The organism is Nonomuraea sp. B12E4 (genome assembly GCF_039871825.1).
Classification (GTDB): Bacteria; Actinomycetota; Actinomycetes; order Streptosporangiales; family Streptosporangiaceae; genus Nonomuraea.
The window spans coordinates 57,672-106,100 of record NZ_JBDPME010000029.1 but is presented as its reverse complement, the minus strand read 5'-3'; the positions used below and the strand labels follow the sequence as shown (position 1 = coordinate 106,100).

General features: G+C 68.8%; 46 protein-coding genes (1 of these 46 cut by a window edge). 29 read left to right on the top strand and 17 right to left on the bottom strand.

The features are described from left to right. Nucleotides 1–199: 199 nt before the first annotated feature. Nucleotides 200–1,006 carry a methyltransferase domain-containing protein gene (locus tag ABGB18_RS40670; protein ID WP_347701015.1) on the top strand — a complete coding sequence of 269 codons (807 nt, stop codon included), beginning with the start codon at nt 200–202 and terminating at the stop codon, nt 1,004–1,006. Nucleotides 1,007–1,022: 16 nt separating this feature from the next. Here the strand turns inward: ABGB18_RS40670 and ABGB18_RS40665 are convergent, their stop codons facing one another. From ABGB18_RS40665 to ABGB18_RS40635, 7 genes are all read right to left on the bottom strand, one after another. Then, entirely contained in the window at nt 1,023–2,456 is a 1,434-nt protein-coding gene (locus ABGB18_RS40665; RefSeq protein ID WP_347701014.1) for an MmgE/PrpD family protein, read from the bottom strand. Further along, nucleotides 2,449–3,336: a cyclase family protein gene (locus ABGB18_RS40660; protein WP_347701013.1), complete on the bottom strand. Its 888-nt coding sequence runs from the start codon at nt 3,334–3,336 to the stop codon at nt 2,449–2,451. The genes ABGB18_RS40665 and ABGB18_RS40660 overlap by 8 nt, the downstream gene beginning before the upstream one ends. Before the next feature lie 64 nt (nt 3,337–3,400). Further along, nucleotides 3,401–3,586, bottom strand: coding sequence for a hypothetical protein (locus tag ABGB18_RS40655; RefSeq protein WP_347701012.1), 186 nt, complete (start codon nt 3,584–3,586; stop codon nt 3,401–3,403). Between the two features lie 326 nt (nt 3,587–3,912). Continuing rightward, nucleotides 3,913–5,361 (bottom strand): dihydroorotase family protein, encoded by a 1,449-nt coding sequence (locus ABGB18_RS40650; protein ID WP_347701011.1) that lies wholly within the window; start codon nt 5,359–5,361, stop codon nt 3,913–3,915. A 14-nt stretch (nt 5,362–5,375) separates the two neighbouring features. Beyond that, the gene (locus tag ABGB18_RS40645) at nt 5,376–6,152 is read right to left on the bottom strand and encodes an ABC transporter permease subunit (RefSeq protein ID WP_347701010.1); all 777 of its coding nucleotides are present in this window, start codon (nt 6,150–6,152) and stop codon (nt 5,376–5,378) included. Beyond that, a complete protein-coding gene (locus ABGB18_RS40640) occupies nt 6,149–6,958 on the bottom strand; it encodes an ABC transporter permease subunit (RefSeq protein WP_347701009.1) in 810 nt (269 codons plus the stop codon). Before ABGB18_RS40640 ends, ABGB18_RS40645 begins: the two co-directional genes overlap by 4 nt. Further along, entirely contained in the window at nt 6,955–7,836 is an 882-nt protein-coding gene (locus ABGB18_RS40635; RefSeq protein ID WP_347701008.1) for an ABC transporter substrate-binding protein, read from the bottom strand. The genes ABGB18_RS40640 and ABGB18_RS40635 overlap by 4 nt, the downstream gene beginning before the upstream one ends. A gap of 644 nt (nt 7,837–8,480) precedes the next feature. Between ABGB18_RS40635 and ABGB18_RS40630 the strand changes: the two genes are divergently transcribed. The 19 genes from ABGB18_RS40630 (at nt 8,481) to ABGB18_RS40540 (ending at nt 27,405) form a co-directional block, all read left to right on the top strand. Further along, entirely contained in the window at nt 8,481–11,219 is a 2,739-nt protein-coding gene (locus ABGB18_RS40630) for a nitrate- and nitrite sensing domain-containing protein (protein WP_347701007.1), read from the top strand. Next, nucleotides 11,216–11,638, top strand: a complete 423-nt coding sequence (locus tag ABGB18_RS40625) for a roadblock/LC7 domain-containing protein (protein WP_347701006.1) — start codon at nt 11,216–11,218, stop codon at nt 11,636–11,638. Before ABGB18_RS40630 ends, ABGB18_RS40625 begins: the two co-directional genes overlap by 4 nt. A 122-nt stretch (nt 11,639–11,760) precedes the next feature. Beyond that, nucleotides 11,761–12,069, top strand: a complete 309-nt coding sequence (locus tag ABGB18_RS40620; RefSeq protein WP_090935922.1) for a DUF742 domain-containing protein — start codon at nt 11,761–11,763, stop codon at nt 12,067–12,069. A 7-nt stretch (nt 12,070–12,076) separates the two neighbouring features. Next, entirely contained in the window at nt 12,077–12,637 is a 561-nt protein-coding gene (locus tag ABGB18_RS40615) for an ATP/GTP-binding protein (RefSeq protein ID WP_347701005.1), read from the top strand. A gap of 57 nt (nt 12,638–12,694) precedes the next feature. Continuing rightward, entirely contained in the window at nt 12,695–14,251 is a 1,557-nt protein-coding gene (ffh, locus tag ABGB18_RS40610; RefSeq protein ID WP_347701004.1) for a signal recognition particle protein, read from the top strand. 497 nt (nt 14,252–14,748) lie between these two features. Next, complete coding sequence (rpsP, locus tag ABGB18_RS40605) at nt 14,749–15,189, top strand: 30S ribosomal protein S16 (RefSeq protein WP_347701003.1); 441 nt, start codon at nt 14,749–14,751, stop codon at nt 15,187–15,189. 1 nt (nt 15,190) lies between these two features. Further along, complete coding sequence (locus ABGB18_RS40600; RefSeq protein ID WP_043634919.1) at nt 15,191–15,436, top strand: RNA-binding protein; 246 nt, start codon at nt 15,191–15,193, stop codon at nt 15,434–15,436. Nucleotides 15,437–15,508: 72 nt separating this feature from the next. Beyond that, on the top strand, nt 15,509–16,009 hold the full coding sequence (rimM, locus tag ABGB18_RS40595; RefSeq protein WP_347701002.1) for a ribosome maturation factor RimM: 501 nt from the start codon (nt 15,509–15,511) through the stop codon (nt 16,007–16,009). Further along, on the top strand, nt 16,009–16,788 hold the full coding sequence (trmD, locus tag ABGB18_RS40590) for a tRNA (guanosine(37)-N1)-methyltransferase TrmD (protein WP_347701001.1): 780 nt from the start codon (nt 16,009–16,011) through the stop codon (nt 16,786–16,788). Before rimM ends, trmD begins: the two co-directional genes overlap by 1 nt. Nucleotides 16,789–16,924: 136 nt before the next feature. Next, nucleotides 16,925–17,287: a 50S ribosomal protein L19 gene (gene rplS / locus ABGB18_RS40585; protein ID WP_080042338.1), complete on the top strand. Its 363-nt coding sequence runs from the start codon at nt 16,925–16,927 to the stop codon at nt 17,285–17,287. A gap of 192 nt (nt 17,288–17,479) precedes the next feature. Beyond that, a complete protein-coding gene (lepB, locus tag ABGB18_RS40580; protein WP_347701000.1) occupies nt 17,480–18,286 on the top strand; it encodes a signal peptidase I in 807 nt (268 codons plus the stop codon). Further along, nucleotides 18,286–18,879: a signal peptidase I gene (lepB, locus tag ABGB18_RS40575; protein WP_347701018.1), complete on the top strand. Its 594-nt coding sequence runs from the start codon at nt 18,286–18,288 to the stop codon at nt 18,877–18,879. The genes lepB (ABGB18_RS40580) and lepB (ABGB18_RS40575) overlap by 1 nt, the downstream gene beginning before the upstream one ends. 82 nt (nt 18,880–18,961) lie before the next feature. Beyond that, entirely contained in the window at nt 18,962–19,600 is a 639-nt protein-coding gene (locus ABGB18_RS40570; protein WP_347700999.1) for a ribonuclease HII, read from the top strand. A 39-nt stretch (nt 19,601–19,639) separates the two neighbouring features. After that, complete coding sequence (locus tag ABGB18_RS40565; protein ID WP_026215037.1) at nt 19,640–19,963, top strand: DUF2469 domain-containing protein; 324 nt, start codon at nt 19,640–19,642, stop codon at nt 19,961–19,963. Nucleotides 19,964–20,975: 1,012 nt separating this feature from the next. Continuing rightward, nucleotides 20,976–21,335, top strand: coding sequence for a YraN family protein (locus tag ABGB18_RS40560; RefSeq protein WP_347700998.1), 360 nt, complete (start codon nt 20,976–20,978; stop codon nt 21,333–21,335). Further along, complete coding sequence (locus tag ABGB18_RS40555; RefSeq protein ID WP_347700997.1) at nt 21,336–22,871, top strand: YifB family Mg chelatase-like AAA ATPase; 1,536 nt, start codon at nt 21,336–21,338, stop codon at nt 22,869–22,871. Between the two features lie 660 nt (nt 22,872–23,531). Continuing rightward, on the top strand, nt 23,532–25,388 hold the full coding sequence (gene dprA, locus ABGB18_RS40550) for a DNA-processing protein DprA (RefSeq protein WP_347700996.1): 1,857 nt from the start codon (nt 23,532–23,534) through the stop codon (nt 25,386–25,388). 175 nt (nt 25,389–25,563) lie between these two features. Further along, the gene (locus ABGB18_RS40545; protein WP_347700995.1) at nt 25,564–25,908 is read left to right on the top strand and encodes a hypothetical protein; all 345 of its coding nucleotides are present in this window, start codon (nt 25,564–25,566) and stop codon (nt 25,906–25,908) included. A gap of 582 nt (nt 25,909–26,490) precedes the next feature. After that, the gene (locus ABGB18_RS40540) at nt 26,491–27,405 is read left to right on the top strand and encodes a tyrosine recombinase XerC (protein WP_347700994.1); all 915 of its coding nucleotides are present in this window, start codon (nt 26,491–26,493) and stop codon (nt 27,403–27,405) included. A gap of 2,550 nt (nt 27,406–29,955) precedes the next feature. On the opposite strand, the gene ABGB18_RS40535 is transcribed toward ABGB18_RS40540, so the two are convergent. Continuing rightward, nucleotides 29,956–31,665 carry an MFS transporter gene (locus ABGB18_RS40535; RefSeq protein WP_347700993.1) on the bottom strand — a complete coding sequence of 570 codons (1,710 nt, stop codon included), beginning with the start codon at nt 31,663–31,665 and terminating at the stop codon, nt 29,956–29,958. Between the two features lie 68 nt (nt 31,666–31,733). On the opposite strand from ABGB18_RS40535, the gene ABGB18_RS40530 reads away from it, so the two are divergent. The 6 genes from ABGB18_RS40530 (at nt 31,734) to ABGB18_RS40505 (ending at nt 37,788) form a co-directional block, all read left to right on the top strand. Then, the gene (locus tag ABGB18_RS40530; RefSeq protein ID WP_347700992.1) at nt 31,734–32,348 is read left to right on the top strand and encodes a winged helix-turn-helix domain-containing protein; all 615 of its coding nucleotides are present in this window, start codon (nt 31,734–31,736) and stop codon (nt 32,346–32,348) included. A gap of 337 nt (nt 32,349–32,685) precedes the next feature. Beyond that, nucleotides 32,686–33,654: a 30S ribosomal protein S2 gene (gene rpsB / locus ABGB18_RS40525; protein WP_347700991.1), complete on the top strand. Its 969-nt coding sequence runs from the start codon at nt 32,686–32,688 to the stop codon at nt 33,652–33,654. A 714-nt stretch (nt 33,655–34,368) separates the two neighbouring features. Beyond that, nucleotides 34,369–35,202, top strand: coding sequence for a translation elongation factor Ts (gene tsf / locus ABGB18_RS40520; protein WP_347700990.1), 834 nt, complete (start codon nt 34,369–34,371; stop codon nt 35,200–35,202). 145 nt (nt 35,203–35,347) lie between these two features. Continuing rightward, nucleotides 35,348–36,046 carry a UMP kinase gene (gene pyrH, locus ABGB18_RS40515; protein ID WP_347700989.1) on the top strand — a complete coding sequence of 233 codons (699 nt, stop codon included), beginning with the start codon at nt 35,348–35,350 and terminating at the stop codon, nt 36,044–36,046. A gap of 43 nt (nt 36,047–36,089) precedes the next feature. Next, complete coding sequence (gene frr, locus ABGB18_RS40510; RefSeq protein WP_347700988.1) at nt 36,090–36,647, top strand: ribosome recycling factor; 558 nt, start codon at nt 36,090–36,092, stop codon at nt 36,645–36,647. 301 nt (nt 36,648–36,948) lie between these two features. Next, nucleotides 36,949–37,788, top strand: a complete 840-nt coding sequence (locus tag ABGB18_RS40505; RefSeq protein WP_347700987.1) for a phosphatidate cytidylyltransferase — start codon at nt 36,949–36,951, stop codon at nt 37,786–37,788. 31 nt (nt 37,789–37,819) lie between these two features. On the opposite strand, the gene ABGB18_RS40500 is transcribed toward ABGB18_RS40505, so the two are convergent. Beyond that, nucleotides 37,820–38,842, bottom strand: coding sequence for a suppressor of fused domain protein (locus ABGB18_RS40500; RefSeq protein ID WP_347700986.1), 1,023 nt, complete (start codon nt 38,840–38,842; stop codon nt 37,820–37,822). Between the two features lie 119 nt (nt 38,843–38,961). Here ABGB18_RS40500 and rlmN point away from each other — a divergent pair, with 119 nt between their 5' ends. After that, a complete protein-coding gene (gene rlmN / locus ABGB18_RS40495; RefSeq protein ID WP_347700985.1) occupies nt 38,962–40,062 on the top strand; it encodes a 23S rRNA (adenine(2503)-C(2))-methyltransferase RlmN in 1,101 nt (366 codons plus the stop codon). Nucleotides 40,063–40,210: 148 nt separating this feature from the next. On the opposite strand, the gene ABGB18_RS40490 is transcribed toward rlmN, so the two are convergent. Both ABGB18_RS40490 and ABGB18_RS40485 read right to left on the bottom strand, forming a co-directional pair. After that, a complete protein-coding gene (locus tag ABGB18_RS40490; RefSeq protein ID WP_347700984.1) occupies nt 40,211–40,873 on the bottom strand; it encodes a hypothetical protein in 663 nt (220 codons plus the stop codon). Next, nucleotides 40,870–41,604 (bottom strand): ATP-binding cassette domain-containing protein, encoded by a 735-nt coding sequence (locus ABGB18_RS40485; RefSeq protein ID WP_347700983.1) that lies wholly within the window; start codon nt 41,602–41,604, stop codon nt 40,870–40,872. Before ABGB18_RS40485 ends, ABGB18_RS40490 begins: the two co-directional genes overlap by 4 nt. A 91-nt stretch (nt 41,605–41,695) precedes the next feature. Between ABGB18_RS40485 and ABGB18_RS40480 the strand changes: the two genes are divergently transcribed. Then, entirely contained in the window at nt 41,696–42,244 is a 549-nt protein-coding gene (locus ABGB18_RS40480) for a DivIVA domain-containing protein (protein WP_347700982.1), read from the top strand. Here ABGB18_RS40480 and ABGB18_RS40475 read toward each other — a convergent pair. Further along, nucleotides 42,241–42,888 (bottom strand): HAD-IA family hydrolase, encoded by a 648-nt coding sequence (locus tag ABGB18_RS40475; protein WP_347700981.1) that lies wholly within the window; start codon nt 42,886–42,888, stop codon nt 42,241–42,243. The genes ABGB18_RS40480 and ABGB18_RS40475 overlap by 4 nt on opposite strands. Before the next feature lie 18 nt (nt 42,889–42,906). Between ABGB18_RS40475 and ABGB18_RS40470 the strand changes: the two genes are divergently transcribed. Then, complete coding sequence (locus tag ABGB18_RS40470; RefSeq protein WP_347700980.1) at nt 42,907–43,392, top strand: GNAT family N-acetyltransferase; 486 nt, start codon at nt 42,907–42,909, stop codon at nt 43,390–43,392. 31 nt (nt 43,393–43,423) lie between these two features. Here ABGB18_RS40470 and ABGB18_RS40465 read toward each other — a convergent pair whose 3' ends face one another. The 5 genes from ABGB18_RS40465 to iolC all read right to left on the bottom strand — a co-directional run. Continuing rightward, the gene (locus ABGB18_RS40465) at nt 43,424–44,482 is read right to left on the bottom strand and encodes an AI-2E family transporter (protein ID WP_347700979.1); all 1,059 of its coding nucleotides are present in this window, start codon (nt 44,480–44,482) and stop codon (nt 43,424–43,426) included. A gap of 63 nt (nt 44,483–44,545) precedes the next feature. Then, on the bottom strand, nt 44,546–46,393 hold the full coding sequence (gene iolD / locus ABGB18_RS40460; RefSeq protein WP_347700978.1) for a 3D-(3,5/4)-trihydroxycyclohexane-1,2-dione acylhydrolase (decyclizing): 1,848 nt from the start codon (nt 46,391–46,393) through the stop codon (nt 44,546–44,548). Continuing rightward, nucleotides 46,390–47,229, bottom strand: a complete 840-nt coding sequence (gene iolB, locus ABGB18_RS40455) for a 5-deoxy-glucuronate isomerase (RefSeq protein WP_347700977.1) — start codon at nt 47,227–47,229, stop codon at nt 46,390–46,392. Before iolB ends, iolD begins: the two co-directional genes overlap by 4 nt. Further along, nucleotides 47,226–48,131: a deoxyribose-phosphate aldolase gene (locus tag ABGB18_RS40450; RefSeq protein ID WP_347700976.1), complete on the bottom strand. Its 906-nt coding sequence runs from the start codon at nt 48,129–48,131 to the stop codon at nt 47,226–47,228. The genes iolB and ABGB18_RS40450 overlap by 4 nt, the downstream gene beginning before the upstream one ends. After that, nucleotides 48,128–48,429, bottom strand: partial view of a 5-dehydro-2-deoxygluconokinase gene (iolC, locus tag ABGB18_RS40445; protein ID WP_347700975.1) — the final stretch only. Its footprint extends 682 nt past the window's final position; 302 of the gene's 984 nt are visible here — the last part of the coding sequence; its start codon lies off the right edge, out of view; it ends in the stop codon at nt 48,128–48,130. The genes ABGB18_RS40450 and iolC overlap by 4 nt, the downstream gene beginning before the upstream one ends.

Sequence of the window (48,429 nt, the reverse complement as noted above, 5' to 3'; positions counted from 1 at the left end):
TACGGCACCGGTGGGGGGGGGGGGGGGGTCTCGGGCGGGCGCGTACGGCACCGGCGAGATCGATCCGGGGGAGAGCGGAAACGGCTCTTGGTGATCGTGCTCATCCGTGACAGGCTCGGGGTCGGCCTCAGTGGATCATCGGATGATCTGTCCTGTGGTGCTCTGGGGGCCGCGTGCTTGTCGACTACGAGGAGAGCTGATGGATGCCAAGGAGTACATGGCCGGCGTGTTCGACCGCGCGTCCGGCACGTACGAGCAAGTCGGCGTGCCGTTCTTCGCGCCCGTCGCCGAGGAGCTGGTGCGCCGGGCCGCGCCCGGCCCCGGCGACCACGTCCTTGACGCCGGTTGCGGGACCGGCGCCTCGCTTGTGCCGGCCGCCCAGGCCGTCGGTCCCACCGGCCGGGTCGTCGGACTGGACCTCGCGCCCGGCATGGTGGCCACGACCGCTGCCGCGATCGAGCGGCACGGCCTGAGCCAGGCGACCGTCCTGCTGGGCGACGCGGAAAGGGCCGAGGAGCTGCTGCCCGGGGAGCGGTTCGACGTCGTGCTGGCGGGGATGATGCTCTACTTCCTGCCCGACCCGTCGGCCGCCGTGCGGTCCATGACCGGATTGCTGCGTCCCGGCGGGCGGCTGGCGGCCAGCCTCCTGGCCCGGTCGAGCCCGGCCGAGGCCGAGCTGCTCGGGCTGGTGGAGCAGGCGCTGCGGCCCTACGCCAGCGAGGCCGGCAGTGCCCCGTTCACACACAAGCTGGGCACTCCCGAGGAGCTGGTCGGGCTGCTCGAACAGGGTGGCCTGAGCGGCGTGCGCTGGGCCGACGTGGTGTTCGAGGTGGTCATCGAGGCGGGGCAGGTGTGGGACTGGCTCTGGTCGGCCGCCCGCAGGGCCGCGCTGGAGACCATCCCCGAGTCCCTGCACGCCGAGGCCAGGGCGGCCCTGGAGGCGTCGCTGCCCCAGGACCGGTTCGTCCTGGCCCGCACCGTCCGCTACGCCACCGGCCAAGCCTGACGAAACACTTCCCCGATCATCGCCCGTCCGCCGTCCCCGGCTCGAACTCGGCCACCAGGCGGAGCAACCGGCTGACGTCGTCCAACTCGTCCAGCCGGGCCGCGTGGCCGGCCACGGCGTCGGCGGTGGCGGCGGAAAGCCGGCCGGCCGCGTTGTCGCGGAACTTCAGCGCCAGTTCCGCGGCGGACAGCGGCCGTGCCGGCCCGCCGCGGTTGGCGAGCACCTCCTGGCTCCACTCGCGGCCGTCGATGTCACGCGCGTGCAGGATCGCCGGGAACTGGTGTGGGAAGATCTTCGTCGCGCGGTCGTCAGGCACCACGTCCACCTTGGCCATGAGCTCGCGCCGCAGCGGGTCACGCGCCAGCTCGTCGGTGAAGTCGGCCGGCCCGACGCCGAGGCCACCGCCGCCGAGCAGCCCGGCCACCACCGCGTACGGCCCGCTGAACTGCGCCTGGTAGCCCGTCTCCGGGGTGCGCTTGCCCTCGATCGGCTGCCCGATCGTACGGATGACGGGAACCGGGACCCCCAGCGTCAGACTCTCCACCCGGGCGGGATCCAGCCCCTGCTCCCGCAGCCCGATCGCGGCGTCGATCGCCGCATGGGTGAAGTGGTTCGCGGGATAGGGCTTGAAGAAGATCCCGGGAACGGCCCACTCCGTGCCGAGGCCCCTGGTGATCTCCTCCGGGTTGTAACGCCCGTGCAGGAACGCCTCGAAGAAGCCGAATCGGCCCTCAAGGACGGTGGGCGGCCCGCTGAACCCGCGCCGTACGAGATCGGCCGCCGTCACCGCCGAGTGCGCCGCCCACCCGCAGTGCAGCCGCTTCACCGTGCCGCCCGTCCGGTTGGCCTCGATGATCCCCGCGGCCATGGAGGCGGTCATGCCGAGGGAGTCGAGCACGCCCTCCCCGGGCAGGCCGAACAGCAGGGCCGCCGCGACGGCACCGCCCATGGCGCCGCAGATCGAGGTGGCGTGCTGCCCGTGCTCCAGGAAGATCGAGTTGCCCGCGCCGGGGTCGTAGCCCGCCATGCCCAGCCGTACGCAGACCTCCAGGCCGACGGCGATGGCGTGGATGGTGGCCCGCCCCGAGGCACCGGCCAGCTCGGCCGCGGCCAGCGCCGCCGGGATGACCGGGGCGCTGGGATGCAGCACCGAGGGCAGGTGGGTGTCGTCGTAGTCGAGGGAGTGCGCGAGCACCCCGTTCGCCAGCGCGGCCAGCGCGGCGGGTACCGGCGGACCGCCGCCGACGATGTGCGCCTGCGGACGCCCGCCCTGGTCGCGGACGTAGTCCAGGATGGCCGCGCTGGTCGGCAGCCGGTGCGCGGCCACGCAGAGTCCGATCAGGTCGAGCACGCGCTTGCGCACGCTGTCGACGACCGTGTCAGGGAGCGTGCCGAAGGAGGTTTCGACCGCGAAGTCGGCCAGTCGCCGGCCGAGAGTGGGATCAGCCATGGCGCGCCTCGCGTCCTGCGGCGCTCACCAGCGCGAGCGGGCGCACCGGCGAGCCGGTGGCGCCGAACAGCGGGAGCGGGGACAGCACGAAGGTGAACTCGTGCACCCCCTCGCGGGCCAGCTCCTCCAGCTCCATCGTCTCGATGAGGTAGATGCCGGACTCCACCAGCAGCACCCGGTGCGCGGGCAGGAGGCTGTGCCCCTGCCCGGGGGCCAGCCGCTCGAAGGCGATGGTGTCGGCACCCGCGGCACGCGCGCCCCGCCCGGCCAGCCAGCGGGCGCCGGCCTCGCTCACTCCCGGGACTCCCGACTCGGCGCCGATGTAGACCCCCCGGTCGGGGTCGGCGAAGTGGCGGCCCCAGCCGCTGCGGATCAGGACGACGTCGCCGGGGGCGGGCTCGACCCCCTGGTGCCGTACGGTCGCCTCCAGGTCGGCGGGGGTGATCTCGTAGCCGGGCGCGCAGGACTCCAGGCCGAGCGCGCCGGGCACGTCCAGCAGCACGCCCCGGCACACCATCGGCGCGATCGTGTGCACGCCGTGCTCGGGGTAGCGCCCGCCGACGCAGGCCCCGGCGGCGTCGGTGCCGCCGTGCAGCTTCCCGTCCTGGGACACGTGGGCCAGCGCGTCGATGTGCGTGCCCACATGGGTGCCCATGAGGATCAGGTCGTTGGCGGCCGAGCCGCCGTCGGCGCGTGTCCGGTCGCCGTGCCGGCGGGGGAGGGTGTGGGTGTAGGCGGGGTGGTTGGGCGACTGCGGCATGCCGGCGTAGAGCCGCCTGCCCAGGTCGTAGATCGTCACTCCGGCGCGTACCGCGTCGAGCAGGGGGTCGCCGCCGGCCCCTCGCCCGGGCTCGCCGGAGGGTGTGTGCGCAGTGGGCATGTTCTCTCTTTCCATCTGACCTTCGGGTCGTCCTTCCACTCCCAGGCTGGCACCGGCAGGTTGCTCAACTACGGGCAGCCTGCCGGTGCCAGCGCAGGATCCGGCGCTCGGCCGGCACGAACAGGGAGTTCACGACGTAGCCGAGGGCACCGAGCAGCGTGATCGCCGCCCAGATGATCCAGCCCGCGTCGGCCTGGCCGGAGTTGATGGCGTTGCCCATCTCGGGGAACGGCTTCTCGGCGAACTTCACGTCCGTCTCGCTGAGACCGGCCGCTCCACGCCCTCCTGCTTGAACAAGCCCTTGGCCCGCGCGATGTAGAGCGCCACGGGATCGGGAATGGGCAGGGCGCCAACTTTGATCGTGGTCTTCTCCAGGCCGTTGGCGCCCGTGCTCCGAGATGGCTCCTCGCCCCCGCCGCATCCGGTGAGCGCCGTCGCGATGACGGCGCCCAGAGCGATCGCGCGTCAGTGCGGTGTGCGTGTCATGGGGGTCTCCAAAGGGGGGTACGGAGAACGGCACACGTTACTGCGCGTGAGCATACCCGGATAATGATCAAACGGGCAGGGGTGGCCCGCTCAGGCGGGCCGTGACACGTACTCGCCCACCGGACGGCCCACGACCTTGCCGGCGTCCAGCACGTGATGCCCGCGTACGAAGGTGTCGGTGACCCTGGCGGTCAGCTCGAACCCCTCGAAGGGCGTGTACTCCTGGGTCGACTCCGAGTCCTGCGCGCGTACGGTCCAGGTGTGCGCGGGGTCGACCAGGCAGAGGTCGGCGTCGAAACCGGGGGCGATCGTGCCCTTGCTGCGCAGGCCGTACCGCCGGGCGGGGTTCCACGAAGTCAGGGCGGCGATCCGGCCGTAGGACAGGCCCCTGCGGCGGCCCTCGGTGACCAGGCCGGGCAGCAGGTACTCGGCGCCGCCGAACCCGGCCTTGGCCAGGAAGACGTTGTCGCGCGGGTCGCCGAACTTGAGCTCGTCGCGGCAGCAGGCGTGGTCGCTGACCACCCAGTCCACGGTGCCGTCGAGCACGTGCCGCCACAGCGCCTCGACGTCCTCGCGCGGCCTGATCGGCGGGTTGACCTTGGCGCCGAGGCCGCTGGCCGTGTCGATGTCGGCGAGCAGGTGACCGATCGTCACCTCACGCCGGAAGTCGATGTGCGGGAACGTCGCCGCCATCCGCACGGCCGCGTCGAGGGCCTTGCCGGAGGACAGATGCAGCAGGTTGATGTTGGCCAGCCCCGTCTCGTGGGCGAGGTAGGAGGCGATGAAGACGGCCAGTCCCTCGGAGTGCGGCGGACGGGAGGCGCTGTAGGCGGCCAGCCCGGTCAGGTCGCCGGCCTCCTCGACGAGCTTGGTGTAGGCGGTCATGATCTCGGCTGTCTCACAATGCAGTGACAGCGAGATCTCACCGGCCAGCTCGGGCAGGCGTTCCCTGGCCGCCTGCACGCCGCGCATCACGAACTCGAAGTGCGCGTAGTCGTAGCGCTCGCCCTCGGGCAGCATGAGGAAGGCCCGCTGGTCGTCGGAGCGCCCGTGCAGCCCGTGCCCGCCGTAGAACATGAAGATCTTGAAAGACGGGACCCCGAACCGTTCCACCAGGTCGGGCAGTTCGTCGATGTGCCCGCTCGACATCGGCGCCAGGTGGAACCCGTAGTCGACGTAGGCCCGGCCCTCGGCCTGCCTGAGCACCTCGGGGAAGAACTCGGCGTAGGGGCCGCCGCGGTTGAGGTAGTACTGGCCGGTCCGCATGTATGTGAGCGCGGTCGTCACGCCGCCCTGGGCGCTCGCCCGGCTCTCGGACTCGGTGTCGTCGGGGAGCGGGTTGTAGATCCCCCAGTGCTGGTGGGCGTCCACGACCCCGGGGAAGGCCAGCTTACCACCCGCGTCGATGATCTCGCGGGCGTCGGACAAGCCGGGCTCCACCCGTTCGATCCGGCCGTCGGCGATGGCGATGTCGGCCTCGACGGGCTCGTCGCGGTCGTGGGTAACAACCTTCACGTTCTTCAGCAACAGGTCGGTCACCGGAGCGGTCTCTCCTAAGCGAGGCGGTGGGCGTCGCGGTGCCAGGACAGTACGCGCCGCTCCACCATGAGGAACAGGGAATTGAGGACGAAGCCGAGGACGCCGAGCACCAGGACGCCGGACCAGATGGCCGGCATGTCGGCGTTGCTGTTGGCCAGGCTGAGCAGGTAGCCGATGCCTTCGGTGCTGCCCTTGAGCTCGGAGATGACCATCAGGATGAGCGCCAGCGAGACGCTCAGGCGCAGACCCGCGAAGATCTTCGGTGCCGCGGCGGGCAGGATGATCCGGAAGAGCCGGAGCGGCGCCGGCACGCCGAAGACGGCGGCGGTGTCGACCTTCAGGTGGTCGAGGCTGCGCGCGCCGTCGATGGAGTTGAGCAGGATCGGCCAGACGATGCCGAAGACGATGGTGGCGACCTGCACCTGCGTGCCCATCTGGAAGAGCACGAGGAAGACGGGGAGCATCACCGGTGGCGGCACGGCCCGGCCGAACTCGACCAGCGGCTGCACGAAGTCGGCCAGCCAGGAGATCCTGCCGAGCGCGACCCCGAGCGCCACGCCCACGACCACGGCGAGGCTCCAGGCGCCGACCACTCTGACCAGGCTGGGCACGAAATTGTCGACGGCCTCCTCGGTGAGGATGTAGGGGCCGGAGAACCACATCTCGTACGTCCGGGTCACGATCACGCTCGGTGCCGGTAGGTACGGATTTTCGAGAGAGATTGCGAGAAGTTCCCAGCCGCCCAGGACGACGGGAATCAACCACAACCGCTTGACCAGGGTCAGAATCATGTCGCCCGCCACCGGAAAAGACGTCGTTCGACGTGCACGAGCAGGATGTTGACAACGAGTCCGATGAAACCGGCCCACAGCAGGGCCGCGATGACGTCGATCATCGCGTCCGCGCCGATGCCCGTACTGGCCTCGATGAGGAAGCCGCCGATGCCGATCGCGCCGCCGACGATGTACTCCACGCTGATGGCCAGGATGAGGGTGATGGAGGCGGCCAGGCGTATCCCGGTCGCGATGAAGGGGGCGGCGCTGGGCAGGGAGACCCGCCAGATCACCGCGGCGGACCCGAAGCCGTACGAGCGCAGGGTCTCCTTGGCCAGCGGATCCACGTCGCGCACGCCGTACATGGTGTTGATCAGGATCGGCCAGGAGGCGGCGAAGACGATGAGCGCCACCTTGGCGTTGATCTCGGGCTGGAAGAAGAACAGCGCCAGCGGAATCAGCGCCACCGACGGGATGGGCCGCAGGAACTCCACGAACACCCGGGTCATCTCCTCCACCACCGGGACCGTTCCCAGCAGCAACCCGAGGGGGACGGCGACCAGGACGGCGAGCGGCAGCCCGATGACCGCGGCGGTGAGAGTGCCCTGCAGGTCCGCGAGGAAGTCAGGGTCGACGGCGAGCGAGACGGTCCTCACCAGCGTGTCCACGGCCGGCGGCAGCCATTTGATCACGCCGAACATGCCGAGAACCTGCCAGAGAACCAGAAAACCCGCCACACCTGCGGCGTGGCGGGAAAACTTGATCAGCCTGGCGCGGGCGAGCGGGTTGCGCTCGCGCCGCGCCGGAACGACAGTGGCCGTCATCCCTGTGAGGAGGCCGAGTTGTAGATCATGGAAGAGACGTCCATCTTCTGCTTGAGCATGCCGGAGTCGAGCATCAGGTCCGCGACCCGCTGGATGCGCTGGGCGCTCAGCGTGGTCGGGTAGTTGCCCAGGTTGATCGTGGCGGCGGTCTCAGCCGGGATCTTGGTGAAGGTCGGCAGGACCTTCGTCACCGCGCTGCGGTCGGTGGCCGCGATGTTCTGGGCCTTGGCCATCGCCCGCTGGAAGGCCGCCAGCGTCTTGGGGTTGTTGGCCACCCACTTCTCCGTGGCCGCCCAGCCGGTGATCGGCAGGCCGTCGGTCGGGCCGGACATCGTGTCCAGCAGCATGGTGGCGCCGAGTTCCTTCTTGGCCTGGCTGACGTACGGGTCGGTCATCCAGACCGCGTCCACGTCGCCCTTGTCGAGCGAGGTGAGCCAGTTGGTGGTCGGGACCTCGACGTACTTGACGTCCGTATCGGGGTTGAGACCGGCGATCTTCAGATGCGGGTTCATCGTGAGGGTGCCCAGACCCTTCAGGGCGTTGACACCGATCTTCTTGTTCTTCAGGTCGCCGACCGACTTGATGGTGGAGTCCTTCTTCACCATGATGCCGAACGCACCTGCCGCGCCCTGGTAGGAGTCGGCGATGTACTTGAACTTCTCGGTGCCCGTCTCCTGGATGGTCAGGATGGTGGCGTAGCTGCCGAGGACGACGTCCATGGTCCCGTTGGAGAGCTTGCCCAGGACCTGCTGGGGAGCCTGGATGGGCTCCTGCTTGACGGTGAGGCCCTCTTCCTTGAAGAAGCCTCGCTCGAGGGCGATGAACAGCGGAGCCGAGTCCGCGCCGGGGTACTGGCCGATCAGCAGGTCAGTCTTCATTCCGGCGGCGGCGCCTGAGCTCGCGGTCTCGTCCCCGGCACTGGAACACCCCGTCGCTACGAGGGTGGCCACGAGCCCAACCAGGGCGACATGCCCTAATGCACCGAACCGCATTGCGGATCTCCTTCGAACCGGGGGGTAGTGCGAACGGAAGATTGAACGACGGTGGCACCCTAGCGTAGGAGGTAGTTCGCGCTGCACAGCGATCACCTGAAATTAACGAGATATATCCACTCATATGGTGATTTGCTCCCGTTTGTCCGGTTATTCATGACATCGCGACTTGACTTCGCACGGTTGGGGAGGGTGTTGTGTTTTGCGTGAAATGATGGGTCGTGGGTCGACTGCGCGCTTTGCGGTATTGGCCGATCTCTGGTTGATGTGCTCCAATTAGCTCTCGCCCCAAGGGTGCGTCCGCGTCACATGGTTAACTGCACGTGACGTGATCTTCGTGCACCAGACCATCCGAGGAGAGGTTGCGGAGGCAAGTGAAGACTGTTGTCCCCTCTGTGGGCGGGGATCAGGGCTTAACAGAGGAAGCCCTCCGACAAGCGTCCCAAGGGTCGCAGACACCCGCGCCGGGTGGCGCGGGCGCCGCCGGCAACCGACGGACAGGGGCTCGTTTCTCCCTGCGCAACTGGCGAGTGCGCTCCAAGCTGCTGGTCCTGGTTCTCATCCCGACCCTCGCCGCGCTCGTGTTCGGTGGTCTGCGAGTCACCACCTCGATCGCCACGGCCGGTGAGTACGCGCAGGTCAACCAGGTGGCCGTGCTGTCGAGCCACCTGACCTCCCTCGCCCACGAGGTCGAGGTGGAACGCGACCTCACCGCCAGATACGTCGCTCAGGGACGAAGAGGCGGAGCCTCCGCCCCATCGGACGTGGCCGCCCAGTACGAGACCGTCGACAAACTCGTCGTCGAGGTCAGATCCGCCGTCGAGACCCTGTCGACCTCCGGCAGCCCCCAGGCGCCGGAGGCTCTTCGCATCAGGAACCGCCTCGACGAGCTCGCCACCTCTCGCAAGAACGCGATCGAATCCCAGCTCGACGTGAACTCCGTCATCGAGCTGTACGACCGGATCATCTCGGACCTGCTGTCCCTGAACGACACGATCGACCAGGGCGCCGTGGACAAGGAACTGTCCGCGAGCGTCGCCGGCTTCGCCGCGCTGGCCCGGGCCAAGCAGTACGTCTCCACCCAGCGCGCGCTTCTTGTGGCGGCCCAGGCCACCAGGTCCTTCGACAAGGACGAACTCGACGACTTCATCGCCGCACGGGCCCAGAAGAACAGCGAGCTGGCCACCTTCAGGTCGCAGGTCTCGCTCTCGCTCCGCCAGACCTACGACGACGTGGTCAGCGGCAGCGCCGTGGACCGCGCCGAGATCCTGTCCGCCCGAGCCCTGTTCCTGCAGGACGAGGGGCTCCCGCTGGTGGACCGCAAGCTCGGGCTCACCATTGACGGCAAAGCCTGGTTCAACGCCATCAGCGAGACCATCGACGGCATGCGCAACGTCGAACAGCAGGCGGCCGACAGCATCGTGCTGCGCAGCCGCACGCTGGAAGGCGCGGAGCAACAGAGCGCCGTGATCATCGGTGGCGTGATCGTTGCCCTGCTCATTCTCGTCCTGCTGGTCACCGTGTTCATGGCGCGTTCGCTGAGCGGCCCGCTGCGCAGGCTACGCCGGGAAGCTCTCTTCATCGCCGGACGCCGGCTGCCTGACACCGTCCGCCAGCTACGCGAGACCGAGGCCGTCGGCGAACCCGAGGTCGATCCCATCGGAGTCGTCTCCAACGACGAGATCGGTGAAGTCGCGCGGGCGTTCGATGAGGTGCACCGTGAGGCGGTGCGGCTGGCGGGCGAGGAGTCGCGGTTGCGCAGCAACGTCAACGCGATGTTCGTGAACCTGTCCCGGCGTAGTCAGACACTGGTGGAGCGGCAGATCACCCTGATCGACGGGCTGGAGCAGGGTGAGCAGGACGAGCAGCGGCTCGGCAACCTGTTCAAGCTGGACCACCTGGCCACCCGCATGCGGCGTAACAGCGAGAACCTGCTGGTCCTCGCCGGCCAGGACCCGCCGCGCCGCTGGAGCAAGCCGGTCAAGCTGGTGGACGTCGCCCGTGCGTCGCTGTCCGAGGTCGAGAACTACGAGCGCGTGGTGCTCCAGGTCCCCGACGGCGTGGCCGTCGCCGGACAGGCCGTCAACGACGTCATCCACCTGATCGCCGAGCTCGTGGAGAACGCCCTGTCGTTCTCGCCGCGCGAGACCAGGGTGACGGTGTCCGGCAGCAGGATCGACGGCGGCGGCATGATGCTGTCCATCAGCGACTCCGGCATCGGCATGACCGCTGACGAGCTCGCACTCGCCAACGAGCGCCTCATCGACGCGCCCACCGTGGACGTGTCGGTGTCGCGCCGCATGGGCCTGTTCGTGGTGGCCAGGCTGGCGCACCGGCACGGCATCCGGGTGCAGCTCCGCCCGCACGGCACCGGCGGCCTGACCGCCATGGTCCTGATGCCCGAATCGCTCCTGGGCTCGCAGTCGCCCGCGTACGCGCCTCCGGCCGACAGCGGCAGCATGGGCTCGATGGGGTCCATGGGCAGCATGGGCAGCCTGGACATGCCGTCGTTCGACGAGGGCTTCGGGGGGCGGCAGCCGATGACGACGCCGCCGCCCGTGCCCCAGTGGGGCAGCGGTTTCCAACCGGGCACCGGCCACCCGTCCTTCCCGTCCCAGCCGGGCTCCGGGCACCCGTCGTTCCCCTCACAGCCGAGCGTCGACTCGGCCTGGCCCTCGGCCCCGCGCTCCAACGCCGGCGGTATCGGTGGCGGCGGCGCATACGAGACGGCCGACGTCTGGATGCCCTCGCGCAGGCCGGGCGACGGCAACCCCTTGCCGAAACGCCCCCTCGGCGGCGGCGACCCCATGGACCTGGGGCAACCACGGTACGAGTTCCCGGAGACCGAGTCCGCCGCGACCGGCCCGATCCCCGTGGTGAAGCCCGCTTCCGCCGGGGACGAATACCTGCCGATCTTCGCCTCGGTCGAGTCGGCCTGGTTCGACCAGGGCAGCGACGGCAGTGCCACCTGGGGCTCGGCCAAGGCCGACGCGGGCTGGAGCGCGGCCGAGGCGGTCGTCGAGCCGGTACGTGACGGCGCGACGGCGGCCGGGCTACCCAAGCGGGTGCCCAAGGCCAACCTGGTGCCCGGCTCGGCCGACACCGTCTCGGCCCCGAAGGGAGTGGCCCCCATGCCGGCGGTTTCACCCGATCGCGTACGTAGCCGGTTGTCCAGCTTCCAGCAGGGCTTCCGGGCCGCACGTGACGACATCAGTGAGGGCAGGACATACGGGTCCGGCCCCAGGAGTGGCAATAGGGAGGGCGCGTGAACGACCTGAGCCAGTCGGCACGCGGGGTGGATTGGTTAATCACCGACTTCGTCAGTTCCGTTCCGGGGGTCGCGCACGCGGTGGTCGTCTCATCCGATGGGTTGCCGTTGGCGGCTTCGTCGGGTTTTCCGGCTGACCGGGCTGATCAGTTGGCTGCGATCGCGTCGGGGTTGGTGTCTTTGACGCAGGGTGCGGCCAGGGTGTTCGAGGGTGGTGCGGTCAATCAGACGATCGTGGAGATGCAGCGTGGGCTGATGCTGATCATGTCGATCAGTGATGGTTCGTGTCTGGCGGTGCTGGCGGCTCCGGATTGTGACATGGGGTTGGTGGCCTACCAGATGACGCTGATGGTCGATCGCGCCGGTCAGGTGCTGACCCCGGCGGTGCGTGCCGAGTTGCGTGCCAGCCAGACCAGGTGATGTAGGTGACAGACCCCAGATGGAACAGCGGAAGCTGGGACTCCCACAACAGCGGTAGCTGGGAGCCCCCACCCTCGCCGCCTCCCAGCTCCGACCCCGCCTCACCGGTCCGGCCCTATGCCGTGACCGGCGGGCGGACCGCGCCCAAGGTCAAGCTGGCGATGGAGGCACTGGTGTCCTCGGCGACCGCCGAGCATCGGGAGTTCTCCCACATCACGCCGGAGTACAAGGCCATCAGCCAGCTCTGCCTGCAGGTGCGGTCGGTGGCCGAGGTGTCGGCCCTGCTGCGGATCCCGCTCGGGGTGGTGCGTGTTCTGATCGCGGATATGGCGGCAGAGGGCCTGGTTCGGGTGCATCAGCCGCAGCTGGATGCGGGTAGGCCGGACGTCAACCTGCTGGAAAGGGTGCTCAGTGGACTTCGCAGGCTCTAGCCCCGGTTTGACCTCGACGAAGATCGTGGTCGCCGGCGGCTTCGGAGTGGGCAAGACGACCTTCGTCGGCGCGGTGTCGGAGATCATGCCGTTGACGACGGAGGCCGTGATGACCGACGCCTCGGCCGGCATCGACGATCTGGGCATGACGCCGCTGAAATCGACCACGACCGTCGCGATGGACTTCGGCCGGGTGTCCCTCGATCGCGACCTGATCCTTTACCTGTTCGGCACGCCCGGGCAGCACCGGTTCTGGTTCATGTGGGACGACCTGGTCCGGGGTGCCATCGGCGCGGTGGTGCTGGTGGACACCCGGCGCCTGGCCGACAGCTTCCCGGCGATCGACTACTTCGAGGAAGCCCAGTTGCCGTTCGTCGTGGGGGTGAACGGCTGGGACGGGTCATACCCGCACAGCGACGCGGAGGTGCGTGACGCGCTGACCCTGGCGCCGCACATCCCGATGGTGCGCCTGGACGCCAGGTCGAAGGAGTCGGTGAAGAGCGCTTTGATCAACCTGGTCGAGCACGCGCTCACGGTCCGGATGGCCGTGCCAGGCTGGAGCGGCTAGCAGAGCGGATAGGCTGGAGGCTTAGACGTTCATTCGCTTCGAGGACTGGCCAACCACGTGTTCGAGACGCTATCCGACCGGTTGACATCGGTCTTCTCCTCCCTCCGGTCCAAGGGCCGGCTGTCCGATGCCGACATCGACGCCACCACCCGCGAGATCCGCATCGCCCTGCTGGAGGCCGATGTCGCGCTCCCGGTGGTCAAGGCCTTCGTCGCCCAGGTCAAGGAGCGCGCCCGCGGCGCCGAGGTCTCCCAGGCGCTCAACCCGGCGCAGCAGGTCGTCAAGATCGTCAATGACGAGCTGATCGGGATCCTCGGCGGTGAGACCCGCAGGATCCGCCTGGCCAAGACGCCCCCGACCGTCATCATGCTGGCGGGCCTCCAGGGTGCGGGCAAGACGACGCTGGCGGGCAAGCTGGCCGGGTGGCTGCGCGAGCAGGGTCACGCGCCCATGCTCGTCGCCGCCGACCTGCAGCGGCCCAACGCCGTCCAGCAGCTCCAGGTGGTGGGCGAGCGCGCCCAGGTCGCCGTCTACGCGCCGGAGCCCGGCAACGGAGTCGGCGACCCGGTCGCGGTCGCCCGCCGTTCGATCGACGAGGCCACGCGCCTGCAGCACGACATCGTCATCATCGACACCGCGGGTCGCCTGGGCATCGACCAGGAGATGATGCGGCAGGCCGCCGACATCCGCGACGCGGTCCGGCCCGACGAGATCCTGTTCGTGGTCGACGCCATGATCGGCCAGGACGCCGTCACGACGGCGCAGGCGTTCATGGAGGGCGTGGGCTTCGACGGCGTCGTGCTGACCAAGCTCGACGGTGACGCCCGCGGCGGCGCGGCCCTCTCGGTCCGGCACATCACCGGGCGGCCGATCATGTTCGCCTCGACCGGTGAGAAGCTGGAAGACTTCGACGCCTTCCACCCCGACCGGATGGCCTCCCGCATCCTCGACATGGGTGACATCCTCACCCTGATCGAGCAGGCCCAGAAGACGTTCGACGAGGAGCAGGCCGCCAAGATGGCCGGCAAGCTCACGTCGGGCGAGAACTTCACGCTCGAGGACTTCCTTGAGCAGATGATGATGGTCCAGAAGATGGGGCCGATCAAAAACCTGCTCGGCATGATGCCCGGCATGGGGCAGATGCGCGACCAGCTCAACTCCATCGACGACCGCGACCTCGACCGCATCGCCGCCATCATCCGCTCGATGACCCCGGGTGAGCGCCAGGACCCCAAGATCATCAACGGCTCCCGCCGCGCCCGGATCGCCGCCGGTTCCGGCGTTACGGTGAGCGCGGTGAGCAACCTGGTCACCCGCTTCTTCGAGGCACAGAAGATGATGAAGCGGATGGCGGGCGGCATGGGCATTCCCGGCATGCCGGGCGGGCGGGGCAAGGCCGCCAAGGCCCAGAAGAAGGCCAAGAAGGGGCGCCGCGTCAGCGGAGACCCGCGCAAGGCGGCCCTGGGGAAGGCCGCCTCGGGGTCGGAGGAGTCGCCCGCGGCCGAGCCCAAGCAGGCGGGCCTGCTGGGAAACCTGGGGGGCAAGCTGCCGCCGGGCATGGAGCTGCCGCCGGGCTTCGACCCGTCCAAGCTGCGCCTGCCCCGCCAGAAGTAGCTCGCCAGGCCACCCTCCCGGGTCTCGCCGCGTCCCCAGCGGGACGCGGCCGGGCGGGTTCGTTCTCTCGGGCGCGCCCGTGTCCGGGTGGGGTTGTTCCAGACGGGCTCATGGGGGCTCGCTTCTTTGCCGCGCCTGTGTCCAGGCCGGGTCGCGTCTGAGTGGTGTCGCTTCTCCGGCGAGGTTCACGTACAGGCGGGGTCGTGTCTGGGTGGGTCGCGCGTCCGAGAACGGGTTGTCTGGGGTGTTTGGGGTGGTTTGCCGGGAAGGTGGGGAGGGGTCTCGGCGGGGTCATTGCCCACGCTTTGCGGTGCCTTGCTGCGTGAGGTCGAAGGCAGCCCCCTCGATCTGGCACAATGACATGTTGGAACACCGCGTCCCAGCGGGTGCCCTCTCACCTCCCGCCGGACGCGCTTGTCCCTGGAGCGTCATCTCATCGTGCCCCACTCGGTGAGGTCGTCGTTCACCCACGCTCGAATGCAGGAGAGACCACACCCGTGGCAGTCAAGATCAAGCTCAAGCGGCTCGGCATGATCCGCAACGCGCAATACCGCATCGTCGTCGCCGACAGCCGCACCAAGCGTGACGGCCGGGCGATCGAGGAGATCGGCCTGTACCACCCGAAGGAGCACCCTTCCCGCATCGAGGTCAACGCCGAGCGTGCGGCCTACTGGCTGGGTGTCGGCGCGCAGCCGACCGAGCCCGTGCTGAAGCTGCTCAAGATCACCGGCGACTGGCAGAAGTTCAAGGGCGAGCCCGCCCCTGCGCCGATGCTGGTCGCCGAGCCCGCGCCTGACCGTCACGCCCTCTACGAGGCCGCGGCCAAGGAGACGCTGTCCGGTGGCGACACCGGCACCGCCGCCACCACGCCGAAGAAGGCCAAGAAGAAGGACGAGGCTGAGGCCCCCGCCGAGACCCAGGCCGAGGGCGAGGCCTGAGGTGCTCGAGGAGGCTCTCGAGCACCTCGTTAAGGGCATCGTCGAACATCCTGACGATGTCCGGGTCCGCGCTCGCCGCATCCGCAGCGGGCGCGTCCTGGAGGTCCGGGTGCACCCCGAGGACCTGGGCAAGGTCATCGGACGCGGCGGGCGCACCGCCAAGGCGCTGCGCACGGTCGTGAACGCCCTGGCCGACGGGAAATACGTCCGGGTCGACCTGCTCGACCTGCACGAAGCAGTCCGTTAGCGTCAGGCTTCCGCGCCCTCATCGGCTATGACCGCCGATGGGGGCGCTCGCGTTGAAAGGGAAGGTTTTCACGTGCAGCTAGCCGTCGGCCGGATCGGCCGTCCGCACGGGGTCCGCGGTGAGGTGACCGTGGAGGTGCTCACCGATGATCCCGAGCTGCGCTTCGCCGCCGGTACGTCGATCGCGACCGACCCGGCCGACAGCGGGCCACTGGTCGTCGTGGACCACCGCTGGCACAAGGGCATCCTGCTGGTGTCGTTCGCCGGGATCGCCGACCGCGACGTGGCGGAGGAACTGCGGGGCGTCATGCTGGTCATCGACTCGGCCGACGTCGAGCCGTCCGGCGACCCCGACGAGTTCCACGACCACCAGCTCATCGGCCTGGCCGTGGAGACGGCCTCGGGGGAGGCCGTGGGCGAGGTCGTCGATGTTCTGCACCACGGTCAGGACCTGCTGGTCGTACGCAGGAGCGGGGCGGACGACGCGCTCATCCCGTTCGTCAAGACGCTGGTGCCCGAGGTCGATCTGGAGGCGGGCCGGCTCGTCGTCGATCCGCCGGAGGGGCTGCTCTGATGCGGCTCGACATCATCTCGATCTTCCCGGAATACTTCGCGCCGCTCGACGTGTCTCTGATCGGCAAGGCACGCGAGCGCGGCACCCTCGACGTACGCGTGCACCAGCTCCGCGACTGGACCCACGACGTGCACAAGACCGTGGACGACACCCCCTACGGCGGGGGGCCCGGCATGGTCATGAAGCCCGAGGTGTGGGGTGAGGCGATCGACGCGGTGATCGGGGACGGCGCGCCGCGGATGATCGTCCCGACGCCGAGCGGGCGGCCGTTCACGCAGGAGCTCGCGCAGGAGTTGGCGGCCGAGCCGTGGCTGCTGTTCGCGTGCGGCCGGTACGAGGGCATCGACTCGCGGGTGATGGCCGAATACGCCACGCGGCTGCGGGTGGACGAGGTCGGCATCGGCGACTACGTACTGGCCGGGGGCGAGGTGGCGGTGCTGGTGATGGTGGAGGCCATCGGCCGGCTGCTGCCCGGCGTGCTCGGCAACGCCCAGTCGGCCGTGGACGACTCCTTCGCACCCGGGTCCATGCGCAACCTGGTCGAAGGGCCCGTCTACACCAAGCCGCCGGTCTGGCGCGGGCACGAGGTGCCTGAGGTGCTGCTGTCCGGGCATCACGGTAAGATCGCCAGGTGGCGGCGGGACGAGGCGTTGCGCCGCACCGTGGCGAACAGGCCGGAGCTGGCGGCGGCGCTCGATCTCGACACGCTCGACAAGCACGACAGGAAGCTCCTGGAGGAGCTGTCGTTTCGCGTCGGACCGGAAGATATGGCAAACTGAATCGCTGCCAACCTCTTGTGGTTGGTTCGCTATGCCCGGGCGACGGTCCCGGGTTCATCACACCAGCAAGCGCGTCCGCCGCGAGCCACGGCCGGGTGGACCTCCGCGTGCTCACGAGGACTTGAGGACAGCTCTTATGCACACGAAGATCCAGGAGCTCGAGAAAGCGACCCTGCGCGGCGATGTGCCCGCCTTCCGCCCCGGTGACACCCTTGAGGTGCACGTCCGGGTCGTCGAAGGAAACCGCTCCCGTATCCAGGTCTTCAAGGGCTTCGTGCTCCGCAGGCAGGGCAGCGGCGCTCGCGAGACCTTCACGGTCCGCAAGGTCAGCTACGGCGTCGGCGTCGAGCGTACTTTCCCGGTGCACAGCCCGGTCATCGAGAAGATCGTGCTCGTGACGCGCGGTGACGTGCGCCGGGCCAAGCTCTACTACATGCGTGACCTGCGTGGTAAGGCCGCGCGCATCCGCGAGAAGCGCGAGACGACGGCTGCCAAGTAGCCCCGGATTTCGCCAAGGTCCGCGCACCGCGCGGGCCTTTCGCTTTACGGGGCGTTTCCTTTATGCGGAGCGACTCGTGCATGGGTGTAACGTCGGTCGAGGCTTGTCGAGCCAAGGCATCATCTAGGCTCGTCAGCGATGACTAGCGAGAGCCAGGAGCACGGCGCGGCGCGCCGCCCTGTCGAGGACGAGGTGGACGTGGTCGCCGAAGAGACTCAGCAGCCGGCAAAAGGCGGGAATAAGGAGAAGAAGGGGTCGTTTTGGAAAGAACTTCCCGTTCTGATCGTCGTTGCCTTGGTGTTGGCCTTGATCATCAAGACCTTCGTGGTGCAGGCCTTCTACATTCCGTCGGAATCGATGGAAAACACCCTGCTGACGAACGACAGGGTCCTGGTCAACAAGCTCGTTTACCACACGCGTGACATCGAGCGCGGCGACGTGGTGGTCTTCTCGGGGGTCGACTCCTGGGACGGTGAGTTCCAGTTGGAGGAGCCGTCCAACCCGGTCGCGGCGTTCTTCCGGTGGGTCGGCACGGCGTTCGGGCTCGTGCCCGGTGAGAAGGACTACATCAAGCGGGTCATCGGCGTCGGCGGCGACCACGTCAAGTGCTGCGACGACAAGGGCCGCATCACGGTCAACGGCACCGCCATCAACGAAGAGAGCTATCTCTATCCGGGCAACGTGCCCTCCGACCGGTTCTTCAACATCACCGTTCCGCCGGGACGGCTGTGGGTGATGGGCGACCATCGCTCGGTCTCGCTCGACTCGCGCTCCCACCAAGGTGACCCGGGCGGCGGGTCCATCCCCGTCGGACAGGTCATCGGGCGGGCGTTCGTGATCGTCTGGCCGTTCGACCGGGTGACCTCGATCGACATCCCCGAGACTTTCGCGCAACCCGCGCTCAACGCCCTCGGCGGATCCGTGCCCATGGTCGCCGGGTTCGGGCTCGCCGTACCCTTGGTTCTGGTCCGCCGACGCTGGCTGGGGAGGAAGCGTTGATGGCCACCACCAAAAAGGCGGAGGGCGTGGGAAAAGAGAAGAAAAAGGGCGGTTTCCGCGAGACGGTGCTGCTGCTCGTCCTGGGTGTGGGCCTCGCGCTGCTGCTGCAGGCTTTCGTGGTCGGATCGTTCTACATCCCGTCCGAGTCGATGGAGAACACCCTGCTGATCAACGATCGCGTCTTCGTCAACAAGCTGGCGGGCAAGCCGGAGCGCGGCGACATCGTGGTCTTCAAGGGCTGGAACGGTGAGGACACCATCAAGCGGGTCATCGGCGTGGGCGGCGACAGGGTCGTATGCTGTGACTCCAAGAAGCGCCTCACGGTCAACGGTACGCCGCTGGAGGAGCAGTCCTACCTCTACCCGGGCGATTACGCTTCCGGCGATAAGTTCGACGTCACGGTGCCCGCCGGCAAGCTCTGGCTCATGGGTGACCACCGCAGCGCCTCCTTCGACTCGCGGGGTCACATGCAGGAGCCCGGCAAGGGCTTCATCTCGGAGGACGCGGTGATCGGCAAGGCCGTCCTGCGCTATTGGCCGTTGTCGCGGGGCTACCTCTTCTCCCGTCCCGACATTTTCGACAAGGTCAAGTAGAGGGGGCTTTCGGTCGCGGGCCGCTGCGAATGGGGCGTACGCTGCCAGTGTCATGACAGTTGCGTTCCGCCCTCGACCGAGCGTGGTCCGGCGCGATTCCGGACTCTACGCCTATGAGCGGGCGCTGGCCCGTCGCGGCCTCACCCCGATCGCGGGCGTCGACGAGGCGGGTCGCGGCGCCTGCGCGGGGCCGCTTGTCGTCGCGGCCGTCATCCTGCGCAGGGAGATCTCCGGCCTCGGGGACTCGAAGCTGCTCTCGCCGATGGTGCGCGAACGCCTGTACGAGGAGATCATGCCCATCGCCCACGTCGGTATGGTCATCATCCCGCCCGGGGAGATCGACGCCAAAGGTCTGCACAAATGCAACGTCTCAGGAATGCGGCGAGCCGTCGCACAGTTGCCTTGTGACCCGGAGTACATCCTGACGGACGGCTTCCCGGTTCCGGGGTTGCCGGCCCCGTCGCTGGCCGTGTGGAAGGGGGATCAGGTGGCGGCTTGTGTTGCGGCGGCGTCGATCGTGGCCAAGGTGACCAGGGATCGCCTGATGGTCTCGTTGGACGAGCGTCTCCCGCAGTACGGCTTCGCCGAGCACAAGGGGTATGTGACACCGGGACACAGGCTGGCGCTGGAAACGCACGGCCCGTGTGCCGCGCACCGATACTCGTTCGTCACGGTGGCGAGGGAGATGGGTGAAAATGAAATGGGGGCCGGGGTTGCCTGAACAGGCGAACCGGGGGACCGGTACGACAGGAGGACCGCGATGAGCGCAGAGGATCTCGAAAAGTACGAAACCGAGATGGAGCTGCAGCTTTACCGCGAATACCGCGATGTCGTCGGGTTGTTCACATATGTCGTGGAGACTGAGCGGCGGTTCTACCTGACCAACTCGGTCGACCTCGACGTCCGTACCGCGGAGAACGGCGACGTCTTCTTCGATGTCAAGATGCAGGACGCCTGGGTCTGGGACATGTACCGGCCGGCGCGGTTCGTCAAGAACGTACGAGTGGTCACGTTCAAGGACGTGAACGTGGAAGAGCTGGCCAAGGCCGACCTGGAGATGCCCAAGGAGGGGTTCTCGGGGTAACCGCTTCAGGGATCAAGCCGCCTGGTCGGGGCGCAGACCGTCTGGGTGTGGGTGCCGTCGGCTGTCTTTCGGGACCCTGGCCCCCTGGCCGCCGTCGGCTCGTCCGATCCGGGGAGCCAGGCCGCCTGCCTGGTGCATGCCGTCCGCCGCCTAATCGGGGAGCACGTCGCCTGGCTGGCGGATATCGTCCACCGCTTGACCGGTGAGCAGGTCGGTTGGCCAGTGGGCGCGTCCGCCGGCTCGTTGAAGGTAGGCCACCTGATCGGCGAGTGCCTGTAGCTGCCTGATGCGCTCCGGGGTGGACGCGGGTGGCGTCCCGCTGAGCGGTGTGGTTGCTCACCCGCGCAGCCCTGTTCGCTCAGCCAGCAGAGCACTACAAGATCATTGGTCCAGCACTCGGCGGGAAACCACGGTGGAGGCAGTGCATCCCGGGGCCTGCCCCCATGCGGCACGTCTCGACCCATGCGGTACCACGGACCCATCGGTACTGTCCGACCCATGCGGCACCGCCCGACCCGATATCGGCGCTGCCAGCCCCCACGTCTGCACTGCTTGACCACTTGATCCCCTGCAGTCCGAAGTGAGGGCCTGCACGGCAAGCGCGGTTCCTTACCCGCTCAGCCGTGTCCGCCACCTGGGCAGCGCCCAACGGGATCCCTGCTCGCCATTCGGCGGGACACCACCCAGGGAGCGCCGTCGATGGAACATCCACTACGGGCGTCCAACGAGCGTCGTTCACTGCGGCGTCTTTCTGAGGCGCGTTCGCCACAGGCGTCTGGTGAATATCGTCCGCCACGGACGTCTGGCGACGGTCGTTCACCACCGACGCTGTCGGCACTTGGCGCCATGCGAAGGCCCGCCCGGCTATCCACAACCTTCCAGCAATCCCCGACCCCCATCCACAGAACCCCGTTCGGTCAATCCCCCACCACCCGCCATCCACGAAGGTCAGTCCCGGACCGCAGCGATCCGCAGCGGACCCGCAGCAGGGCGGACGGGACGGAGGGGGCACATGGCCGCGAAGAAGGACATCGAGCTCGGCAAACGTGGCGAACAAATAGCCGGGGCCTACCTGCAGGCCGAGGGAATGAGGATCATCGAACGCAACTGGCGCTGCCGCCACGGCGAGATCGACATCATCGCCGAAGAGGGCCCCACGCTGGTGGTCGTGGAGGTCAAGACCCGATCGGGCAGATCCCACGGCACAGCCCTGGAGTCGGTGCGCCCGGACAAGCTTGCCAGACTCCGGATGCTCGCGGCCAAATGGCTGGCCACGCAGCCCCAGGCGTTCGAGACCATACGAGTCGATGTGATCGCCCTGGAGCGCTTCGCCGGTGACTTCGCTCTGCGTCACGTACGGGGGGCGATCTAGATGGCCGTGGCCCGGACCCGCAGTGTGGCCCTGGTGGGCGTAACCGGCCGCATCGTCGAGGTCGAGGCCGACGTGGGCAACGGCCTGGCGGGCATCCACCTGATCGGCCTTCCGGACGCGGCACTCAGCGAGGCCCGAGACCGCGTCAGATCCGCGGTCGTCAATAGCAATTACCCGTGGCCCGACGCCCGCATCATCGTCAGCCTCTTTCCGGCCAGCCTGCCCAAACGCGGGTCCCAGTTCGACCTGGCCATAGCCGTGTCGATCATGGCGGCCGCGGGCGTTGTGCCCGCCGGACGCATCGCGGAGACGTTCTTCCTCGGGGAGCTCGGCCTCGACGGCCGGATAAGACCGGTGCGCGGCGTGCTCCCTTCCATCCTCGGCGCCGCCCAGCACGGAGACGTCACAGTCGTCGTGCCCTCCGCCAATTCGGCTGAGGCGGTCCTGGTGCCCGACGTGAAGGTCGTTCCCATTGCGCACCTGCGCCAGCTTGTGGAGTGGCTGCGCAAGGGCGACGAACCACCGGAGCCCGAGATCGATGACTGCGAGGATCCGCCCGTCCCCACCACGGAGCCCGTGGCCGACCTGGCAGACGTCGTCGGGCAGCCCGTGGCCCGCCGGGCCCTGGAGATCTGCGCGGCCGGCGGCCACAACCTCTGGATGCTCGGCCCGCCGGGCACCGGCAAGACGCTGCTCGCCGAACGCCTCCCCACCCTCCTGCCGGCCCTGGAGCTCGATCACGCCCTAGAGGTGACGGCCATCCACTCGGTCGCAGGACTGCTGCCATCCAATGGTCCCTTGATGAGCCGACCGCCCTTCGTCAGCCCTCACCACACAGCTACGGCGGCTGCGATCATCGGCGGTGGCAGCACGACCGTGCGCCCGGGAGCGGTCTCCCTCGCCCACCGCGGAGTCCTGTTCATGGACGAGGCTCCCGAATTCCCGCGACACGTGCTCGACTCGTTGCGGCAACCCCTGGAGTCCGGCCGGGTCACCGTGTCGCGATCAATCGGTTCGGTCACGTTCCCGGCCAGATTCATGCTCGTACTGGCCGCCAACCCCTGTCCCTGTGCCCAGGCCGAGGATCAGGGGGAAACCTGCAAGTGCTCCCCGACGATCAAACGCCGCTACCTGGGCAGGCTCTCGGGCCCGCTCCTGGACCGTGTGGACATGAAGGTCACCGTGGCCCGCTCCTCCCGACGCGAGCTGATGGCCGATCGCCAGTTCGTAGAGACAAGCAAGACAGTTGCCGAACGCGTGCAAGCAGCCCGCGAACGAGCCACCAAACGCCTGGCAGACACCCCATGGCGGACAAACGCTGAAATCCCGTCATCCCTCCTCCACTCCGACTACCGCCCGCCCTCAGCGGCCATGAAGCCGATGACCTCCTGCCTGGACTCAGGCACCCTCACGGCCCGCGGCCTGGACCGCGTGGTCCGCGTCTCCTGGACCCTCGCCGACCTGGCCGGCAAGCCCAGCCCAGGAGAAGAAGAAACCACAGCCGCCCTCAGCTTCTGGCTCGGAGTGAAGTCGTAACCCCTCTTGCCTCAACCAGCCACCCCAAGCGAAAGCCCCACCGGCAAGCCCACCACCCCACCCCAGGAGCCGATACCCATGCCCAACCTCCCAATCCAACCCCCCAATCCCCTCCCACCTGTGAAAACCAGGCCTCCCACACCCCCAACCGGGCTTGCCCTACGCACCACACCCCCAACATCCTTCGCGCCCAGGCTGTCCCCAACGCCCACAGCCCCCGCCATGCTCGGGCCGTCCATCGCACCCGAGCTCTACGGCATACCAGGGCCGTCCATCTCGCCCGCGTCCAGGACTCCCGCCGGGTCGGCACCCGCAGCATTGAGCATGTCCGCCATGCGCAGCACATCCGCTGCGCCTGCTGCGTTGCACATGCCCCCAGCACGGAGTGCATTCACAGTGCCCCCAGCGTCGAACCCGACCACAGCACGGGTTGCGCCCGCCGCGCCTCCTGCGCCATCCAGGGACATCTACGCGGCCTACATAACCACGGACAGTGTGTATGGCACACCCACGAAGCAGGACGCGATTCACCCAGCCAAGGTGGGAGCCGTCACGAATACGTCCCCAACCGGCGAAAGCGGCACCGTCACGCCCTTGGCCAGCAGGAGTCGCACAAGCCCTGCACCACTCGCAGAAAGCCTCCCGGAAGGAGACAGCGTTATGGGCCGCGAACACGGTGACGAAGGAGCCACCACCGCGGCAATTGGAATGGTCAATGTTACGCATACAACCAGGACAACTCCGAGGCGCTATCTGGCTCCGGCAGCTTCCTCGACCGGCAGGGAGCCGACCGACGCGGAGCCAACTCGGATGAGGTCTCTCGGCGCGGAGCTGACGGAAGAGAGCTCCACAGACGCGGGTTCTGCGGCGAGCTTGAGCGGGACAGACTTGCCGGAGCTGGATCCAGCAGAAGCGGAGCTCACTGGGGCGGGGTTGACGGGTGTTGTTTCGGCCGAGGCAAGGCCGAACAGGAGAGACCCGGCTGAGCCGGCTTCGACCAAAACCAAGTCGCCTGAGCGAGAGCCGACCACAGAGGCACCGGCTGTGGGAGATCCGCCCTGGCGAAAGCCAGCAGGAGGGAAGCCGACCAGCGAGGAGCAGCCTGCGGGAAAGCTGGTCAGAGAGGAGCAGCCTGCGGGAAAGCTGGTCAGAGAGGAGCAGCCTGCGGGAAAGCTGGTCAGAGATGACCGGGCTGAGGAGGAGCGGATCAGGGGGAGGCCGGCTGGGGTCGGGTTGACCGGAGGAGGGTGGGCGGGGAGGGAGGAGCACGAAGCCCGAGCCGCGCTCATGCGGGCCGCCGACGTGGGCGACCCCATCATGGGCCGCCTCATATCCGAGTACAGCGCGCCAGAGGCCGTGGAGGCGATCAGAGCCCGCTCCCTGCCTCCCGACTTCGTAGCCAAGGAAACCCAGCAAGAGCACCCACCCAACCTCACGACCCGCCTGAACGCCTGGTACGCCCGCCTGGCCGCCGCCAACCCCAGGGCCGATCTCGAAGCGGGAGAGAGATCAGGAGCCAGGCTGATCATCCCGGGCAGCCCCGAATGGCCGACCCAACTGGACCAACTGGGCCCAAGCCGCCCCCTCGGCCTGTGGCTACACGGCACAGCGGATCTCCGCTTCTCCTGCCTCAAATCCGTCGCGGTGGTAGGCGCCAGAGCCGCTACCGCGTACGGCGTTCACCTCGCGGCCGAGTTCGGCGTCGGCCTCGGCGAGTCAGGCTGGACCGTCGTGTCAGGTGGTGCCTTCGGCGTGGACGGAGCGGCTCACAGGGGTGCGCTGGCGACTGACTGGCCCACAGTCGTCGTCCTGGCCTGCGGCGTGGACGTCTGCTATCCGAGCGGCCACAACACCCTCTTCGCCGCCGTACGAGACCAGGGAGTGGTGCTCAGCGAATGCCCGCCTGGCGTACACCCCACCCGAGCCCGCTTTCTCATCAGAAACCGCCTCATAGCGGCCCTGTCGAGAGGCACGATCGTTGTAGAAGCGGCCCTGCGCAGTGGAGCCCTCAACACAGCCGGCCACGCCCTGGCCCTCAACAGACATCTTGGAGCCGTCCCGGGCCCGGTCACGTCGAGCATGTCAGCCGGATGCCACAAACTCCTCCGAGACCGCAAGGCGGTATGCGTCACCTCACCAGAGGAAATGATCGACCTCGTAGGCGTAATGGGCGATGACCTGGCCTCACATTCCCGAGCACCAGCAGTCCCCCGGGACAAGCTCAACGAACCGACCAGAAGGGTCCTGGACGCGGTCCCCTCCCGCGGAGGCGCAGGCCCAGCCTCCATAGCCGTCGCCGCCGGCGTGAGCTTGGACGCCGCCTTGAGCGCTCTGGGCGGCCTGGCAGCCGCCGGCTACATAGAACGAACCACGAACGGCTGGCGCCTCCGCAAGCAAACGACCACCTACCTCAAGGCCCCCGACTCGGCTGCCCTGGAACCCCCACCCAACCGCGAGCCCCCTGAGGACCCCGTCTTCATGGAAGACAACCCTCCGCTCCCAGATGAGGAGCCCTGACACTCCCCAGCCGAACTCACCGCTCACCACCACCGGCCCATTCAGCCACCCGATGAGAGCCTCCAGCGGGCGTTGGCCGACCAGCGTGGCATCCGCACCATTGGTGCGGGTGGTTGCACTGCCGGTGACTCGTGTTCGAGGAAGCGGCACCGACCTCACGGCCAGAGAGGGACCCGTGACGACATACGACCGTCTGCGCGAGGAGAAGCTCGCGCGGCTCCCCGTTCACGAGCGGGCCATGCTCAACCAGATGCCGGATCTCCCGACGATCGGCACAGCCGGAATGCGCGCCGGGATCGAGGCCCATAACCGCTCCATGACGGTCGCCCCGGACGTCGAGGTGCGCGATGCCGAGGTCGAGCTCACCCAGCACGCCTTCGAAGCCGCAGGCAAGCTGCGACTGCTCACCGAGCACATGCGCTCTCGGCTGACGCACCGACAGGACAGCGTCGAAAACCTGGCGCGGGTCGCCGACTCGCTCGGCGGCATGTGCGATCCGGGCCGCGATGCCCAGCGATGACGCCGACATCGTCAGCATGGTGATGGGCAAGCCCCATGAAGCGGCCGAACTTCCACATCGGCCTGGGCGATCGTCCGCGCTGGTGTGACCGGCCCGAGGGCCGTGCCGATGGCCAGGCCCGGGGGCTGACCAGACCAGCCCCAGCGCCGATATATCGGCCCCAACCGGCATCGCGAATGTGGCCGAACACCCAGGTACGCCCTCGATGCAACGTGCCTTCACCGCTGGTCAACGTGCCTTCGTGCCTGAAAAGATCATCTTGCTCTGACCTGCGAGAAGAAGCCAAGAGCCCAAGATATCGATCGACCTGCTCGGAGCACACATTGCCGCCGCGCAGACGCCATGGGTCCACAGTCTGGCCCTTGATCAGTGTCCGGATTCGCCGCGATCCGCAGACCCGCGGCCGCCGAAGTGCGGTCACTTCTCGCGAGCATCGATCACGTTTCCGGCCGCCGAAGTGCGGTCAAGACTCCCGAGCAAGTGCGGTCAGTTCCCACGAACAAAAACCACTGGGGTGCGGTTGTTTCTGGGTAGGCGTTTGAATTATGCGGACGGTGAGGCGTTTCGAGGGTGGGTGGTGAGGTGGCGTTGGGTGACGGCGGCAACGTGGGTGTCGGCAGGGACGAGGCGTTGGGGGAGTTCAGCCGGTATCTGCGGTTGGAGCGTGATCTTTCGCCGCATACGGTCCGGGCTTACCTGACTGACGTCGACTCCCTGCTCGACTACATGGACGGGGAGCTTGAAGGGCTGGACATCGCGGTGCTGCGCGCGTGGCTGGCGGATCAGCATGGGGCGGGGAAGGCCAGAGCCACATTGGCTCGCAGGACTGCTTGTGCTCGCACCTTCACCGCCTACTGCCATCGCCGTGGTTGGCTGCCGGCGGATCCCGGGTTGTTGCTCGGTAGTGCCAAGGCACCCCGGAGCTTGCCCGCCGTGCTCGGCCAGGAGCAGGCACAGGCCGTATTGGATGCGCCTTCTACTGACGCGGAGCCCAAGGAGCTGCGGGATCAGGCGCTGCTTGAATTGTTGTACGCCACCGGCGTGCGGGTGAGCGAGCTGTGCGCGCTGGACGTCGATGACGTGGATCGGGAACGGAACGTCATCCGGGTGCTGGGCAAAGGGCGTAAGGAACGGTCGGTGCCGTTCGGGTTGCCTGCCCTCCGAGCCTTGGACAGGTGGTGCATTCATGGGCGGCCGCTGTTGGTCCGGGCGCAGTCGGGGCCGGCGCTCTTCCTCGGGGCGCGGGGCGGGCGCATCGACGCGGGGACTGTTCGGCGAGTGGTGCACGCTCGGTTGGCGCAGGTGGACGGGGCACCGGACATGGGGCCGCATGGGTTGCGACACAGCGCGGCGACTCATCTGCTCGAAGGAGGCGCCGATCTACGTAGTGTGCAGGAGCTGCTCGGCCACGCTTCCTTGAACACTACACAGATCTATACACACGTCTCCATCGAGCGACTTCGGGCCGCGTACCGGCAGGCGCATCCAAGAGCGTGAATGAGGTGACGTCCCGCATGGCGGTGTGGTTGCTCTCGTTGTCGTCGTGGAAACCCGCTCAGCCCTGTTCACCCAGCTGGGCGGCGCACTACAAGATCGTTGATCCACCACTCGGTGGGACGCCACCTGCATGGACGGCGCATGGCGCACGGGGACGCTGCTGGGTGAGCGGCTGCACGCCAGGGGATTGTGATGTTCCAGTTTCGCCTCTGCCCACCCTGCGGGCGTGGCGTCTCAGTTTCGCCTCTTAGCGTCGGGTAAGCCCAGGGGTTGGTCCTGGCTGCTCGACAAGATCCGGCTGTGGGATGGCCGAGGGCGAGCCAGCAGGAGGTCCGCTCGCTGCGGGGAACTCCGGTCGGAAGGTACAGGCCTTTTTGTGCGCTCGCGCGGGCGGTGGTCATGGCGCCGTGCATCCTGGCGAAGGGGGTCGGGCAGCGGAAGTGATCAGTGGTGATCGGTAGAGGGTGGGTGTTCGGGTTTACGGGCCCGTCTTCTGCGACGTTGTTTGCGGTGCTGGCCTCTTCTTGGGTTGTCGCGGTTGGTTCTCTCGCGTCGTCGGCGCAGGACGTTGATCAGGAGGAGGGCGTTTCCCAGCAAGGCGCTCAATACGAGGGTGGGGATTGTGGGGGGCCAGATTGAGCGGGTTGTAGGCCATGACTCCTCGGGCTTTGGCGTCAAGCGCTCGGCATCTGCCCCGACGACGGCTTCCGTCGAGGAGAGGCGGGTCGAGGAGAGGTGGTGGGTAGGAGTGCGGGTCACCGTGGTGCCGGGAGTTGAGGGGGTGACCAGAAATGCCGTCCTGCTGGGAACGGTCCCGAGGTCGAGGAGTGGGATTTGGATGAGTGCTTCGTAGCTGTTTGTGGGAGTGCCTGTGTGACTTGAGTGGCTGTCCGTTGTCGCAGGGTTGAGAGGTGCGTAGGTGCTTGTGGGTGTGGTGGTCCTGCGTCTTTGGAGATTGGTCGTGGTGGGCGCGAATGCTGTGTAGGCATTTGGGGGTGTGCTGAGAGTGGGCGCTGTGTAGGCGTCTGTGAGCTTGGCGACGGTGGATGGTGGGTGCGTGGCCGTCAGGGCGGTGGAGGTGTGGTTCGAAGTGGTTCTTGGCGGTGTGCTGCCGAGCGGGTGCCTGAATGGAGTGGTGGAGGCGGGTGGTGGCCAGTGTGGGAGGAGGCGGATGGGGGCTTTGGCCAGGAGCAGGAGGGGGTCTAGGTAGAGGGTGTTGCGTCGGAGGCCCCAATGGAGGCAGGACTGCTGGCAGTGGGGTTTCGGGGTCGCTTCTATGACGCCCAGTTCCGTGCCTGGTGTGACGGGCTGGCCTTTGCGGACCGATGCTGTGACTGGGAGGTAGGTCGTGCGAAGGCCGTTGAGGTGGTCGATGGTGACCACGCCTTTTCCCGCCACCTTGCCGGCGAAGTGAATCTTGCCTGCGCCGGCTGCCAGGACCGGGGTTGATACGGGGGCGGCCAGGTCGATGCCTCTATGGCCTGCCAGCCAGGGCTTGGGCGGTGGGGCGAAGCGACGCAGGATGCGGGGGCGGCCAGCCAGGGGCCGGCGCCATTGCAGGGGTTGGGCGTACCTGTACAGAGGGTGAGGGGCTCCGCTCGTGGTCTGGCGCCGCTTGCGGTCGTCCAGAGGTGGGCGTTGCGCATGGCCGTCTGTGGGTGAGCGCTGTTTGAGGTGATAGAGGGGCACGGGGGATGTGTGGCCGTCCGGGGTTGAGAGCGCTGTGAGGCTTCCCGGGGAAGAGGGTCCGGTGAGGCGGTTTCGGGGTGGGGGTTCGCTGAGGAGTTTTGGGGGTGGGAGCTCCGCGAGGCCGCCGCCCAGCGGTGAGAGTTGTACGAGGTTGATCAGCGGCCAGCGTTGGCTGAGGTCGAGTGGGGGTGGTGGATGTTTTGTGAAGTCCAGCAGGGGGTGGTGGTGGAGGTTGATCACGGGTGAGCGGTGCTTGTGATCGTGCAGGTGCTCGTACTGTGCAAGGTCGGTCGGTGGTTGGAGTTGTGTGCGGACGGCAAGGGGCGGGTGCCATGCGTGGTCGAGCGATTGTGGGTGCTGCGTGTGGGTGGCCGAGAGTGGGTGCCATGTGTAGTGGTTCAAGGGCGAGTGCGAGGGGTGGCTTGCCAGGGGTGGGTGGTCTGCCGAGCGTCTGTGGCTCGCCAGAAGTGGGTGGCCCGGCATGGGCCGATGGTGGCTTGTTGGGCGTGGGTGGCCTGCCGAAGGTGGGTGGCTTGTCAGCGGTGTGTTGTTTGGCCAGGGGGTTGGGCTTGGCGACGGTGACTGTCTGGTTGGGGGTGAGGCTCTTGTTGGGAGAAGCGGGAGGGCGAGGCAAAGCGTCGCGAGGATGGCCGTCGTTATGGCTGCCTTGGTGCGGCGGGGTGCCTGGGGGGATGGGGGAGAGTGGGGGGCTGCTGGGCGGGGGGCGGAGTTCATGGCGCGAGTTTGGAGGACGCGCATGGGGGTGCGGAGGGGTGAACTTCGTTCTGTTGATGGAAGAGCGGAGCGGGTGGGTGCTTGTGGATAAGTTGCGTTAGGCAAGCTGGTGGCGCTTGGCGTTGATCATGTGCTTGATCGATTGGGAATGGCGCTGTCATCGGTGATTGAGTGCTGACGGTGCTCTTGGTGTGAGTGATTGGGGTGGGTGGGGCGTAGGGGGGAGGTCCAGATCCAGAGGGCGCTCAGGGCAATGCCGGCGGCGCAGAGGAGGATGACTGGGCGCAGGCCCACCAATTCGGCCAGGACGCCGCCGGCGAGGCTGCCCAGGGCCAGAACGCCCTGTACCGCGAAGGTCGTGGTGGCGTTGATGCGGCCGCGGAGCTCAGGGGTGGCTTCGCGGAAGGTGATCGCGCCCATGCAGGTGGCGAAGGCCACGACTATGCCGCCGGTGATCGTACCGGTCAGGGCCAGGAGAGAGATCTTCCACCAGAGAGGGCCCGTGATGAGGCCGACGGCGAGAATCTCTATGGGGAAGAACAGCACGGAGACGAGGAGGACGCGGTTCTCGCCGTAGCGCTTGGCGAGACGGGTCGTGAGCCAGGCGCCCAGGAGGCCGCCGACGCCGCCCAGGGCAATGAGTGCGCCGATCAGGGCCTGGGGGATCTTCAGCGTGTTGACCATGTAGAGCATGTAGACGGCCGTGTACGCCATCGCGAAGAAGTTGATCGTGATCCCCGCACCGATCAGGGCGCGGAGCACCGGGTGGGTGACGCCGGCTTTCAGGCCCGCCATGACGTCGCGCAACATGCCTTGGGAGGCCGCGGGCTCGTTCCGTTCAGGGGTTCTGATGGACCGGAGCAGTAGGGCCGAGGTCAGGAACGACAAAGCCTCCGCCAGCACGGCCAGTGGAGCTGTGAGGAGCTGAGCCAGGAGGCCCGCCAGGCCGGGGCCGCCGACGGAGGCCACGGAGTAGGAGGCTTGGAAGCCGGCCATGGCCTCGGTTCGCTGACCCGGGTCGACGACCGCCGCGATGTGCGGGAAGTTCGCGGCTTTGAAGAGCACTCCGGCGGTGCCGATGACCAGGGCCACGAGGATCAGCCAGGTGACGTTCAGGAGGCCGAGGAGCCAGGCCACGGGGACGGTGGCGGCGGCGGCGCAAGAGACGAGCTCACAGGCGATCATCAGGGGACGGTGCCGGGTGAGCCGGTCGGCGATGGCACCCGACTGGAGACCGAACAGGAGGGCGGGCACCGACGCGGCCGCGGTCAGCAACCCCATCTGGGAGGGGGAGGCGGTGAGCAAGGTGACCGCGGTCAGGGGGATGGCCAGCTTGGACACCTCCGAGCCGGTCACTGAGACAGTGCGGGCCGTCCAGAGCAGGCGGTAGTCGCGTTGCTTGCGGAGGGGGAAGGTCTCAAGGCCGCCACCGGCTTCGTTCGATTCCGGGTTTGGGTGGCCCTGTGGGTTGGGCTGGCCTTCGGGGTTGGGGTGGCTCTGTGGGTGGGGTCGGGTTTCGGGGTTGGGGTGGCTTTCCGGGTTGGGTTGGTCTTCGGGGTTGGGGCGGGAGTCCGGGTCGGCGTGGTGGTGGGGAGCGTGGCTCGGCTCCGCGCGGGGGTGCGGGTCTGAAGGGGGGCGGTGGGGAGCGTGGCTCGGCTCCGCGCGGGGGTGCGGCTCTGGGGTGGCGTTGCAGGGAGTGTGGCTTGGCTCTGGGCCGGGGTGGGGTTCTGGGGCGGGTACCTGGGGGGTGTTCGGCTGCTGGGTGGAGTGGGGCTCGGGGTAGGGGGCTGAGCTGGGGGGATGGAGAGGTTGGGGGTTGTGAAGGGAACGCTTCATAGATGTGAAGATATTCCTTCATAGTTGTGAAGGCAATGCTTCATATCTCACACGGGTACCTTGGGCACATGACGCTGGACGGCAGAGGGCTCAGTGATCCCAAGGCGATGCGGGCGCTGGCGCACCCAGCGCGGCTGACGATCCTCACCAGGCTGGGGGAGGGGAGCGCCACGGCAACCGAAGTGGCCGAGGGAGCGGGGATCACGCCCAGTGCCGCCAGTTATCACCTGCGGATGCTGGCCAAGTACGGGTTCGTGGAGGATGCGCCGCCCCGGGGGGACGGCAGGGAACGGGTGTGGAAGGCGACCGGGGGCGGGCCGCTCAGCGTCGGGGTTGCGCCGGATGACCAGCCCGAGGTGCGGGATGCCAAGGTCGCGTTGATCGCGGTGTTTCGCCGGGACGCCGAGGAAGAGGCGAGGCGGGCTCTCGCCAACATGGACAGGGAGCCGGAGGAGTGGCGCGATGCGACGCAGTTCAGTCGCTTCCGGTTGAGGCTTGACGCTGATGAGATGGCGGGGCTCAGCCGGGCGATCGGTGAGTTGCTGGAGCCGTACGCCGCCCGCAATCGCGGCGAGGATGAGGCGCCGAGCGGATCGAGGATCGCTGAGGCGCACATCAACCTGTTTCCGGTGGCGAAGAGATCGGTGCCCGGTTTGCCCACCGAGGATCACGACGCGCACTGAAAGGGTGGTTTTCGGGCGGTCCCGTCCCGGTAGGAACACTGTGGGCGCCCCTGGGCATGTTGTCGTACCCCTGGGATGCGTGGGGCCTGGCGTGGAGTGTGGAGGAATGTCCGTTTGACCGCAGACGGTCGGGCTGGGGTGGTGTGGGAGGTAGACTTTTCGATGGCCTGTGACCACAGGCCGACTTCGCATGCCCCATCGCGGACCGCTTCTTCGGTCCGGGCCACGTGTCCGGCTGGAGCGGTTTCGGGGCATCAGGGCGGCAGACGACGCGCTGCCGCGGCACAACCGAGAATCGCGCCCTTCCGCAGGGCGCCAAGACCTGGAGGACCAGCACATGGCCCCCGTCGTCACCATGCGACAACTGCTCGAGAGTGGCGTTCACTTCGGTCACCAGACCCGGCGCTGGAACCCGAAGATGAAGCGCTTCATCTTCACCGAGCGCAACGGCATCTACATCATCGACCTGCAGAAGTCGCTGTCGTACATCGACCGTGCCTACGACTTCGTCAAGGAGACCGTCGCCCACGGCGGCACCATCCTGTTCATCGGCACCAAGAAGCAGGCTCAGGAGGCCATCTCCGAGCAGGCCGCCCGGGTCGGCATGCCGTACGTCAACCAGCGTTGGCTGGGTGGCATGCTCACCAACTTCTCCACCGTGCACAAGAGGCTCCAGCGGCTGAAGGAGCTCGAGGAGCTCGACTTCGACAACGTCGCGGGCTCGGGGCTCACCAAGAAGGAGCTCCTCATGCGCCGTCGCGAGAAGGACAAGCTTGAGCGTACGCTCGGCGGCATCCGCGACATGGGCCGCGTGCCCAGCGCGGTGTGGGTCGTGGACACGAAGAAGGAGCACATCGCGATCAGCGAGGCCAAGAAGCTTGGCATCCCTGTCGTCGCGATCCTCGACACCAACTGCGACCCGGACGAGGTCGACTACCCGATCCCGGGCAACGACGACGCCATCCGCGCGGTCGGCCTGCTGACCCGGGTCGTCGCCGACGGTGTCGCGGCCGGTCTGATGGCCCGCTCCGGTGCCGCCCGCGGTGACGAGAAGCCGGCCGCCGCCGAGCCGCTGGCCGAGTGGGAGCGCGAGCTCATCGAGCAGGGCACCGGCGAGCGCGCGGCTGATGAGGCCGCGGCTGCCGCCGAGCCCACCGAGGCCACCGCTTCTGCCGAGGTCGCCGCTCCTGCTGAGGTCGCCGCTCCTGCTGAGGACACCGCTCCTGCTGAGGACACCGCTCCCGCCGCGCCGGCCGCCGAGGAGGCCACCGCCTCCGCCGAGGGCGAGACCGAGCAGCAGGCCTGACGCCGAGACCGGTCCGGCTGCCGAGGCTGATCCGGATGCCGCGATTAGTCCAGGCGCCGAGGCCGGTCCCGACAGAGTCCTCGCGGGCTCGGTGCACAAGCACGGCACGACAGTTGAACAAGGTGAACCACATCGGCCGCCGAAGGTTCCGGATGACCGACCGGGTGAAGCCGTTGGCCCGCACCACGCGGGTGGCCGAGCCCGGACGGCAGGCCGGGGCCGGGACGAGACAGGCTGGACGAGCCGGACTGAGCTGGGGCGAGCTGGGCGAGAGCTCGGCTGGGCCAGCCGGGCCGGGTCAGTTCCGGGTCGGGCTAGGTCAAGCTCGGATCGGATCCAGGCAGGCCGGGTCGGATCGGGCAGGCCGGGTTCGGTCGGGTAAGCCCGGCAAGCCAGGTTCAGCCGGGCAAGCCGGGTTGGTTGGGGCAAGCCAGGTAGGTCAGGTGGGCCGGGTTGGGCTACGGTGAGCCGCATCAGGTTCGGGCGGCAAGCCGGGGCCCAAGGCGGTGAGCAGGGCTAACGTGGTAAACCGGGTCGAGGTGGTACGCCGAGGCGAGGCTGGGCAGTAGGCCGAGCACAGGTAGCAGCAGAGCCAGGGCGGCCCGAGTCCCGCGTAAAGACACCAGGCACGCGTTCGCCGTGCCGACCAAGGGTGGGTGGCCGGATCTCCGGTGCCCACCCGATCCACGACGAAATCCCACAAGGAAAAAGAGCATGGCTTCCGTGAACATGGCCGACGTGAAGCGGCTTCGCGAGATCACCGCCGCCGGCATGATGGACTGCAAGAAGGCGCTCGAGGAGTCGGAGGGCGACTTCGACCGCGCCATCGAGCTGCTGCGCCTCAAGGGCGCCAAGGACGTGGGCAAGCGCGAGGCCCGTACCGCCTCCAACGGCCTCGTCGCGCTCGAGCAGGACGGTGACTCCGCCGCCGCGCTGCTGGAGCTCAACTGCGAGACCGACTTCGTGGCCAAGGGCGAGCGCTTCCAGGAGCTGGCCGCTCAGGTCGTCGCGCACATCCTCGCCACCAAGCCCGCCGACGTGGCGGCGCTGCTGGAGTCCTCCGTGGACGGCAAGACCGTCAAGGAGCACCTCGACACCGCCAACGCCGCGCTCGGCGAGAAGATCGAGATCCGCCGCTTCGCGGTGCTGGAGGGCGGCTACATCGGCGCCTACATGCACCGTACCGACCCGGCGCTGCCCCCGGCGGTCGGCGTGCTGGTCCAGCTCGACAAGCCGAACGCCGAAGTCGCCAAGGACATCGCGCAGCACGCCGCGGCCATGGCGCCGCAGTACCTCAAGCCCGACTCCGTGCCCGCCGAGGTCGTCGAGAAGGAGCGCAAGCTCTTCGAGGAGATGACCCGTGAAGAGGGCAAGCCCGAGGCGGCGATCGGCAAGATCGTCGAGGGTCGGGTCAACGGCTGGTACAAGGACTTCACGCTGCTCCAGCAGGCCTTCGTCAAGGACAACAAGAAGAGCGTGGGCAAGTACGCCACCGAGAACGGCGTCGAGGTCCAGGCCTTTGTCCGATTCAAGGTCGGTCAGGCTTAGGCTTAGGCAAGCCGCCAGCTCATCGATCCATCCAACGAAGGAGGCCGCCGCCGTGCAGGACCACCGGGAGCCAGCCCACGAATCCACACGGACGGCGGCTTCCTCGTCCCAACACCCGCACAGTCCACTCAGGTGGAAACGGGTGATGCTGAAGCTGTCAGGAGAGGCGTTCGCCGGTCGGGAGCCCCTGGGCATCGATCCGTCGGTCGTCGATCATCTGGCCGACTCGATCACCGAGGCGGTCAACGAGGGCGTGCAGGTCGCGGTGGTCGTGGGCGGCGGCAACATGTTCCGCGGCGCCGCCCTCTCGGAGGGCGGCATCGACCGCGCCAGGGCCGACTACATGGGCATGCTCGGCACCGTCATCAACTGCCTGGCACTGCAGGACTTCCTCGAACGGCGTGGCGTCGAGACACGCGTGCAGACCGCCATCACCATGCAGCAGGTGGCCGAGCCGTTCCTGCCGCGCCGCGCGATCAGGCACCTCGAAAAGGGGCGCGTGGTCATCTTCGGCGCGGGGCTCGGCTCGCCGTTCTTCTCCACCGACACCGCGGCGTCCCAGCGGGCCCTGGAGATCGGCGCCGAGGCGCTGCTCAAGGGTACGCAGGTGGACGGAATCTACGACTCCGACCCACGCAAGAATCCTGATGCGGTCAGGTTTGACCACCTGGACTACGGCGAGGTGCTGCTCCGCGACCTCGCGGTCATGGACGCCACCGCCATCAGCCTGTGCAAGGACAATGATCTGCCGATCGTCGTCTTCGACCTCCTGGGCGAGGGCAACATCCTGCGGGCGGTCCGCGGTGAGAAAATCGGCACGCTGGTGAGTCCCGCAGGCAAATGAGGGAGCGAGCCCGACACCGCCAGCTAGAAGACAGGGAGCCGCTGTGATCGACGAAACCCTCCTCGAAGCCGAGGAAAAGATGGACAAGGCCGTCTCGGTCGCGAAGGAGGACTTCGCGACCATCCGTACCGGCCGGGTCACCCCCTCGATGTTCAACAAGATCAATGCCGAGTACTACGGCACGCCGACGCCGATCCAGCAGCTGGCGTCGTTCCACGTGCCGGAGGCCCGCATGGTCCTCATCCAGCCTTATGACAAGAGCTCGATGAGTGCGATCGAGAGGGCCATCCGCGACTCCGACCTCGGCGTCAACCCCACCGACGACGGTCAGGTGATCCGTGTGACGTTCCCGGAGCTGTCCGAGGAGCGCCGCAAGGAGTACATCAAGGTCGCCAAGAACAAGGGCGAGCAGGCCAAGGTGTCGGTGCGCAACATCCGCCGTACCGCCAAGGAGGCCCTCGACAAGATGGTCAAGGACGGCGATGCGGGGGAGGACGAGGTACGCCGCGCCGAGAAGGAGCTCGACGACCTCACCCAGAAGCACGTCGCCAAGATCGACGAGCTGCTCAAGCACAAGGAAGCCGAGCTGCTCGAAGTCTGATCGGCACGCCGCGTAGCGGGTCGCGTCGAGCGGGCCGCTACACGTGGCGGGACCGCGCCCACGGCGGATCGAGCCCGGTGGGCTGCCGCAGGTGGCGGTTTCCGCGCCTACGGTGGGTCGTGTTGGGCGAACTGCCGCGGGTGGTGGGTTCCGCGCCTACGGTGGGCCGCGTCCGGCGGCCGCCGCAGGTGGTGGGTTCTGTGTCGGTGGTGGGTCGCGTCGCGCGGGCCGCCGCGGGTGGCAACTTTGCATCTACGGCCCTCGCCCCCCGAGGCGGGGGCCGTGGCTCTTGGAGAACTCTGTGGAAGAACGTACGGCTGGCACCAGCTCGAACGGCGGTAGCCGTACCGGAAGGAACCTGCCTGCCGCCATCGCGGTCGGCGTGGTGCTGGGCGCGCTGGTCCTCGGCTCCCTCTACACGATCAAGGAACTGTTCCTCCCGTTGATCGTGGCGGCCGTGGGTGTCGGCGTGCTGGAGCTGATCAAGGCCTTCGCCACCCGGGATATCAAGGTCCCGGCCGTGCCCGTGCTCGCGGGGCTGGTGGCGATGCAGACGGGGGCCTACTGGGGCGGGCCGGAATGGCTGCTGGCCGGGTTCGCGATCTTCGCGTTGGTGTTGCTGGTCTGGCGGATGTTCACCGGGGGCACGGAGGGTTACGTACGCGACGCCACGGCGTCGGTGTTCACCCTGTTCTATCCCGCGATGCTGAGCTCGTTCGCGGCGTTGCTGCTCAGGGCCGCCGACGGCGACCACCGGGTGCTGATCTTCATCGCGGTGACCGTGGCCAGCGACATCGGCGGGTTCATCGCGGGTGTGCTGTTCGGCAGGCATCCGATGACGCGGATCAGCCCGCGGAAGACCTGGGAGGGGTTCGCCGGGTCGTTCGTGGCGTGCACGGCGGTGGGGGCGTGGCTGGTCGCGTGGTTGCTCGGCGGCGAGATCTGGCAGGGAGCGCTGATCGGCGCGCTCGCGGCGCTGCTGGCGACCATGGGCGACCTGATCGAGTCGATGGTCAAGCGGGATCTCGGCATCAAGGACCTGGGCACCATCCTGCCCGGGCACGGCGGCCTGATGGACCGGCTCGACTCGCTGGTGACGACGCTGGTGCCGGTCTGGCTGCTGATGACGCTGTTCCTCTAGACGGCGCTGTTCTCCTAACGGCGCTGTTCTCCTAACGGTGCTGTGCCTCCAGCACTTCGTTGGTGATCGGTGAGAGCCAGAGCCACCGTACGATCTCGCCCCCGAATGCGAATCCTGACATGTCGGGCATGTGGGGTGGGTTGGCCGTCATCAGCACCCCCGAATACTGCGCCCCCAGCGGGAACGTCGAAGGCTCGTGATACCACTTCGCCGTGTGCCCGTGGCCCAGCCATGTGACCGAGTGCCACGGATACTGCGACAACCACACCAGCAGCAGCGCCGCCTCCTTGGGGTCCTCGCGGGTGGCCACGGCCAGCTCGATCCGCGCGTACGCCCCCGGCTTGTCGATCCACTGCTCGACCGTGGGCATGCGCTGACAGCTCATCCCCACCGTGGACAACACGGTGAAGGAACGTTCCCGGTGCGGCGGGCGTTCGGTGATGCCGACGGTCGGCAGCCGCTCGCCGCTGGCGTCCCAGTAGCGGCCCGCCGGCCCGAGCACCCGGTCCAGATGGCCCATCACGAACTGCTGGAACGACGCCCAGGACCCTTCGCCGTGCCGCCAGCGCCAGTAGGATCTGGCGTTGGAGATACGGGGCCGCAGCCCTTCGAGCGCTTCCGACAGCGCCCAGGCGAACGGCGACTCGCCCACCGCGTCCCGCGCGTATCCAGGCATGCCCCGGCTCATGTCGGCCCAGCCGGGGATGACCGCGAGCAGGTCGTCGTCCTCGTAGATGGCCACGCCGTCACCCTCCTCCAGCCACAGCGCGCTGAGCTGTCCGAGCGGCCGCCGGCCGTCCGGGTGCACCGTGTTGGGCCGGGGCATGAGCGGCGGCAGGCCGGCGTTGATCCGGGCCAGGTCGACCGCGGGCGGGGCCGGGCTATGGTTGGCCAGCCAGACGGCGCCGTGGACCGCGCCGTCGGGCGAGCACAGGTAAGCTACCGAGGAGCTCTCATCTCGCTCGACCACGAGCGTCCGGCTACCGTACGGATTACCGGCGGCGAGCACGACCTCGGTGCCACCCTCGCCAGATGCCGACCGGAAAATCGCCATACGTTGTGACTGTAGATCGGGCGGCAAGCCCGATGCGAGCGGCTCTGCGACCAGGAATGCCACCTCCGTTCCAAACGTTCACTACCCTGGTCGCAAACCCTTCAAGCAAAGGCAGTAACGTGTCCCAGCCTCCAGGTCAGCTCACCTTCGTCGCGCCCAGGCGAGCCAAGCCCGCTCGGCACCTGGCCGACCTGTCGATGGCCGACCGGCGGGCGGCCGTGACCGAGCTGGGCGAGAAGGCATTTCGGGCGGACCAGCTCTCGCGTCACTACTTCGAGCGCCTCACCACCGACGTCGGCGCGATGACAGACCTGCCCGCGTCGGCCAGGGAGCGGCTCGGGACGCTGCTGCCCGATCTGCTCACCCCGGTCAAGGAGCTGACCACCGACCGGGGCACCACGCGCAAGACGTTGTGGCGGCTGTTCGACGGGGCGCTGGTCGAGTCGGTGCTCATGCGCTATCCCGACCGGGTGACGATGTGCGTGTCCTCGCAGGCCGGCTGCGGAATGAACTGCCCGTTCTGCGCCACCGGCCAGGCGGGCCTGACCCGTAACATGTCGACCGCGGAGATCGTCGAGCAGGTCGTGGCGGGTGCCCGCGCGCTGGCCGCCGGAGAGGTGCCGGGCGGGCCGGGCCGGGTGAGCAACGTCGTGTTCATGGGCATGGGCGAGCCGCTGGCCAACTACAAGCAGGTGATCGGCGCGGTCCGCCGCCTGGTGGAGCCCTCGCCGCACGGCCTGGGCATCTCCGCCCGCGGCGTGACCGTGTCCACCGTCGGCCTGGTGCCCGCCATCGGCAAGCTCGCCGACGAGGGGCTGCCGGTCACGCTCGCGCTGTCGCTGCACGCGCCCGACGACGAGCTGCGTGACACGCTGGTGCCGATCAACACCCGGTGGAAGGTGGCCGAGGTGCTCGACGCGGCGTGGGCGTACGCGGCGAGGACCAAGCGGCGGATCTCGATCGAATACGCGCTGATCAAGGACATCAACGACCAGGAGTGGCGGGCTGACCTGCTGGGCAAGCTGGTCAGAAACAAGCTGGTGCACGTCAACCTGATCCCCCTCAACCCGACGCCCGGCTCCAAGTGGACGGCGTCGAGGCCCGAGGACGAGCGGGCGTTCGTGCGGCGGCTGGAGTTCCACGGGGTGCCGGTGACGGTCAGGGACACGCGTGGGCGCGAGATCGACGGCGCCTGCGGGCAACTCGCCGCCGCCGAATAGGCCCAGCGGGGCGCGACCACCGCTGCGACGTCGGCGGAGGCCGCGTCGCAGCCGGGCTGAAGATGGTCGCCGTAACCGAGCTCACCCGGCGGGTTGAAGGCGGTCGCCGCCACCAGGTGGGCTGGAGACTCGGCGCCGCTGGGCGGGCCTACACGCGGCGCCAGACGTAGACGCCCAGGCCGATCAGGGACCAGGCCAGGGAGATCGCGGCCAGTTGGGGAAGCTGGTCGAGCAGGAGGCCGTCGTTCGCGGCCTTCATCCAGGCGATCAGCGGGACGGTGAGCCAGTACACGGACGAGGCGCTGATCAACAGCATCACCAGGAAGCCGAGCACCAGGGCCATGATCGAGACGGCCGGGGAAGCGACGACGGCGCGGCTGGTGAGGGCGCCGAGGGCGGTGCCGGCCAGCGCGGCCAGGGCGTGCAGCAGCAGGACGGCGGTCAGCACGCCGGCCGACGGTGCCTGACTCACGCCGAGCAGGAGCGCCACGCCCAGGTCGAGCGCCGACAGCACGGCACACGCCGCGAACGCCGCGACCAGGCCCGCCGCCACCTCCCTGCCCCGGCCGCCCACCTGGATCGCGGACAGGTCCCGCTGCAGGTCGGGCTCGGTGTCCAGGAGGCTCCTGGCGGCCCAGGCCAGGATGGGGATGATCAGTATGGCGCCGTCCGTGAGCACGGAGACCTCCGCGCCCCTGGGCGCGCGGCTGCCGTACAGGATCGCGACCATGGCCAGGGTGAGGAGGAGGGCCTGGTAGACGCGGTGGGAGCGGACGTAGGCGGCCAGCCGGAAGGCGGTCAGGGCGATCATCCGGTCTCCCCGATCTCGCGGGCCTGGTAGCCCTCGCCACGCATCCGGGCGAGGAAGGGCTCAAGGTCGCCCGCGGGTAAGGTGACCGCCACGGTCACCCGCGGGTGCTCGGCGGCCACCGGTCCGGACTCGACCGCGGTGCCCTCCTTGAGATGGCCGTCGACCATGGCCCAGCGGCGGACGGCGGGTAGCGACCGCAGGCCGCCCTGGTGGTCGCTGACGATGACGATGCCGCCCCCGGCGGCCACCTCCACGGCGATCGACGGCAGCGCCTCGCGGGTGTCCACGTCGAGGCCGGCGAACGGCTCGTCCAGGATGAGCAGCCCGGGGCCGGCCATCAGCGCCTGGGTCAGGCCGACCTTGTGCGCGCTGCCCTTCGACAGCTCGCTCAGCGGCACGGTGAGCAGGTGGCCCATGTTGAGCCGCTCGACCCATGGCTCCCACCGGGCGCCGCCGCGTACGCGGGACATGTGACGCAGGTAGGCCGTGACCGTGAACGGCTGGGCCGTGGGCAGGCGATCGGGAGCGAAACCGACCACCGGCGGGCGGTCGGTGATCGTGCCCGTCGTCGGCCGCGCCAGGCCCGCGATCAGGCGGAGGAGGGTCGACTTGCCTGCCCCGTTCACGCCGGTCAGCTCGATGACGTCACCGGGCGCTAGGTCGGCGTCGGCGGTGTGGATGACGAAGGGCTCGCGCCTTCGATAGCGGTAGGAGACCTTGGACAGTCGCATGGTGCGGCAACGCTACATGTCGGGTCGCATGGCCGGGATAAAGGCCCGACAATAGACGAAAAATCCCAGCAGATCTCATGAGGAGCAGGGCTTGAACCGCTTTCCACGCGTCATGGGCATGCGTTCAGGCTATGACCCCGCCGAAGTCGACGCCCTGATCGGGCGGATCGAGTCGACGTTGGGCAGGGGCTCGCACGCCATGGAGCCCGTCACCGCCGATGACGTGCGCAGAGCCACGTTCCGCGCCCGGCGCGGCGGTTACCAGGAGACCGCGGTCGACTTCGCGCTGGAGGCGTTCGTGGTGGCGCTGGAGACGCAGGCCAAGCGCCCGGTACGACTGGCCCTGGCCGAGCCCACCGGCGACATGCTGCGCGAGGAGTGGTTCGAGACCCAGGCGGCCCGCGTCGAACGGGTGGCCTTCCGCGCGGGCCGCATGGGCACCGGCTACAACGAGGACGAGGTCGACGCCTTCCTCGACCGGATCGTGGCCACGTTGCGCGGCACGACGGACTACCCGGTGACGGCCGAGGAAGTGCGGGCGGCCAAGTTCTCGACGGTGATGCTCAGGGCCGGTTATCTGATCGCGGATGTGGACGCGTTCCTGGCGGGCATCGCCGACGTGCTGGGCCAGCGCGTCTAACGGTCCTGGACGGCGGCGAGCAGTCCGCGGAGGTCGGGCAGGACGCGCTGGAGGATCGAAGGGTCCGGTGCCTGCTCGCCCAGCCGGTTGATCCAGATGCGGTGGAGTCCCAGCCGGTGGGCCGGGACCATGTCGTGGAAATAGCTCTGCGCCACGTGCACCCACACCTCCGGCTCGTACGAGCGGCGGAACAGCTCGAAGTGCGCCAGGTCCGGTTTGTACGCGCCCGCGTCCTCCGCCGTCACCACCGCCTCGAACGGCACCGGCAGCCGCCGCCGGGTCTCCGCGACGAGGTCGCGGTCACAGTTGGTGAGCAGCGCCAGCTTCCACCCCGCCTCGCGCAGCGCCGACAGCTCGGCCCCGGCCTCGGGGAACACCGGCCAGTACGGCAGTGTCGCCGCCAGCACGGAGGCGTCGTCAACGGCCAGGTCCACCTTCTCCTCCGCGCACGCCCTGCGCAGCGTCTCGGCCAGCACCTCGCGGTAGCGCAGCGCCGGCGACTCGCTCTCCACGGCGTGCTCGTGCCGGTTGTACGCCTCCAGCAGCCGCGCCCCCTGCCCGGGAGCGATCAGCTCCGCGCTGGTGCGGATGCCGTGCCGCCAGTCGACCAGAGTTCCGTAGCAGTCGAACGTTACCCATCGCATATGATCATAATGACGGTCATGGCAATGGTCGTACGCCCCATCGAGCCGGGCGACCTGGAGATCGTGCGACGGGTGCTCACCGGGAGCTGGGGCGGCACCACCGTGGTGGCGCTGGGCCGGGGCGAACTGGTGGACGCGGCCGGGCTGCCCGGCTTCGTCGCGCTGATCGGTGACGAGGTGGCCGGGGTGCTCACCTACGCCGATGACCGGGACGGCTCCGTGGAGATCGTCACCATCGACGCGGTGGTCCCCGGCCAGGGGGTGGGGAAGGCGTTGCTGGACGCCGTACGCGCCGTCGCGGTCGAACGCGGCCTGTCCAGGCTCACGCTGATCACCACCAACGACAACACCCACGCCCTGCGTTTTTACCAGCGTTACGGCTTCGACCTGGTCGCCCTGCACCGGAACGGCGTGGACCGCGCCCGCGCGCTCAAGCCGGGGATCCCGGCCGAGGCCGACGGCATCCCGATCAGGCACGAACTGGAGCTCGAACTCCAGCTCTGACACCACGCCGCGAAGGCGGCGGGGCGGCGGCTCAGCCGGTCGCGGGGGAACCAGGCGAACCAGGTGGAGCGGGCGGCGGTGGAGGCGCTGGAGGAGGCGGACGCCGTTCGGGGGCGAGCATCCGCGTCCGCATGGCGATGAGCACCGACGTCACCGGGGCGGCCAGGAACGCGCCCGCGATCCCCGCGATCACGCTGCCCACCGTGATCGCCACCAGGATGAGCGCCCCGGGCAGGTGCAGGGCCTTGCCGTAGATCTGCGGCGCCAGGACGTGGCCCTCGATCTGCTGCACGGCCACGGTCACCCCGACCACGATCAGCGCCACCAGCCAGCCCTTGGCCACGAGCGCCACCACCGCGGCCAGCAACCCCGCCAGGAACGCCCCCACCACCGGCAGGAACGCCCCCACGAACGTGAGCACCGCCAGCGGCAGCGCGATCGGCACGCCCAGGATCCACAGCGCCAGACCGATGAAGAACCCGTCCACGGCGCCCACGATCGCCACGCCGCGGATGTAGCGGCCGATCACCGTGTAGATCAGGTCGCCGGTCTCGGCCAGGTTGTTCCTGGCCGTGGCCGGCGCCAGGCGCACGAGCCAGCGGAAGAGCCCCTCACCGCCGTGCACGAAGTAGATCGACAGGATGATCGCCAGCACGGTGCCGATGACGATCTCGCCCACCGTCCTGACTCCGGCCAGCGCCCCGGTGGTGATCGCCCGGCCCTGGCCGGACAGGTAGTCTCTGGCCCGCCGCAGGAGCTGCTGGTCGTTGAGCCCGAGCCGGACGGCCAGGTCGTGCAGGCCGTCCAGCACCGTGCCGAAGCTCGTCCGCAGCTCCGACAGGCTGTCCACCATCGGCCGCACCAGCAGCACGCCCAGCCCGCCGAACAGCACCAGCCCGCAGGCGAACACGATCGTGGTGGCCAGCGCCGCGTTCAGCCCGCGTGACTCCAGCCAGCGGGCCGGGGGCCGCAGCAGCACGGTGATGAACACACCGATGACGATCGACATCGCCACCGTCCGCACCTGGTAGAGGCAGAAGCCGGCCACCGCGATGACCGCGACCCAGCCCAGCAGCCGCCACGGCCCCATCCGCCGTACCCCCAATCGTGCCTGGTCAGAGGCGTTCCCCGGGGAGATCGGCGGCAATCCTGGTCAGGTGGGCGGGGTGAGGTGCCGGCGTTGGGAGCGCTTGTTGGACTCGTACGTCTCCCGCGCCGCGTACGTGGCGCTCGTCGTGCCCACCTGCGCCACCGGCACGTCCCACCACGCCTCCGAGGAGGGCGCGTCGTCGGCCAGCCGGTCGGTGCGGACGTAGATCACCGTGGTCTCCACCGCCGAGCGCGCGGCGTCGAGCGCCTTGCGCAGATCGGCCACCGACTCCGGGCGCAGCACCGACGCGCCCAGGCTGGCCGCGTTGGCGGCCAGGTCCACCGGAAGCGGGCCGCCACCGGGGTAGGCGTAGGAGGTGCCGAGGCGCTCGGCGCCGACGCTCTCCGACAGGCGGCCGATGGAGGCGAAGCCGGAGTTGTCCACCAGGACCACGACCAGCTTGATGCCCTCGGAGATCGCGGTGACGAGCTCCTGCGCCATCATCAGATAGGAGCCGTCGCCCACCAGCACGAACACCTCGCGCTGCGGGGCCGCCAGCTTGACCCCGAGGCCGCCGGCGATCTCGTAGCCCATGCACGAATAGCCGTATTCGACGTGGTAGCTGCCCGGGCCGCTGGGCCGCCACAGCTTGTGCAGGTCGCCGGGCATCGACCCGGCCGCGCACACCACCGTGCCGTCCTCGCCCGCCGCCGCGTTGACCGCGCCGATCACCGCGGACTGCGGCAGCGGCGTGCCCTCCAGCGCGTACGCCGCGTCGACCGCCGCGTCCCAGGCCCGGGTCAGCTCGATGGCGCGCTCGCGGTAGGCGGCCGGGGTGCTCCAGCCCGCGCATGCCTCGGCCAGGTCGGCGAGCCCCGCGCGGGCGTCGGCGACCAGTTGCAGGCCCGACAGCTTGGCGGCGTCGAAGCCGGTGATGTTGAGGTTGGCGAAGCGGGCGTCGGGGGCGAAGATCGTCCGGGAGGCGGTGGTGAAGTCGCTGTAGCGGGTGCCGATGCCGATGATCACGTCGGCCTCGCGGGCCAGCGCGTTGGCGGCCGTGGTGCCGGTGGCGCCGATCGCGCCCAGCGCGAGCGGGTGACCGTGGGGGAGCGCGCCCTTGCCGGCCTGCGTCTCGGCCACCGGGATGCCGAACTCCTCGGCGAACATCCGCAGCTGCTCGGTGGCCTCGCTGTAGATCGTGCCGCCGCCCGCGACGATCAGCGGGCGGGCCGCCGACTTGATCAGCTCGGCGGCCCGGACCAGGGCGGCCTGCTCGGGGCGCGGCCGCGCGACGTGCCAGACGCGGCGCGCGAAGAGCTCGTCCGGCCAGTCGAACGCCTCCGCCTGCACGTCCTGCGGCAGCGCCAGCGTCACCGCGCCGGTCTCGGCCGGGTCGATGAGCACGCGCATGGCGGCCAGCAGCGCGGACGGGAGCTGCTCGGGCCGGTTGACGCGGTCCCAGAAGCGGGAGACGGGCTTGAAGCAGTCGTTGACCGAGATGTCGTACGAGCGCTGGTCCTCCAGCTCCTGCAGCACCGGGCTCGCCACGCGGGTGGAGAAGATGTCGCCGGGCAGCAGCAGCACGGGCAGCCGGTTGATCGTGGCGCCCGCCGCGCCCGTGATCATGTTGGTCGCGCCGGGGCCGATCGAGGTGGTGCAGGCCAAAGTGGACAGCCGGTTGCTGGCCCGGGCGTAGGCGGCGGCCGTGTGCACCATCGCCTGCTCGTTGCGGCTCATGTGGTAAGGCAGGTCCTCGGCGGAGGTGGCCAGCGCCTGGCCGAGGCCGGCGACGTTGCCGTGGCCGAAGATGCCGACACAGCCGCCGAAGAGCCGGTGCTCCACGCCGTCGCGCTCGCTCCACTGCTGGGCCAGGAAGCGGACGACGGCCTGGGCGACGGTCAGCCGGATCATGAGGTCCTCCCGAACGGGACTCTGGGGTCTGTCGGTTGTGCGTCCCAGGAGGAGCGGATCCAGGCGTGGCGGGGGTCGTCGCAGAACGCCATCGAACGCTGCTCCGCGGGGCCTGCCAGGACGTTCAGATAGTAGAGGTCGTAGCCGGGGGCGGCCATGGAGGGGCCGTGGTAACCGTAGGGCACCAGGACGACGTCGCCCGACGACACCTCGGCCAGGGTGTCGATCTGTCCGCGTTCGGAGGTGTAGACGCGTTGGTAACCGATGCCCTGGTCGGCCACCTCGAAGTAGTAGATCTCCTCCAGCACCGCCTCGCCCGGGTTGTCGGTGTCGTGCTTGTGGGGCGGGTACGACGACCAGTTGCCGTCGGGGGTCAGGACCTCCACGGCCATCAGCTTGTCGCAGTCGAAGACGTCGGGGGCGCAGAAGTTGTTGACCTGGCGGGTGGCCTGGCCGGCGCCTCTGACCTCGACCGGGACCTCGGTGGCGGGCACGTAGCGGGGTCGCAGCTCCCGGGTGGCACGGGCCGAGGGCAGCGCGATCCGGCCGGCGCCCTCCAGCGTCACATGCGTAGAAATCGGGATATAGGCGAAATCTGAGGGGCCATCGAACACCGAGGGCCGGCCCGCCAGCACGAACGTGTCCGTCGGGATGGTGACCGTGCACGAGCCCGCCAGAGGCAGGACCAGCATCTCCTCCTCCCCGGTGCCGAAGGACACCGGGGCGTCCGTCAGGTCCACGATCCGCAGGCCGGAGTAGTCCCAGCCGGCCAGGGACGGGGTGACCTCCACGGACCAGGGGGCGTTGGCGGCCTTGCCGTACGGAAGGTGGGTCATGCGCGAGCCTCTCGTACCAGGGTGGCGGCGCCGTCCACGGCGGTCGCCACGTCGTCGTCCGGCGGATAGAGCAGGGCGCGGCCCACCACGAGCCCGCGTACCCCCGGCAGGCACAGCGCGCGGTGCCAGTCGGCGAAGGCGGCGTCGATGTCCGGCGGGTCGCCCCCGAGCAGCAGGGCGGGCAGGGTGGTGGCGGCCATGACCCGTTCCATCTCGGCCACGGCGGGGATCTTCAGCCAGGTGTAGGCCGAGGTGACGCCGAGCGCCTGCGCGACGCTGATCGCGCGGATCACCGCGTCGGGGGACAGGTCGTTGCGGACGGTGCCCGACTCCGAGCGCAACGACCAGAACGGCTCCACCATGGCCACCAGGCGGCGGCGGGCCAGGGCGGTGACCGCGTGGGCGCACGACTCCAGCGTGGCCACGGTCGCGTGGTCGGCCGGGTCGATCCGGCACAACATCTTGCCGCCGTCCAGGCGCATCGCGTCGATCGCGGCCGCGTCGAAGCCGGTGAAGCGGTCGTCCAACTCGAACACCGAGCCCAGCAGGCCGCCCCGGTTCATGGAGCCGAAGGCCAGCTTGTCCTCCAGGGCGCCGAGCAGCAGCAGGTCCTCCAGCACGTCGGGGGAGGCCAGGATGCCGTCCACACCGGGGCGGGAGAGCGCGACCTGCAGGCGGCGCAGCAGGTCGGTACGGCTGGCCATGGCCAGCGGCCGGTCGCGCACGGCCAGGGAACCGCGGGCCGGGTGGTCGGCGGCGATGATCAGCAGCCGCTCGCCCCCCACCGGCAGCCCGCGCCGCTGCCGCCGGGCCGCGGCCTCGGCGATCTCCTCGGGCCGGGTGGCGCGGATGTGAGTGAGCCGCTCGTAACCGGCGGTCCTGGGCAGCGTGACGTCACTCACGAAGGCACTCCGTTCAACAACTCCTCCACCTCGGCCGTGGACGGCATGGCGTCGGCGCAGGCCAGCCGGGCGGCCACGAACGCGCCCGCCGCGTTGGCGAAGCGGATCGTACGCTCCAGCGGCCAGCCGCTCAGCAGCCCGTGGCAGATGCCGCCGCCGAACGCGTCGCCCGCGCCGATCCCGTTCACCACCTTCACCTCCACCGGCTCCACCAGGGCACTCTCCTTGGCGGTACGCGCGAAAACCCCATCGGGGCCCATTTTCACGATGGCCATCCGCACCCCGGCGTCCAGCAGCG

Bases quoted from the DNA above. Each gene is read 5' to 3' on its own strand.
- ABGB18_RS40670 (WP_347701015.1), top strand. From the start codon at position 200: ATGGATGCCAAGGAGTACATGGCCGGCGTGTTCGACCGCGCGTCCGGC.
- ABGB18_RS40665 (WP_347701014.1), bottom strand. From the start codon at position 2,456: ATGGCTGATCCCACTCTCGGCCGGCGACTGGCCGACTTCGCGGTCGAA.
- ABGB18_RS40660 (WP_347701013.1), bottom strand. From the start codon at position 3,336: ATGCCCACTGCGCACACACCCTCCGGCGAGCCCGGGCGAGGGGCCGGC.
- ABGB18_RS40645 (WP_347701010.1), bottom strand. From the start codon at position 6,152: ATGATTCTGACCCTGGTCAAGCGGTTGTGGTTGATTCCCGTCGTCCTG.
- ABGB18_RS40640 (WP_347701009.1), bottom strand. From the start codon at position 6,958: ATGACGGCCACTGTCGTTCCGGCGCGGCGCGAGCGCAACCCGCTCGCC.
- ABGB18_RS40635 (WP_347701008.1), bottom strand. From the start codon at position 7,836: ATGAAGACTGACCTGCTGATCGGCCAGTACCCCGGCGCGGACTCGGCT.
- trmD (WP_347701001.1), top strand. From the start codon at position 16,009: ATGCGGCTCGACATCATCTCGATCTTCCCGGAATACTTCGCGCCGCTC.
- rplS (WP_080042338.1), top strand. From the start codon at position 16,925: ATGCACACGAAGATCCAGGAGCTCGAGAAAGCGACCCTGCGCGGCGAT.
- lepB (WP_347701018.1), top strand. From the start codon at position 18,286: ATGGCCACCACCAAAAAGGCGGAGGGCGTGGGAAAAGAGAAGAAAAAG.
- ABGB18_RS40565 (WP_026215037.1), top strand. From the start codon at position 19,640: ATGAGCGCAGAGGATCTCGAAAAGTACGAAACCGAGATGGAGCTGCAG.
- ABGB18_RS40560 (WP_347700998.1), top strand. From the start codon at position 20,976: ATGGCCGCGAAGAAGGACATCGAGCTCGGCAAACGTGGCGAACAAATA.
- ABGB18_RS40555 (WP_347700997.1), top strand. From the start codon at position 21,336: ATGGCCGTGGCCCGGACCCGCAGTGTGGCCCTGGTGGGCGTAACCGGC.
- dprA (WP_347700996.1), top strand. From the start codon at position 23,532: ATGGGCCGCGAACACGGTGACGAAGGAGCCACCACCGCGGCAATTGGA.
- ABGB18_RS40535 (WP_347700993.1), bottom strand. From the start codon at position 31,665: ATGAAGCGTTCCCTTCACAACCCCCAACCTCTCCATCCCCCCAGCTCA.
- ABGB18_RS40530 (WP_347700992.1), top strand. From the start codon at position 31,734: ATGACGCTGGACGGCAGAGGGCTCAGTGATCCCAAGGCGATGCGGGCG.
- rpsB (WP_347700991.1), top strand. From the start codon at position 32,686: ATGGCCCCCGTCGTCACCATGCGACAACTGCTCGAGAGTGGCGTTCAC.
- tsf (WP_347700990.1), top strand. From the start codon at position 34,369: ATGGCTTCCGTGAACATGGCCGACGTGAAGCGGCTTCGCGAGATCACC.
- pyrH (WP_347700989.1), top strand. From the start codon at position 35,348: ATGCTGAAGCTGTCAGGAGAGGCGTTCGCCGGTCGGGAGCCCCTGGGC.
- ABGB18_RS40500 (WP_347700986.1), bottom strand. From the start codon at position 38,842: ATGGCGATTTTCCGGTCGGCATCTGGCGAGGGTGGCACCGAGGTCGTG.
- ABGB18_RS40490 (WP_347700984.1), bottom strand. From the start codon at position 40,873: ATGATCGCCCTGACCGCCTTCCGGCTGGCCGCCTACGTCCGCTCCCAC.
- ABGB18_RS40485 (WP_347700983.1), bottom strand. From the start codon at position 41,604: ATGCGACTGTCCAAGGTCTCCTACCGCTATCGAAGGCGCGAGCCCTTC.
- ABGB18_RS40475 (WP_347700981.1), bottom strand. From the start codon at position 42,888: ATGCGATGGGTAACGTTCGACTGCTACGGAACTCTGGTCGACTGGCGG.
- ABGB18_RS40470 (WP_347700980.1), top strand. From the start codon at position 42,907: ATGGCAATGGTCGTACGCCCCATCGAGCCGGGCGACCTGGAGATCGTG.
- ABGB18_RS40465 (WP_347700979.1), bottom strand. From the start codon at position 44,482: ATGGGGCCGTGGCGGCTGCTGGGCTGGGTCGCGGTCATCGCGGTGGCC.
- iolD (WP_347700978.1), bottom strand. From the start codon at position 46,393: ATGATCCGGCTGACCGTCGCCCAGGCCGTCGTCCGCTTCCTGGCCCAG.
- iolB (WP_347700977.1), bottom strand. From the start codon at position 47,229: ATGACCCACCTTCCGTACGGCAAGGCCGCCAACGCCCCCTGGTCCGTG.